This is a genomic window from Amycolatopsis sp. PS_44_ISF1, from assembly GCF_032335455.1.
GTDB lineage: Bacteria > Actinomycetota > Actinomycetes > Mycobacteriales > Pseudonocardiaceae > Amycolatopsis.
Window position 1 is genome coordinate 2,451,414 of sequence record NZ_JANUXO010000001.1, and the last position, 56,890, is coordinate 2,508,303.

General features: G+C 71.3%; 48 protein-coding genes, 1 pseudogene and 1 riboswitch (2 of these 50 only partly in view). Of the genes and pseudogenes, 25 read left to right on the forward strand and 24 right to left on the reverse strand.

Annotation, left to right across the window (positions count from 1 at the left end):
- From NYF13_RS11230 to NYF13_RS11255, 5 genes and pseudogenes are all read left to right on the forward strand, one after another.
- A protein-coding gene (locus NYF13_RS11230) for a helix-turn-helix transcriptional regulator (RefSeq protein ID WP_315656146.1) crosses the window boundary here: on the forward strand, positions 1 to 361 show its 3' portion. 557 nt of this gene lie to the left of the window's left edge; 361 of the gene's 918 nt are visible here — the last part of the coding sequence; its start codon lies beyond the left edge, outside the window; it ends in the stop codon at positions 359 to 361.
- 361 nt (positions 362 to 722) lie between these two features.
- A pseudogene (locus tag NYF13_RS11235) lies at positions 723 to 2,301 on the forward strand (FtsK/SpoIIIE domain-containing protein).
- Positions 2,298 to 2,684 carry a hypothetical protein gene (locus NYF13_RS11240; RefSeq protein ID WP_315656147.1) on the forward strand — a complete coding sequence of 129 codons (387 nt, stop codon included), beginning with the start codon at positions 2,298 to 2,300 and terminating at the stop codon, positions 2,682 to 2,684. The pseudogene NYF13_RS11235 and the gene NYF13_RS11240 overlap by 4 nt, the downstream one beginning before the upstream one ends.
- Before the next feature lie 32 nt (positions 2,685 to 2,716).
- On the forward strand, positions 2,717 to 4,333 hold the full coding sequence (locus NYF13_RS11245; RefSeq protein WP_396287276.1) for a replication initiator: 1,617 nt from the start codon (positions 2,717 to 2,719) through the stop codon (positions 4,331 to 4,333).
- A gap of 225 nt (positions 4,334 to 4,558) precedes the next feature.
- Positions 4,559 to 5,785 carry a site-specific integrase gene (locus NYF13_RS11255; protein WP_315656149.1) on the forward strand — a complete coding sequence of 409 codons (1,227 nt, stop codon included), beginning with the start codon at positions 4,559 to 4,561 and terminating at the stop codon, positions 5,783 to 5,785.
- A gap of 27 nt (positions 5,786 to 5,812) precedes the next feature.
- Here the strand turns inward: NYF13_RS11255 and NYF13_RS11260 are convergent, their stop codons facing one another.
- Positions 5,813 to 6,496, reverse strand: coding sequence for a hemolysin III family protein (locus NYF13_RS11260; protein WP_315656150.1), 684 nt, complete (start codon positions 6,494 to 6,496; stop codon positions 5,813 to 5,815).
- A 104-nt stretch (positions 6,497 to 6,600) separates the two neighbouring features.
- On the opposite strand from NYF13_RS11260, the gene NYF13_RS11265 reads away from it, so the two are divergent.
- Entirely contained in the window at positions 6,601 to 7,359 is a 759-nt protein-coding gene (locus NYF13_RS11265; RefSeq protein ID WP_315657307.1) for an isoprenyl transferase, read from the forward strand.
- A 550-nt stretch (positions 7,360 to 7,909) separates the two neighbouring features.
- Positions 7,910 to 9,196 (forward strand): PhoH family protein, encoded by a 1,287-nt coding sequence (locus tag NYF13_RS11270; protein ID WP_315657308.1) that lies wholly within the window; start codon positions 7,910 to 7,912, stop codon positions 9,194 to 9,196.
- Positions 9,197 to 9,251: 55 nt separating this feature from the next.
- On the opposite strand, the gene NYF13_RS11275 is transcribed toward NYF13_RS11270, so the two are convergent.
- Entirely contained in the window at positions 9,252 to 10,691 is a 1,440-nt protein-coding gene (locus NYF13_RS11275; protein ID WP_315656151.1) for a GuaB1 family IMP dehydrogenase-related protein, read from the reverse strand.
- 66 nt (positions 10,692 to 10,757) lie between these two features.
- Between NYF13_RS11275 and NYF13_RS11280 the strand changes: the two genes are divergently transcribed.
- On the forward strand, positions 10,758 to 11,225 hold the full coding sequence (locus NYF13_RS11280) for a DUF309 domain-containing protein (RefSeq protein ID WP_315656152.1): 468 nt from the start codon (positions 10,758 to 10,760) through the stop codon (positions 11,223 to 11,225).
- 322 nt (positions 11,226 to 11,547) lie between these two features.
- Here the strand turns inward: NYF13_RS11280 and NYF13_RS11285 are convergent, their stop codons facing one another.
- Positions 11,548 to 12,171, reverse strand: coding sequence for an MBL fold metallo-hydrolase (locus NYF13_RS11285; protein WP_315656153.1), 624 nt, complete (start codon positions 12,169 to 12,171; stop codon positions 11,548 to 11,550).
- A gap of 105 nt (positions 12,172 to 12,276) precedes the next feature.
- Here NYF13_RS11285 and NYF13_RS11290 point away from each other — a divergent pair, with 105 nt between their 5' ends.
- Positions 12,277 to 13,503, forward strand: a complete 1,227-nt coding sequence (locus NYF13_RS11290) for an NADH:flavin oxidoreductase/NADH oxidase family protein (protein ID WP_315656154.1) — start codon at positions 12,277 to 12,279, stop codon at positions 13,501 to 13,503.
- A 798-nt stretch (positions 13,504 to 14,301) separates the two neighbouring features.
- On the opposite strand, the gene NYF13_RS11295 is transcribed toward NYF13_RS11290, so the two are convergent.
- Both NYF13_RS11295 and NYF13_RS11300 read right to left on the reverse strand, forming a co-directional pair.
- Positions 14,302 to 15,834, reverse strand: coding sequence for an ATP-dependent DNA ligase (locus NYF13_RS11295; RefSeq protein ID WP_315656155.1), 1,533 nt, complete (start codon positions 15,832 to 15,834; stop codon positions 14,302 to 14,304).
- 128 nt (positions 15,835 to 15,962) lie between these two features.
- Positions 15,963 to 17,360, reverse strand: a complete 1,398-nt coding sequence (locus tag NYF13_RS11300) for a class II fumarate hydratase (RefSeq protein ID WP_315656156.1) — start codon at positions 17,358 to 17,360, stop codon at positions 15,963 to 15,965.
- 193 nt (positions 17,361 to 17,553) lie between these two features.
- On the opposite strand from NYF13_RS11300, the gene NYF13_RS11305 reads away from it, so the two are divergent.
- Positions 17,554 to 18,531: an NAD(P)/FAD-dependent oxidoreductase gene (locus NYF13_RS11305; protein WP_315656157.1), complete on the forward strand. Its 978-nt coding sequence runs from the start codon at positions 17,554 to 17,556 to the stop codon at positions 18,529 to 18,531.
- A 1-nt stretch (position 18,532) separates the two neighbouring features.
- Here NYF13_RS11305 and NYF13_RS11310 read toward each other — a convergent pair whose 3' ends face one another.
- The 6 genes from NYF13_RS11310 to NYF13_RS11335 form a co-directional block, all read right to left on the reverse strand.
- Positions 18,533 to 19,288 (reverse strand): serine protease, encoded by a 756-nt coding sequence (locus NYF13_RS11310; protein ID WP_315656158.1) that lies wholly within the window; start codon positions 19,286 to 19,288, stop codon positions 18,533 to 18,535.
- 14 nt (positions 19,289 to 19,302) lie between these two features.
- Positions 19,303 to 20,364: a class II fructose-bisphosphatase gene (gene glpX, locus NYF13_RS11315; protein ID WP_315656159.1), complete on the reverse strand. Its 1,062-nt coding sequence runs from the start codon at positions 20,362 to 20,364 to the stop codon at positions 19,303 to 19,305.
- Between the two features lie 88 nt (positions 20,365 to 20,452).
- A complete protein-coding gene (locus tag NYF13_RS11320) occupies positions 20,453 to 20,680 on the reverse strand; it encodes an exodeoxyribonuclease VII small subunit (protein WP_315656160.1) in 228 nt (75 codons plus the stop codon).
- Between the two features lie 66 nt (positions 20,681 to 20,746).
- The gene (locus NYF13_RS11325; protein ID WP_315656162.1) at positions 20,747 to 21,160 is read right to left on the reverse strand and encodes a hypothetical protein; all 414 of its coding nucleotides are present in this window, start codon (positions 21,158 to 21,160) and stop codon (positions 20,747 to 20,749) included.
- The gene (gene xseA / locus NYF13_RS11330; protein ID WP_315656163.1) at positions 21,157 to 22,401 is read right to left on the reverse strand and encodes an exodeoxyribonuclease VII large subunit; all 1,245 of its coding nucleotides are present in this window, start codon (positions 22,399 to 22,401) and stop codon (positions 21,157 to 21,159) included. Before xseA ends, NYF13_RS11325 begins: the two co-directional genes overlap by 4 nt.
- Positions 22,398 to 23,057, reverse strand: coding sequence for a lipid droplet-associated protein (locus tag NYF13_RS11335; protein WP_315656164.1), 660 nt, complete (start codon positions 23,055 to 23,057; stop codon positions 22,398 to 22,400). Before NYF13_RS11335 ends, xseA begins: the two co-directional genes overlap by 4 nt.
- Before the next feature lie 150 nt (positions 23,058 to 23,207).
- On the opposite strand from NYF13_RS11335, the gene NYF13_RS11340 reads away from it, so the two are divergent.
- Positions 23,208 to 24,245 (forward strand): 4-hydroxy-3-methylbut-2-enyl diphosphate reductase, encoded by a 1,038-nt coding sequence (locus NYF13_RS11340; RefSeq protein ID WP_315656166.1) that lies wholly within the window; start codon positions 23,208 to 23,210, stop codon positions 24,243 to 24,245.
- Positions 24,246 to 24,516: 271 nt separating this feature from the next.
- On the opposite strand, the gene NYF13_RS11345 is transcribed toward NYF13_RS11340, so the two are convergent.
- Together NYF13_RS11345 and rmuC are read right to left on the reverse strand one after the other, a co-directional pair.
- Positions 24,517 to 25,419 carry a DUF6542 domain-containing protein gene (locus tag NYF13_RS11345; RefSeq protein ID WP_315656167.1) on the reverse strand — a complete coding sequence of 301 codons (903 nt, stop codon included), beginning with the start codon at positions 25,417 to 25,419 and terminating at the stop codon, positions 24,517 to 24,519.
- A 931-nt stretch (positions 25,420 to 26,350) separates the two neighbouring features.
- Positions 26,351 to 27,265, reverse strand: coding sequence for a DNA recombination protein RmuC (gene rmuC / locus NYF13_RS11350; protein WP_315656169.1), 915 nt, complete (start codon positions 27,263 to 27,265; stop codon positions 26,351 to 26,353).
- 256 nt (positions 27,266 to 27,521) lie between these two features.
- Between rmuC and NYF13_RS11355 the strand changes: the two genes are divergently transcribed.
- The 3 genes from NYF13_RS11355 (at position 27,522) to ychF (ending at position 33,083) form a co-directional block, all read left to right on the forward strand.
- On the forward strand, positions 27,522 to 28,676 hold the full coding sequence (locus NYF13_RS11355; protein WP_315656170.1) for an exonuclease SbcCD subunit D: 1,155 nt from the start codon (positions 27,522 to 27,524) through the stop codon (positions 28,674 to 28,676).
- Positions 28,673 to 31,636 carry an SMC family ATPase gene (locus tag NYF13_RS11360; RefSeq protein WP_315656171.1) on the forward strand — a complete coding sequence of 988 codons (2,964 nt, stop codon included), beginning with the start codon at positions 28,673 to 28,675 and terminating at the stop codon, positions 31,634 to 31,636. Before NYF13_RS11355 ends, NYF13_RS11360 begins: the two co-directional genes overlap by 4 nt.
- A 364-nt stretch (positions 31,637 to 32,000) precedes the next feature.
- Positions 32,001 to 33,083, forward strand: a complete 1,083-nt coding sequence (ychF, locus tag NYF13_RS11365) for a redox-regulated ATPase YchF (RefSeq protein WP_315656172.1) — start codon at positions 32,001 to 32,003, stop codon at positions 33,081 to 33,083.
- 511 nt (positions 33,084 to 33,594) lie between these two features.
- Here ychF and NYF13_RS11370 read toward each other — a convergent pair.
- On the reverse strand, positions 33,595 to 33,885 hold the full coding sequence (locus tag NYF13_RS11370) for a 4a-hydroxytetrahydrobiopterin dehydratase (RefSeq protein ID WP_315656173.1): 291 nt from the start codon (positions 33,883 to 33,885) through the stop codon (positions 33,595 to 33,597).
- 33 nt (positions 33,886 to 33,918) lie between these two features.
- A riboswitch (TPP riboswitch) is annotated at positions 33,919 to 34,031 on the forward strand.
- A 21-nt stretch (positions 34,032 to 34,052) separates the two neighbouring features.
- On the opposite strand from NYF13_RS11370, the gene NYF13_RS11375 reads away from it, so the two are divergent.
- Genes NYF13_RS11375 through NYF13_RS11385 form a run of 3 tightly spaced genes read left to right on the forward strand, consistent with a single transcriptional unit; the run spans position 34,053 to position 37,764 of the window.
- Positions 34,053 to 35,108, forward strand: a complete 1,056-nt coding sequence (locus NYF13_RS11375; protein WP_315656175.1) for a thiamine ABC transporter substrate-binding protein — start codon at positions 34,053 to 34,055, stop codon at positions 35,106 to 35,108.
- Complete coding sequence (locus NYF13_RS11380; protein WP_315656176.1) at positions 35,084 to 36,730, forward strand: iron ABC transporter permease; 1,647 nt, start codon at positions 35,084 to 35,086, stop codon at positions 36,728 to 36,730. The genes NYF13_RS11375 and NYF13_RS11380 overlap by 25 nt, the downstream gene beginning before the upstream one ends.
- Positions 36,730 to 37,764: an ABC transporter ATP-binding protein gene (locus NYF13_RS11385; protein ID WP_315656178.1), complete on the forward strand. Its 1,035-nt coding sequence runs from the start codon at positions 36,730 to 36,732 to the stop codon at positions 37,762 to 37,764. Before NYF13_RS11380 ends, NYF13_RS11385 begins: the two co-directional genes overlap by 1 nt.
- 7 nt (positions 37,765 to 37,771) lie before the next feature.
- On the opposite strand, the gene NYF13_RS11390 is transcribed toward NYF13_RS11385, so the two are convergent.
- The 3 genes from NYF13_RS11390 to NYF13_RS11400 are packed head-to-tail and all read right to left on the reverse strand — an operon-like array spanning position 37,772 to position 40,787.
- On the reverse strand, positions 37,772 to 38,653 hold the full coding sequence (locus NYF13_RS11390; RefSeq protein WP_315656180.1) for an ABC transporter permease subunit: 882 nt from the start codon (positions 38,651 to 38,653) through the stop codon (positions 37,772 to 37,774).
- A complete protein-coding gene (locus tag NYF13_RS11395; RefSeq protein ID WP_315656181.1) occupies positions 38,650 to 39,696 on the reverse strand; it encodes an ABC transporter ATP-binding protein in 1,047 nt (348 codons plus the stop codon). Before NYF13_RS11395 ends, NYF13_RS11390 begins: the two co-directional genes overlap by 4 nt.
- The gene (locus NYF13_RS11400) at positions 39,693 to 40,787 is read right to left on the reverse strand and encodes an outer membrane lipoprotein carrier protein LolA (RefSeq protein WP_315656182.1); all 1,095 of its coding nucleotides are present in this window, start codon (positions 40,785 to 40,787) and stop codon (positions 39,693 to 39,695) included. Before NYF13_RS11400 ends, NYF13_RS11395 begins: the two co-directional genes overlap by 4 nt.
- Positions 40,788 to 40,932: 145 nt before the next feature.
- On the opposite strand from NYF13_RS11400, the gene NYF13_RS11405 reads away from it, so the two are divergent.
- The 3 genes from NYF13_RS11405 (at position 40,933) to NYF13_RS11415 (ending at position 43,444) form a co-directional block, all read left to right on the forward strand.
- A complete protein-coding gene (locus NYF13_RS11405) occupies positions 40,933 to 41,643 on the forward strand; it encodes a response regulator transcription factor (RefSeq protein ID WP_315656183.1) in 711 nt (236 codons plus the stop codon).
- A complete protein-coding gene (locus NYF13_RS11410; protein ID WP_315656184.1) occupies positions 41,640 to 42,956 on the forward strand; it encodes an ATP-binding protein in 1,317 nt (438 codons plus the stop codon). The genes NYF13_RS11405 and NYF13_RS11410 overlap by 4 nt, the downstream gene beginning before the upstream one ends.
- A gap of 98 nt (positions 42,957 to 43,054) precedes the next feature.
- Positions 43,055 to 43,444, forward strand: a complete 390-nt coding sequence (locus NYF13_RS11415) for an NUDIX domain-containing protein (RefSeq protein WP_315656185.1) — start codon at positions 43,055 to 43,057, stop codon at positions 43,442 to 43,444.
- A gap of 37 nt (positions 43,445 to 43,481) precedes the next feature.
- Here NYF13_RS11415 and trpS read toward each other — a convergent pair whose 3' ends face one another.
- On the reverse strand, positions 43,482 to 44,474 hold the full coding sequence (trpS, locus tag NYF13_RS11420) for a tryptophan--tRNA ligase (protein ID WP_315656186.1): 993 nt from the start codon (positions 44,472 to 44,474) through the stop codon (positions 43,482 to 43,484).
- Positions 44,475 to 44,683: 209 nt separating this feature from the next.
- Here trpS and NYF13_RS11425 point away from each other — a divergent pair, with 209 nt between their 5' ends.
- Positions 44,684 to 44,977, forward strand: coding sequence for a YciI family protein (locus tag NYF13_RS11425; protein ID WP_315656187.1), 294 nt, complete (start codon positions 44,684 to 44,686; stop codon positions 44,975 to 44,977).
- Positions 44,978 to 45,085: 108 nt separating this feature from the next.
- On the opposite strand, the gene NYF13_RS11430 is transcribed toward NYF13_RS11425, so the two are convergent.
- Complete coding sequence (locus tag NYF13_RS11430; RefSeq protein WP_315656188.1) at positions 45,086 to 45,244, reverse strand: hypothetical protein; 159 nt, start codon at positions 45,242 to 45,244, stop codon at positions 45,086 to 45,088.
- A 215-nt stretch (positions 45,245 to 45,459) separates the two neighbouring features.
- Here NYF13_RS11430 and typA point away from each other — a divergent pair, with 215 nt between their 5' ends.
- Together typA and NYF13_RS11440 are read left to right on the forward strand one after the other, a co-directional pair.
- Complete coding sequence (gene typA, locus NYF13_RS11435) at positions 45,460 to 47,388, forward strand: translational GTPase TypA (RefSeq protein WP_315656189.1); 1,929 nt, start codon at positions 45,460 to 45,462, stop codon at positions 47,386 to 47,388.
- A gap of 258 nt (positions 47,389 to 47,646) precedes the next feature.
- Positions 47,647 to 49,371, forward strand: a complete 1,725-nt coding sequence (locus NYF13_RS11440) for an ABC transporter family substrate-binding protein (protein WP_315657309.1) — start codon at positions 47,647 to 47,649, stop codon at positions 49,369 to 49,371.
- A 107-nt stretch (positions 49,372 to 49,478) separates the two neighbouring features.
- Here NYF13_RS11440 and NYF13_RS11445 read toward each other — a convergent pair whose 3' ends face one another.
- The 5 genes from NYF13_RS11445 to NYF13_RS11465 form a co-directional block, all read right to left on the reverse strand.
- Positions 49,479 to 50,510, reverse strand: a complete 1,032-nt coding sequence (locus NYF13_RS11445; protein ID WP_315656191.1) for an oligopeptide/dipeptide ABC transporter ATP-binding protein — start codon at positions 50,508 to 50,510, stop codon at positions 49,479 to 49,481.
- Positions 50,507 to 51,604 carry an ABC transporter ATP-binding protein gene (locus NYF13_RS11450; RefSeq protein WP_315656192.1) on the reverse strand — a complete coding sequence of 366 codons (1,098 nt, stop codon included), beginning with the start codon at positions 51,602 to 51,604 and terminating at the stop codon, positions 50,507 to 50,509. Before NYF13_RS11450 ends, NYF13_RS11445 begins: the two co-directional genes overlap by 4 nt.
- Complete coding sequence (locus NYF13_RS11455; protein ID WP_315656193.1) at positions 51,601 to 52,557, reverse strand: ABC transporter permease; 957 nt, start codon at positions 52,555 to 52,557, stop codon at positions 51,601 to 51,603. Before NYF13_RS11455 ends, NYF13_RS11450 begins: the two co-directional genes overlap by 4 nt.
- The gene (locus NYF13_RS11460) at positions 52,550 to 53,530 is read right to left on the reverse strand and encodes an ABC transporter permease (RefSeq protein WP_315656195.1); all 981 of its coding nucleotides are present in this window, start codon (positions 53,528 to 53,530) and stop codon (positions 52,550 to 52,552) included. Before NYF13_RS11460 ends, NYF13_RS11455 begins: the two co-directional genes overlap by 8 nt.
- A 176-nt stretch (positions 53,531 to 53,706) precedes the next feature.
- Positions 53,707 to 55,446, reverse strand: a complete 1,740-nt coding sequence (locus NYF13_RS11465) for an ABC transporter family substrate-binding protein (protein WP_315656196.1) — start codon at positions 55,444 to 55,446, stop codon at positions 53,707 to 53,709.
- Between the two features lie 378 nt (positions 55,447 to 55,824).
- Between NYF13_RS11465 and mshB the strand changes: the two genes are divergently transcribed.
- Together mshB and NYF13_RS11475 are read left to right on the forward strand one after the other, a co-directional pair.
- Positions 55,825 to 56,661 carry an N-acetyl-1-D-myo-inositol-2-amino-2-deoxy-alpha-D-glucopyranoside deacetylase gene (mshB, locus tag NYF13_RS11470; RefSeq protein ID WP_396287279.1) on the forward strand — a complete coding sequence of 279 codons (837 nt, stop codon included), beginning with the start codon at positions 55,825 to 55,827 and terminating at the stop codon, positions 56,659 to 56,661.
- Position 56,662: 1 nt separating this feature from the next.
- Positions 56,663 to 56,890, forward strand: the 5' portion of a protein-coding gene (locus tag NYF13_RS11475) for a hypothetical protein (RefSeq protein ID WP_315656198.1). It continues 171 nt past the right edge of the window; only the first 228 of its 399 coding nucleotides appear in the window; the start codon lies at positions 56,663 to 56,665; its stop codon lies beyond the right edge, outside the window.

The following is a 56,890-nucleotide window of genomic DNA, read 5'->3' on the forward strand; positions in this document are numbered from 1 at the left end:
TCGTCAGCTGCGTTTCATCGTCGACACAGCAACGATGTCCCGCAGTATCGGTGTCCGCATTTTGCGTCGCAGCGATCCGCGCAGCGCTGTACTGGCCGGGGCGTTCGCCACGTTCACGATGAACGACGCGCCGCCGGTGGCGTACTGCTCGCACTACAACATGGGGGCGTTCCTCGTCAACGGGCCTGCCGGCGCTTACACGAGGGCTGCTGCCCGGCTTGGCCGTACTGCGCTTTCGCGTGGGGAGTCGATCGACTGGCTGAACCAGGAAGTGCGCAGGCTTGCCCGTTCGCTGGAATCCCAGCGCGACCTCGACGACGTCACGCCGCTGGCCGTGCTCGCCGGGGAAGTGACCAGTTGACAACTCTCAGAATCGGCGCGTGACGCCGGACCACTGAACAGTCAAAAATGCACGCTGCGACGCGTGTTCTATTAAACGCGTCCTTGAAGTCATAAAATTTTTGGTAAAACGCAGAACCGGCTACCTGGCTACCAACCTTTTACCGGTTCTGCGCCCGTCCACTGGAGAAGTGAACAATGGCAACGATAAATGATGACAGCCAATGCCAGTCAACCGGGGTCACCCGGATGCGCTGCGAGAAATGCAAAAAGTTCTCCCGGCTGCTGCCCGGTGCGACGAAGTGCCCATTGTGCATGGAGATGCTGCCCCTGGACCTGGCGGTGTCTGCTCTGGGCTCCCGGTCGGCGGGCGGTGAACGCCAATGAACGGGTTCGAGCTGGTGGCCCTGTGCGGGGGCCTGGCCGTGGCGTTGTGGGTGCTGGCCAAGCTCGGTCGTGCGTTGGCCGCGGTCGCGGAGGCGTTGGCTGCGCTGGCGGTGATCGGCGTCGCCGTGTGGGCGCTGCTGCGGGCGGTCGGCTGGGTTGTTCGGCAACTGGTCATCCGCTGGCGGTCGTGCCTGGCGGTGCTGGCGGTAGCCGGATGGTGGCACTGGTGGGGCTGGCTGTCCCTCGCACTGGTCGGCGGGGCGCTCGCCGTGGCCGGGCTGGTGTGGTACCTGATCGACGCGGTGGGCTTCGATCGGTGGTGCGGACGGTGGCTGCGCGTGGTGGCTGAGGTGGGCTGTGTACGGGCGGAAGCTGCCGGGCTGTTTGCACGCCTGCGGCCTGACGGTGCGGGACGAGGCGATCCCGGTGGACGTGACGGTCAACCTGGTGTCCAGGCGTCGGCGCCGGGAGGCGGTCACCCGCGCTCGGCAACAGTCCGGTGTGGCCGTTCCGGCGGTGCTGCGGGTGCGCTCGGGTCCGTCGTGGGATGAGGTGCGGGTGCGGCTGGTGGCGGGGCAGAAGCCGGAGGATTTCGACGATGCGGCCCGGGCGCTGGCCACGGCGCGGCGGGTCACGCGGGTGCAGGTGCGGGAGGTCGCGTCGGATGTGGTGTCGCTGGATTTCATGCGCCGTGACCTGCTGGCTTCTCCTGTGTCGTGCCTGCCGCTGCCGGACCTGGTAGCTGTGGACGGGACGGGGGTGGACCTGCGCGGGGTTTTTGCCGGCCGGACCGAGTACGGGAGGCCGTGGCGGCTGCCGCTGGCCGGTCCTGGTGCGCACATCCTGGTCGCGGGGGCGAGTGGTGCGGGGAAGAACTCGGTGATGTGGTGCCCGCTGATCTCGGCTGCTTCGGCGATCCGGGCCGGGGTGGTGCGGGTGTCGGGTATCGATCCGAAGGGTATGGAACTGGCCTACGGCCGGGGGGTCTTCGCCCGGTACGCCGTGTCCGGAAAAGACACCCTCGCACTGTTGGACGCGCTGCTTGATGAGCTGGAGCGGCGTAAGCGTGAGTTCGCGGGCGTGACGCGCGATGTGCCGATCTCGGCGGAGTTTCCGTTGGAGTTGCTGGAGTTCGATGAGATCGGGGCGTTGACTCGCTACACCGACCGCAAGACCCGTGAGGCCATTGTGGAGAAGGTGGCGGTCCTGACGACGCAGGGCCGGGCGCTGGGCATGTCGGTGCGCGGTTACGTGCAGGAGCCCACCAAGGACACCGTCCCGGTGCGGGAGTTGTTCACCCGGCGGGTGTGCCTGCGCGTCACCTCCAAGACGCACGTCGGGATGGTCCTCGGCGACGGGGCGTATGAGCGCGGGGCGTGGGCGAACCGCATTCCGGAGAGCACCCCGGGCGTGGGCTACGTGTGGGGCGAAGGCATCCGCGAACCCCTGCGCGTGCGCGCCGGATGGGTCCCCGACCAGACCGTCAAGGCGCTGGAGAACTACGTCACCAACGGCGGCGCGCAGGTGATCGACCTCGCCCAGCACCACCGCGACGACGAGAGGGGGGCGGCGTGAACCGGCTGCTGATCTTCCTCGACACGATCCGCGATCACCTCGACTCGTATGCACTGCCCCCGGCCGCTTCGGTCGAGGTCACCACCTGGGCCGCGCCGGTGAGCGTGCAACTCGACGCCGACACCGTGACCGGTGTGGCATACGGGCTGAGCACCTGGGCGGCCACCCTCGACGGCTCGCGGGTCACCCTGTGGCGCACGTCGGACGGCACGCGGGTGCAGCTGGAGCTGACCGGCCGGAGCCCCTGCGGCATCCCGGTACGGGTCTACGGCGGCGTCCCGTTCGACCCGGTGACCTTCCCCGACCTGCCGGTGCAGACCGATCAGGACATGCCCGTGTGGCTGCTGCGGCAGTGGGCGCGCGCCGGAGAGGAGGCCGCGTGATGAACACCGCGAAGGAAACCCCTAGTCAGACGATGCCGGCCGAATCCTCCCCGAAGCGAATCCGCGGCGCACTGGCTACCGACGTGGTCAAGGCGACCGCCGAGCAACACGGGGTGTGCGTGCGGCCCTTCACGATGGAGATCGGCGACACCGAGACCGCAGAGGTTCGCTACGTCCCCGTGCCGTGCGGGTCCACCGTGGAATCGGTGTGCTTGCCGTGCGCGAAGAGGGCGAAAGCGTTGCGGCAGGCCCAATGCCGGGAGGGTTGGCACCTCGCCGAGGAACCCGTCATCAGCCGCCAGGACCCCAGTCAGGTTCAGACGGACCTGATGACCTACCGGGCCGACCTGGTGGCCGCCTACCGGGACGTGAACGCGGCCGGTGACGAAGCGGAGGTCGAGAACCTGCGCGGCGAGATCGCCACCGTGGATGCGGAGCTACGGGACTCCGGCATGACGGGGCGGCTGCCCGCCGTGGACGGTGCGGTGAGGCGGCCGGTGAAGCGCTCGACGAAACGTCGGCAGGACGCGCCCAACCTGCCCCGCCGGAAGGTCAGCAAGGCGACGGTGGGGCGGGAGTACGCGGGACGGTTCCGGCCCTCGATGTTCGTCACGCTCACCTGTGACACCTACGGCCGCGTCCGGCCCGATGGTTCCCCGGTGGACCCGGCGAGTTACGACTACCGGCCGGCGGCCCGGGACGCGGTCCACTTCGCCGCCCTGGTGGACCGGTGGTGGCAGGACCTTCGCCGCGTCGTCGGATTCGACGTGCAGTACTTCGCCACCGTGGAGCCGCAACGCCGTGCGGCACCGCACCTGCACACCGCACTCCGCGGTGCGATCCCGCACGACGTCATCCGCATGGTCACCGAAGCCACCTACCACCAAGTGTGGTGGCCCAACCACGACGAGGTCGTCTACGACGGAGACCGAAAACCGTTGTGGGATACTGATTCTCGCGCGTTCGTGGACCCGGGAACCCGGGCTCCACTGACCTCCTGGGATGACGCTGTCAAGGCAGCGGACGAACCTGCACACGTCGTCACATTCGGCGTGCAGGTGTATTCCAAGGGCATCCTCGGCGGCTCGGAGGAAGCCGGACGGCACATCGGCTACCTGACCAAATACCTCACCAAATCCACCGGTGAGGTCATCGACGCCGACACCACCACACAGCGGGACCACCACGACCGGCTCCACGCCGAACTCGCGGTCACCCCGTGCTCGCCGCGCTGTGCTGTCTGGCTCCTGTACGGAGTCCAGCCCAAGGGCGCCAGCAGCAAAACCACCCCCGGGCACTGCAAAGGCCGCGCCCACCGCCGGACAACGCTCGGTCTCCCGGGTCGGCGGGTCCTGGTGTCGCGCAAGTGGTCCTGCAAGACCGTCGCCGACCACAAGGCCGACCGCCTGGCGTTCGTGACACAGATGTTGGCCAGGGTGGGAATCGAGAAACCGCGCCCGGCACCGGATCGCCTCGTCTGGCGCAAGGTCGAACCCGGGGACACCCACGTCCCGTCCCGGGATCAGCTCGTCATGCGCGCCATCGCCGAACGCATCACCTGGAAAGCCGAATACGAACGCGCCTTGCTCGCCGCTCAAGGACCACCGGGGAACGGGCCAGAAACTTCGGCAACTCAGCTGGCGGCCTGAGCAAAGGGGGAGCACATGAACAACATCAGCAGTATCAACCGGCTTTGGACCGTCGAAGACGTCTCGGTCTACCTCGGCGTTCCGGTCAAGACGCTCTACCAATGGAATGGCGCGGCGAGGGCCCGCCGGCCCTCAAAATCGGCCGGTACCTGCGCTACGACCCGGCCAAGGTGCACGCCTGGGCCACCGAAGCCGCCTAACCAGTTTTGAGAAAGGAGAGTCCATATGGGATATATTCAGGACAGGTGGTACCGCCAGGCGCGGGACCCGGAAACCGGACGGCTGCTCTTCAACGACAAGGACAAGCCGGTTATCGAGCTGTACGGCGTCGAGCTACGGCACGAGGCTGGGTACCTCGACCCGGACAACAACGAACGTTCGAAGTCGTTCGCGGACAAGCAGAAGAAGCGCGCCGAAGACTTCCTCATCGAGGTCGAGTCGGACAAGCGCGAAGGCAAGTACGTCGACCCGCAGGCCGGTCGCGTGCTCTTCGCCGTTGTCGCGGATCGGTGGGTCGCTGCACAGACCTTCGACCACACGACCCGGGAACGCGTAACCAGCCGTCTCGCGAACCACCTCAAGCCGTTCTTCAAGGCGAAGACCATCGGGGCGATCAAGCCCAGTGACGTCCAAGCCTGGCTCCGCTGGCTCCAGGATCGCGGGGTGAGTGCGCGCTCGCGGGTCCTGTACTTCACCCACCTCGTGTCCATCCTCAGCTTCGCGAAGGAGGACAAGCTCATCGTGAGCAACCCGGCCCAGGCGTCGAGCGTGACTCGGCCCCGGGCGGATCTGCGGCAGGTACAGCCCTGGCGTCCTGAGCGGGCGCAAGCCGTCTTGAACGCGCTGCCCGTCCGGTTCAAGCCGGTCGTCCGGATTCCTGCCGGGATCGGGCTGCGGCAGGGTGAGGTGTTCGGCTTCTCCCTGGACGACGTCGATCGGGAGCGGAACATCGCCCAGATTGACCGTCAGGTGCGGATCGTCGACAACGTCCTGTGCTTCGCTCCGCCGAAGCGGGGCAAGACGCGAGAGGTGCCGATCGGCGGCGAGCTGCTGTCCGCGCTGGACGAGTACGCCGAGCAGTTCCCGGCGACGGAGATCACGCTCCCGTGGGTCCACCCCGAGGGCAAGCCGGTCACGGTGAAGCTGCTCATGGTCGACTACGACGGGTTGCCGTTCCGACGTGGCAGCTTCCGGCTGAGCGTCTGGCTACCCGCGCTCAAGAAGGCTGGCATCGAGAAGCCGACCAGGGCGGACGGGATGCACGCGCTCCGTCACCTCTACGCCTCGGTACTGCTCGACGCGGGCGAGTCCGTCAAGGCGCTGTCCAGCTACCTCGGCCACTCCGACCCGGGCTTCACGCTGCGGGTCTACACGCACCTGCTCCCGACCAGCCACGAGCGGACCCGCAACGCCGTCGACGCCCTGTTCAGAGACGGCCTGGCGGCGGCCTGAGGAAGATCCACAAGGGTAAAACCGCAGCTAGGCGTACATGGCCAGCCAGATCGCGATGTAGTGCGAAACCGCGGCCAGGACCGTGCAGGCGTGGAAGAACTCGTGGTAGCCGAAGGTGTTCGGCCAGTGGTTGGGCCACTTCACCGCGTAGAAGACCGCGCCCAGCGTGTAGAACAGGCCGCCCACGCAGAGCAGGACCAGGGCCGCCGCGCCGGCGTGGTGGCCCAGTTCGGGCATCACGAAGACGGCGACCCAGCCCAGGGCGATGTAGATCGGCACGCCCAGCCATCGGGGGGCGTGCGGCCACAGCATCTTCATGCCCACGCCCAGCACCGCTCCGCCCCAGACGATGGCCAGGACGATGTAACCCGTCGGCTGGGACATGGCCAGCAGGGTGAACGGCGTGTACGTGCCGGCGATGAACAGGAAGATCATCGAGTGGTCGGCGCGCTTCATCCACTTGTACGCGCGCGGGCTCCAGAGCCGGCGGTGGTACAGGGCGCTCACGCCAAACAGGCCCAGCACAGTCAGCCCGTAGACTGACGTCGCCAAGGCCGCCAGGGGGGAGACGGTCGCCGCCGCCAGGCTGATCAGGACCGCGGCTCCGGCGACCGCGCCGAAGAAGGACCAGAAGTGGATGTGCCCGCGCAGACGAGGGCGGGTGTCGACGGGCGCCGGGCCGGACGTTGGTGGTTCGGTCGTCACGCTCACCCGGCCAGGCTACGGGACCGTAGGTTTTTCGCCACCCACCGTGGCGCGTCACACGTCGGCTCCAGGGGTGCGTACGCTCGGCCGACGTGAGCATCCGGTCCTTCATGTCCGACGTCGTGTACAGCGTCTACGGCCGACGCCTGATCCAGCAGGCCGCGGACAGTCATCCGCGCCACGTCGCCATCATGCTGGACGGGAACCGCCGGTGGGCGCGCGAAGCCGGCTTCACCGACGTGGCCGACGGGCATCGCGCGGGGGCCAAGAAGATCGCCGACTTCCTCGGCTGGTGCCAGGAGGCCGAGGTCGAGGTGGTCACCATGTGGCTGCTGTCCACCGACAACCTCAACCGCGACCCGGACGAGCTCACCCCGCTGCTGAAGATCATCACCGACGTCACCGACGAGCTCGCGGCCCCCGAAGCGCCGTGGCGGCTGCGCATCGTCGGGGCGCTGGACCTGCTGCCGGTCGAGGTCGCGCGGAAGCTCACCGCCGCCGCGAGCCGGACCGCGCAGCGGCCGGGCATGGAGGTGAACGTCGCCGTCGGTTACGGCGGGCGGCAGGAGATCGCCGACGCCGTGCGCAAACTGCTGCTCCAGCACGCCGACGAGGGCACCACCATCCGCGAGATGGCGAAGATCCTCGACGTCGACCACATCTCCGAGCACCTTTACACCTCGGGGCAGCCGGACCCGGACCTCATCATCCGAACCTCCGGTGAACAACGGTTGTCCGGATTCCTGCTCTGGCAGTCCGCGCATTCGGAATTCTGGTTCACCGAGGCTTATTGGCCGGCATTCCGCCGGGTCGACTTCCTTCGCGCCCTTCGTGACTACGCCTGGCGCCATCGCCGCTTCGGCACCTGACCCGGACGCGGCGGAGACCCCATAGCCCCAGCTCACGGCGTCGAGGCGGTCGCGACGTCCGGCCCGGTCCGCGGCCGCACCGGCGACAGTTCCAGCGGCAATGCGTTTCTGCTCGGCGTCACGTGTCGTTCATGTCGGGCGACCCACGGTGAGATGACGAATCGGCGAATCACCTGTGTGGCTGCCTGCACGATCGCCCGGACGTCGGTACCTTCCGGAAGTGAGGGCCCGCGTTCCGTGCGAGTCCTCGCGGGAGGCCCTGGTCGTGGCGTTGATCGAGGGGGCGGCTCAGCCGTCCACGAGATGCACGAGGGGGCCGGCACCCGGCCCTCGTGGCCGTTTCGCCTGACGCAGCCGGCGTCAGCGGAAACGGACCCAGCCAGGGAGGTGCCCGGCCCAGCGAGTGCGGGCGTGGGGTGCACACGCCCTCGAGGGAGATGCCGTCGTGACTGCGCAGCGTTCACCCCGCCAGGCCTCTGGCCGTTCTTCGACCGGTGCCCCTGGCCCGGAGAAAGCCTCGATCTCGCCCGACTCCCAGCCCCACACCTACGTGCTGGACACCTCGGTGCTGCTTTCCGACCCGTGGGCGGTGACGCGGTTCGCCGAACACGCGGTCGTCCTCCCGCTGGTCGTCATCAGCGAGCTGGAGGCGAAGCGCCACCACCCCGAGCTCGGCTGGTTCGCCCGGGAGTCGCTCCGCCTGCTCGACGACCTGCGCCGGCAGCACGGCCGGCTCGACGCCCCGATCCCGATCGGGGACCACGGCGGCACCCTCCAGGTGGAGCTCAACCACACCGATCCCTCGGTGCTGCCGGTCGGCTTCCGGACCGACTCCAACGACCACCGCATCCTCGCCTGCGCGCTGAACCTGGCCGTGGAGCAGGTGCCGGTGACGCTGGTGACGAAGGACGTCCCGCTGCGGGTCAAGGCCGGGGCCGTGGGCCTCGCCGCCGACGAGTACCGCGCGCAGGAGGTCACGCCTTCGGGCTGGACCGGTATGACCGACGTGGACGTGCCCCAGGGACTGGTCGACGCCCTGTTCGGGGGCAGTTCGGTGGACCCGGTGGAGTACGGCCTGGCCGAGGTGGGCGAGCTGCCCTGCCACACCGGGCTGCGGCTGCTCGCCGGCAGTACTGGCGCGCTGGGCCGGGTGACCGCGGACAAGCGGATCCGGCTGGTGCGGGGCGACCGCGAGGCGTTCGGGCTGCACGGCCGCTCGGCCGAGCAGCGGGTGGCGCTGGACCTGCTGCTCGACTCCGACGTCGGCATCGTCTCCCTCGGCGGCCGCGCCGGCACCGGCAAGTCGGCGCTGGCCCTGTGCGCCGGGCTCGAGGCGGTGATGGAGCGCCGCCAGCACCGCAAGGTCGTGGTGTTCCGCCCGGTCTACGCGGTCGGCGGCCAGGAGCTGGGTTACCTGCCGGGCTCCGAGAGCGAGAAGATGCAGCCGTGGGCGCAGGCGGTGTTCGACACGCTCGGCGCCCTGGTCAGCCAGGACGTGCTGGACGAGGTGTTCGACCGCGGCATGCTCGAAGTGCTCCCGCTGACCCACATCCGCGGCCGGTCGCTGCACGACACCTTCGTGATCGTGGACGAGGCGCAGTCGCTGGAGCGCAACGTGCTGCTCACGGTGCTCTCCCGGCTCGGCACCGCGTCCCGGGTGGTGCTGACGCACGACGTGGCCCAGCGCGACAACCTGCGCGTCGGACGGCACGACGGCGTCTCGGCGGTGATCGAAAAGCTGAAGGGCCACCCGCTGTTCGCGCACGTGACGCTGACCCGCTCGGAGCGCTCGCCGATCGCCGCGCTGGTCACCGAGATGCTGGAGGACCACGGCTGAGCCCGGCTCGTGAGTGCTTGGTCCGGTCGGCACCGGCCCAAGCACTCACGAGTGCTCACCAGCCGGACGGGAGCGGTCGGCCCTCGGCGAAGCCGGCGGCGGACTGCACGCCCAGCAGGGCACGCTCGTGGAACTGCTTCAGCGTGCGCGCGCCCGCGTACGTGCAGGACGAGCGGACGCCCGCGCAGATCGAGTCGAGCAGGTCTTCGACGCCCGGCCGGTTCGGGTCCAGCGCCATGCGTGAGGAGGAGATGCCCTCCTCGAACAGGGCCTTGCGGGCACGGTCGAAGACGTTGTCCGTGCGCGTCCGGGCGCCGACGGCCCGCTTGGACGCCATGCCGAACGACTCCTTGTACGCCCGCCCCTGCTCGTCGAACCGCAGGTCACCGGGCGATTCGTGGGTACCGGCGAACCACGAGCCGACCATCGCGGCCGACGCGCCGGCGGCCAGGGCCAGCGCGACGTCACGCGGGTGCCGGACGCCGCCGTCGGCCCAGACGTGCTTGCCCAGTTCGCGCGCGGCGGCCGCGCACTCCGCGACGGCCGAGAACTGCGGCCGGCCGACGCCGGTCATCATCCGCGTGGTGCACATGGCGCCGGGGCCGACGCCGACCTTCACGATGTCCGCGCCCGCGTGGATCAGATCGCGGGTGCCCTCGGCGGTGACGACGTTGCCCGCCACCACCGGCACCCGCGGCGACACCGAGCGCACCGCCTTGAGCGCGGCGATCATCTTCTCCTGGTGCCCGTGGGCGGTGTCGACGACCAGCGTGTCGACGCCCGCGGCCAGCACGGCCTCGGCCTTGGCGGCCACGTCGCCGTTCACCCCGACGGCCGCGGCCACCCGCAGGCGGCCCCGGGCGCCCGCCGCCGGCGTGTAGATGCCCGCGCGCAGGGCGGCGACGCTGGTCAGCACCCCGGCGAGGCGGCCTTCCGCGCCGAGGCCGAGCGCGAGCCGGGCGCCATGGGCGTTCAGCTGCTCGAAGACCTCGCGCGGCTCCGTGTCCAGCGGAACGGCGACGACCGGCGGCTGCGCGACGTCGGCGAGGCGTGCGAAGCGGTCGACGCCCGCGCAGGCCGCTTCGTCGACGATGCCGACGGGCTTGCGCTCGCCGTCGACGATGACCACGGCACCGTGGGCCCGCTTGTGCACGAGGTTGAGCGCGTCGGCCACGGCGTCGCCGCCGGTCAGCACCAGCGGGGTGTCCCACACCGGGTGACGGCTCTTCACCCAGTCCACGATCTCGGAGACGGCGGCGGTGTCGACGTCCTGCGGCAGCACCACGAGCCCGCCGCGGCGGGCCACCGTCTCGGCCATCCGCCGTCCGGCCACGGCGGTCATGTTGGCCACCACCACCGGGATCGTCGCGCCGCTGCCGTCCACAGTGGAGAGGTCCACGTCGAAGCGGGACTCCACGTCGGAACGGTTCGGCAGCAGGAACACGTCGTCGTAGGTCAGGTCGTGAGCGGGCTCATGCCCATCCAGAAAGCGCACTAGTCCCAGGTTACGGGGCTTGCGCGCGAGACGCGAACCAGGCGTGACCCGTGGAACAATGCCGTTATGAACGGCCGTGACCGCGACGACACGGGGCGTGCCCGCAACGCCCGCCCCCGCGACGGCCTCGGGCGGCCGCTGCCCTACGGCGCCGACGGCGTCGAACGCCAGCCCGAGGGCATCGTGCGCACCCCGCAGGAATCGCTGGCCGAGGCCCAGCGGCTGCTGGACGAGGGCAAGCCGTTCCACGCCCACGAGGTCTTCGAGGACGCGTGGAAGTCGACCGACGGCCCGGAGCGCGAGCTGTGGCGAGGACTGGCGCAGCTCGCGGTCGGTCTCACCCACGCCGCCCGGGGCAACGGCGCGGGAGCGGCTTCGCTCCTGGAGCGCGGCGCGGAGAACATCGAGCCGTTCCGAGCGCAGCCCCCGCACGGCGTGGACGTCGAAGGGTTGCAGACCTGGGCGCAAACGCTTGCGGCCGAGGCCAAGGTGAAGGCCCGGGTGGAACCGGTACCGCCACGGTTGACGCCTTAGCCTGGAGCTGGCCCGCAGGTGGGCCGGGATGCGCTCGCGATCGGTGAATTGGCCACTCGGCCGACAACCGAACGCACGCCACCGGCAGTCGGCCTCGACCGGTGACTCGGCGGCCGCGGTTGAGGGTGTTGGTTCACTTGGCTCGCGCACCGGTGTGCGGGCTTGGTGGTTCACCCAGCCACGAGTGGCGTGATGGCTTGTTCGCGCAACGCTGAGACCACGGTCCCAGCGTTCCGGTGGACGAGGCCCCCCAGCTCGCCTGCTGAGGGTCTCGAGCTCGGCTTCGGGAGCGAGCCGGGCCAGGGTTTCGCTGACGCGGTGCTCAGCCCTCGGACCAGTCCGAGCTGCCCGATTTCTCGTCGCCGATCGTGGTGCCCTCGCCGTGGCCGGTGTGGACCTCGGTGGGGTCCGGGAGGGCGAAAAGCCGTTCACGGATGGACTTCACGATGGTCGGGTAGTCCGAATAGGACCGTCCGGTGGCGCCGGGGCCGCCGTGGAAGAGGGTGTCGCCGGTGAAGACCGCGCCGAGGCCGGCCGCGTGGAGGCAGACGGCGCCCGGTGCGTGGCCGGGGGTGTGGATCACGGTGAGGTCGGTGCCCGCGATGGTGATGACCTGGCCGTCGGCGAGTTCACCGTCCGGCGCGCGGTCGGGGTGGGTGAGGTCCCAGACGACGCGGTCGTCCGGGTGCAGCAGGATCGGCGCGCCGGTGCGTTCGGCCAGGGCGGGTGCGGCGTTGACGTGATCGTTGTGGGCGTGCGTGCAGACGATCGCGCGCAGCCGGCGGTCCCCGACGACGTCGGCGATCGCGGCGGCGTCGTGGGCCGCGTCGATCACGATGACTTCGGAGTCGTCGCCCACGATCCAGACGTTGTTGTCCACGTCCCAGCTGCCGCCGTCGAGCTCGAAGACCCCCGAGGTGACCAGGTTCTGCACGATTGCCGTCATGGACTGAAGACCCTAGCGCCCCCGGGCCCGTCGAGCCGAGATACCGATGGTATCTACTTTCCGGTAGCCTACTGCCGGTAAGTTCGCTGCGACGACGGGACCGCGATGACAGCCACCCGGGAACTGCTGGCCGAGCCGCTCGAACTGCGCTGCGGGGCGGTACTGCCGCACCGCATCGCGAAAGCGGCACTGAGCGAGCAGCTCGGCGATCGGCGCAATCGTCCGACCCGGGAGCTGGCCGAGCTGTACCGGACGTGGGCCGGTGGTGGCGCGGGCCTGCTGGTGAGCGGCAACGTGATGGTCGACCCGGCGGCCCTCGGCGAGCCGCGCAACGTCGCGCTGCCGACCGTTGCCGATCCGGCGGACTTCCGGCCGTGGGCCCGCAGCGTCGACGGGACGGGTGCTCGGTTGTGGGTTCAGCTCAACCACCCGGGCCGGCAGAGCCCGCGGTTCCTTTCGCGGCAGCCGGTCGCTCCGTCCGCGGTGCCGTTCGCCGAACGGGGTGTGCGGACCGCGTTCGCCGCGCCGCGGGCTTTGACGGGCGACGAGATCGAGGCGATCATCGACCGTTTCGCGCGGGCCGCGAGGACGTTCGTCGACGCCGGGTTCAGCGGGGTGCAGCTCCACGGCGCGCACGGTTACCTGATCTCCCAGTTCCTCTCCCCGCTGACCAACCTCCGCGACGACGCCTGGGGCCGTGACCGCAGCCGCTTCCTGCTCGAAGTGGTCCGCCGCGTGCGCACGGCGGTGGGTGATTCGGTTCCGGTGTCGGTGAAGCTGAACAGCGCGGACTTCCAACGCGGCGGTTTCACCGAGGACGAGTCCCTGCGGGTGGTCCGCGCTCTGGGCGAGGCCGGGATCGATCTGCTGGAGGTTTCCGGGGGCACGTACGAGAAGGCGGCGATGATGGGTGCCGGTGCCGTTCGTGAGAGCACCACGCGCCGCGAGGCGTATTTCCTGGACTACGCGGCCAAAGCGCGCCGGGTCTCGGACGTCGCCCTGATGGTCACCGGCGGATTCACCACGGCCGAGGGGATGGCTGAAGCTCTCCGCTCGGGCGCCCTGGACGTGATCGGCCTCGGCCGCCCGCTGACCGTCGACCCGGCGCTGCCCGCCCGCCTCCTGTCCGGCGAGGACGTCCGCGCGGAACGGCTCTGCCCCCGCACCGGCATCCGCCTGGCCGACAGCCTGCTGGAAATCCAGTGGCACACCCAGCAACTCCACCGGGTGGCCGCCGGCAAACCCGCCGACCGCGGCCGCGGCGCCTGGCGAACCCTGGCCCAGGGCGGAATCAGCGACCCGCTCAACGCCTTCCGCCGCGTCCGCGGCTGAGCTCGGACCGCCCGGGTTTCGTCGGTGCCCTGGCCCGAGCTGACTCGGCCCCCTGCCGCCCCGCCCACACCGACCTGTCCCACACCGGCCCTGCCCACGGCGGTTCTGGCCCACACCGGCCGTGCCCACGGCGGTCTTGGCCCGCGGCGGTCCTGCCCACGGCGGTCCTGGCTCGCGGTGGGATGGCGTGTCGCACCATGGCCTGCCTGCGGCGGAATGACGTGCCGCAGCCCGACGCGCGGTGGCCCGGCCTACAACGGGATAGCGTGCCGCAGCACGGCTCGACCGGGTATCGCTTGGTCCGCGGCGCTGGGCTCCATCCCCCGGGGCCTTGATGGTCTGAGCATGGGTCGGCGCGTCTCGACCCGCCGTGTCCGCGACGGATCGATTCGTATCCCGGCCCGGCAGGACGCTCTGGGCAGCCAGACATGGTTCGCAGTGGATCATTCCGGTGCAGTTGGGCCCAAATCGGCAAGGTCCATAGCAGCAGGTCCCAAGTCGGCAACGCCCGCAGCAGCAGAGCCGACCTCGGCAACGCCCCGCAGTGGCAGGGGCCACCTTGGCGATGCCCGTAGCGGCAGGGGCCACCTCGGCAAGGCCCGTAGCGGTGAGCCAACCTCGGCAAGGTCTACTCCGGCTAAGGCTCACACAAGGCTAGGGCCTATAAAGACCAGGGGCCGTACAGACCAGGACCTGTACAGGTGAGGCTCGTCCGAGCAGGCTCCGCATCGACGCGGCCCAGCGTCCGGCACCGTTACCCGACGCCCAGCTCTCCAAATCCGTTGATCACCGCCAGGGTCAGCCCTCCGGTCCCGGGCGGTCGCCGCGGAGGAGGCCTCGGACGGTGTCGATCGTGTCGGCGTCGGCGGGGTCCTTGTCGGGGCGGTAGCGGACGACGCGGGCGAATCGCAGGGCCAGGCCGCCCGGGTAGCGGGTGCTGATCTGGGCGCCGTCGAGTTCGATTTCGACCACCAGTTCCGGGCGGACGTGCACGGTCCAGTTGTCGTGGTGGGTTTCGATCTCCTGGAGGCGCTGGGTCTGCCAGGCCAGCAGTTCGTCGGTCAGGCCCTTGAAGGTCTTGCCGACCATGATCGGCGGGCCGCCGTCCGGATCGCGGGCGCCCAGGTGGAGGTTGGACAGGGTGCCGGTGCGGCGGCCGTGGCCCCACTCCGCCGCGAGGACCACCAGGTCGATGGTGTGCACCGGCTTCACCTTCAGCCAGGCCCGGCCGCGCCGGCCGGCCGCGTAGGGCGACTCCAGATCCTTCACCATCACGCCCTCGTGACCCGCGGCCATGGCCGCCTCCAGTACCGAAGCCGGGTCGGTGGGGGCCACCTCGCCGGGGATCACGTGCTCGCCCGCGACCCGGTGCAGCGCCGCGTTGCGCTCCGACAGCGGCGCGTCCAGCAGGTCGGTGCCGTCGAGGTGCAGGCAGTCGAAGAAGTACGGCCGCAGCAGTAGCGCGCGCACCTGCTCGTCGCGCGTGCTGCCGAAGCGGCTCATCGTCTCCTGGAACGGGCGGGGCCTCCCGTCGTCGGTCAGGGCCAGGGTTTCCCCGTCCAGCACCACGGATTCGCACGGCAGCGCGCGCACGAGGTCGACCAGCTCCTGCACGCTCCCGGTGATCTCCCGCAGGGTGCGGGTGTAGATGTGCACCTCCTCGCCCTGGCGGTGCACCTGGATCCTGGCCCCGTCCATTTTGTACTCGACCAAGGCGTGCCCGTGCTCGGCCGCCGCCTCGTCCAGCGATTCCGCCGGGGAGGCCAGCATCGGCCGGATCGGGCGGCCCAGCGACAGGCGGAACTCGGCCAGCCGGGCCGCGCCGCCGGTCAGGGCCGCGTGGCCGGTGACCGGCAGCCGGCCGGACAGCATGAACGCGCGCCGCACGTCCGCCGCCGGCAGCTCCGCCGCCGCCGCGATCGCGTCGACCATCACGCCCTCCAGCGCGCCCTGCCGCAGCTCGCCGGTGACCAGCCGGTACAGGAACTCCTGCTCGGCCTGGGTGAGCCGGGCCAGCAACGCGGTGAGCACCTCGGCCCGCCGCCTGACCGAGCCCACCCCGGACGCGGCGGCGACCTCGGTCAGCGCCTCGTCCACCTCCGCGACGCCCACCTCCGGCTCCGGCGCGGGGGAGACGACCAGGTCCGCCAGCGTGCGCCAGCCTGCGCCCAGCCTGTCCTGCGCCGTCTGCCCGGTGAGGTACGCGATCACGGCGGGCAGCTCGGCGGGCTCGGCGGCGCGCAGCACTGCGGCCAGGGTGGCGGTCTTCGCCTTCCTGGACCGGGTGGCCGCCAGCTCGGCGGACGCGGTGACGATCTCGGTCAGCAACACCCCGACATCATGACCCGGACCACCGACAATTTCCGATCGTAGAAGTCCGGGCCGGGGCGGAGCGGTCGAGCCGTCCCTCTTTCGTGGCACGGGGTGCGTCCCGCGCGCCGCAGGAGCTCCGGCCCGGGTTACTTGCCCCCGCGGGCCATGCGGAGCACGTCCAAGGCCTCGTCGAGCTGGGCCTCGGTGAGCTTTCCGTCCTCGACGAAGCCGCGTTCGATGACCACCTCGCGGATGGTCTTGAGCTCCTTGAGCGCCTGCTTCGCGACCGCGGCCGCCGCCTCGTAACCGATGTACTTGTTCAGCGGCGTGACGATCGAAGGCGAGCCCTCGGCGTACTGGCGGGTGCGCTCGACGTTCGCGGTGACGCCGTCGAACACCTTGTCCGCCAGCAGCCGTGAGACGGCGGCGAGCAGCCGCGCGGATTCGAGCACGTTGCGCGCGATCACCGGCAGGTTCACGTTGAGCTGGAAGTTGCCCGCCGCGCCCGCGAACGCCACCGCCGCGTCGTTGCCGATCACCTGCGCCACCACCTGCAGCGTGGCCTCCGGGATGACCGGGTTGACCTTGCCCGGCATGATCGACGAGCCCGGCTGCAGGTCCGGCAGCGCCAGCTCGCCCAGCCCGGTCCGCGGACCGGAGCCCAGCCAGCGCAGGTCGTTCGCGATCTTGTTCAGCGACACCGCGACCGTGCGCAGCTGGCCCGAGGTCTCGACGACGCTGTCCTGCGTGGCCTGCGCCTCGAAGTGGTCGCGGGCCTCGGTCAGCGGCAGACCGGTCAGCTCCGCGAGTTCGGCGGCGACGGCGGCGCCGAAGCCGTCCGGGGCGTTCAGGCCGGAGCCCACCGCGGTGCCGCCGATCGGCAGCTCGCCCAGCCTCGGCAGACTGGAACGCAGGCGTTCCACACCGAAACGCACCTGCGCGGCCCACGCGCCGGCCTCCTGGCCGAGGGTGATGGGCACGGCGTCCATCAGGTGCGTGCGGCCGGACTTGACCACGTCCGCCCACTCCGCCGCGCGTGCCTCGATCGCGCCCGCCAGGTGCTCCAGCGCCGGGACTACGTCGGTGAGCACGGCTTCCGTGGCCGCGACGTGGATGGTCGTCGGGAACGTGTCGTTCGACGACTGCGAGGCGTTGACGTGGTCGTTGGGGTGCACCTCACGGCCCAGTGCACGGGTCGCGAGCGTCGCGATGACCTCGTTCGCGTTCATGTTGGACGAAGTGCCCGAGCCGGTCTGGAAGACGTCGATCGGGAAGTGTTCGTCATGCCGGCCCTCCGCGACCTCGTCGGCCGCGGCGGCGATCGCGTCGGCGACCTCGGGCTCCAGTACGCCGAGCTTCGCGTTGACGCGCGCGGCGGCGGCCTTCAACAGGCCCAGCGCGCGGATCTGGGCGCGCTCGAGACCGCGGCCGGAGATGGGGAAGTTCTCCACGGCGCGCTGCGTCTGCGCGCGGTAGAGCGCGTCGACCGGGACGCGGACCTCGCCCATCGTGTCGTGTTCGATCCGGTATTCCTGTTCAGCCATGCCCCCGATTCTGGCCCTGTTCCCCGCCGGTCGCGGGGTGGCGTCGCCCACGCGCGGCGGGGAAACCGACCCGGCCCATCGGACTGGTTCCGCCTCCCTCCCGACTGCCGCGCCCCACCGAGCGGCCGGCCATTCCGGATATCCTTGGTGTGTTCTCGATCACCGCCACCCACCACTGGCTGGAGCGAGCCTCATGGATTCGACGTACGACCTCGTCATCATCGGAGCCGGGCCCACGGGGCTGTTCGCGGCCTACTACGCGGGGTTCCGCGGCCTCTCGATGGCCGTGGTCGATTCGCTGCCCGAGCCGGGCGGGCAGGTCACGGCCATGTACCCGGAGAAGATGATCTTCGACGTGGGCGGGTTCGCCGCCGTCCGCGGCCGTGACCTGGTGCAGGGCCTGGTCGACCAGGTCGCGCCGTGGCGGCCGGACTACCGGCTGGGCCGCAAGGCGGAGAAGCTGGAGAGCGTCGACGGCGGGGTCGAGCTGACTCTGGACGGCGGTGAGGTGCTGCGCGCGGGCGCCGTGCTGGTCACCGCGGGCATCGGTGAGTTCACGCCGCGTCCACTGCCCGCGGGCGACGGCTGGCTCGGCCGGGGCATGGTCCACTTCGTCCCTTCGCTGGGCGCGCACGCGGGGCAGCACGTGGTCGTGGTCGGCGGCGGCGATTCGGCCTTCGACTGGTGCCTGGCGCTGCACCCGATCGCCGCGAGCGTCACCCTCGTGCACCGCCGCGCGAAGTTCCGGGCCGCGGAGTCCATCGTGCGCGAGGTCCGCGGCCTGGGCGTGCGGATGATCACCGACGCCGAGGTGACGCGTTTCGTCGAGACCCCGAGCGGCGAACTGGCCGGGGTGCGGGTCTCGGTGAAGAACGGGGAGGACGAGCAGCTCCCGGCCAACGCCGTGGTCGCCGCGCTGGGCTTCACCGCCGACCTCGGGCCGATCGAGAGCTGGGGGCTGGAGATCGACCACCGGGCCATCTCGGTGGACTCGACCATGGCCACGGCGCGGCCCCGGGTCTACGCGGCCGGCGACGTCGCGGCGTACCCGGGGAAGGTCAAGCTCATCGCCACCGGCTTCGGCGAGGCGGCGACGGCGGTCAACAACATCGCCGTGGCGCTGGACCCGGACGCCCACCTGTTCCCCGGGCACTCCAGCAACGCCGAGTGAGTCAGCCGGTCTTCTCCGCGATCCACGGTGCGTAGGCGACCACCGAGGTGTAGATCGACGGCGCGGTCGCGCAGGTCGGGGAGCCGTTGCCTGGGCGGCTGGTCAGGCCGATCAACGTCCAGTGGTCACCGTCGCGGATCAGCTCGGGGCCGCCGGAGTCGCCGTAGCAGGAGCCGGCGTTTCCGCCCGGGTTGTCGGTGCACAGCTCGGCGGTGCCGTCGAAGGCGGCGGTGCACTTCGAGCCGGTGACCAGGTGCGTGTCGAGCTGGTACAGCGAAGGCGCCAGCGGCCCGCAGCCCGGCGTCGCGCAGGTCTGGCCCCAGCCCAGGATGCGGGTCTGCGCGCCCGGCGCGGCGTGGGTGCCGAGCACGACCGGCGCTGTCTTCGCCGCCGCCGCGAGCCGGATCAGCGCGAGGTCGCCGGTCTGGGTCTGGGCGTTGAAGTGCGGGTGCACGATGAACTCCGCCGCCTGCGCGGTCTCGCCGCCCTGGTCGCTTTCGTTGCTGCCCAAGCGAAGCGCAACCGTCGACGGGTCCTTTCCGTACACGCAGTGCGCGGCGGTGGCGACCCAGGACGGTGCGATCAGCGAGCCGGCGCAGAAGACCTGTCCCGAGGCGGAGTGCAGGGACACCACGAACGGGTAGGGCTGGTCCGCGGCGATCCCGCCGATGATCGACGGCCCGGCGCTCGCACTGCCGGTGGCGAGCGCCGCCCCGGCCAGGACCGTCGACAGCAGTGCGAGCAACCGTGTGGGCACCGGGCAGGTCTCCTTTACGGCAGGGGCGGGACGGCGTCGAAGCCGTCCTCGACCGGATCCAGGTTGCCGTCGAAGTTCACGGACGAGTAGGCCCGGAGCTTCTCCAGCCGGTGGTATCCGTCGATCATTCTGACGGTGCCGGACTTGGACCGCATCACGATGGACTGCGTGGTGGCGCCACCGGAGCGGTAGTGCACGCCGCGCAGCAGGTCGCCGTCGGTCACGCCGGTGGCGCAGAAGAAGATGTTGTCGCCGTGCACCAGGTCGTCGTGGCCCAGTACGCGGTCGAGGTCGTGACCGGCGGCCCGCGCCTTCTCGCGCTCGGCGTCGTCCTTTGGCCACAGCCGGCCCTGCAGCTCGCCGCCCAGGCACTTCATCGCGCAGGCCGCGATGATGCCCTCGGGCGTGCCGCCGATGCCGAGCAGCATGTCGACCCCGGTGGTCGGCCGGGCCGCGGCGATCGCGCCCGCCACGTCGCCGTCGGAGATGAACCGGATCCGGGCCCCGGCCTCGCGGACCTCTTTGACGATCTGTTCGTGCCGCGGCCGGTCGAGGACGCACACGGTGACGTCGCTGACGCTGGAGTTCTTGGCCTTCGCCACGCGGCGGATGTTCTCCGCGATCGGCGCGTCCAGGTCCACCTTGCCCGCGGCGTCCGGGCCGACGGCCAGCTTCTCCATGTAGAACACGGCCGACGGGTCGAACATCGCCCCCCGCTCGGCCACCGCGAGCACGGCCAGCGCGTTCGGCATGCCCGCGGCCATCAGCGTGGTGCCGTCGACCGGGTCGACCGCGACGTCGCAGTCGGGTCCGTCACCGTTGCCCACTTCTTCGCCGTTGAACAGCATGGGCGCTTCGTCCTTCTCGCCCTCGCCGATCACGACCACCCCGCGCATCGACACGGTGGAGACGAGCTGGCGCATGGCGTCGACCGCCGCGCCGTCACCGCCGATCTTGTCGCCCCGGCCGACCCAGCGCCCGGCGGCCATGGCGGCGGCCTCGGTCACCCGGACCAGCTCCATGGCCAGGTTGCGATCAGGCGCTTCTCGGCGGTGTGGGTCACTGGCGGTAGTCATGCGGGCCTCCCGGATCGCTGAACTCGACGGGTGCCCAGTCTCGCAGAAGGTCAGTCCACCTGACCGATTCAGTCGCGCATGGTGCACGTCACTCGGAGTCGTCGGACTCCACGGAGGCCAGTGCGGCTTCGATCCGCTCGCGCGCGCCTTCGAGGTGCCGCTCGCACACCTTCGCGAGCTGCTCGCCCTTCTCCCACAGCGCGAGCGACTGCTCCAGGGACAGTCCACCCGCTTCGAGCTCCTTGACCACCTCGACGAGCCGGTCACGGGCCTGCTCGTAGCCGAGTCCGGCGGTATCGCTGGCTGCTTCGCTCACGCTCGACGTTCTCCGACCTTCCGGTGCACGGGCGGTTCGCACACTACCGCGCGGCCGCCCATCGGGTTACCTGCGGTGACGTCCGCCGACGGCGCCGGACTCCCGGGCGTGCTCCCCGGTCGTGATCGCCCGGGCCATCGCGTGGTCGTACCCGACGAAGGCGAGCGCGAACTCCTGCCCGTCACCGTCGGCGACCGCGCCCTCCAGGTGCTGCTGCGCGCTCGCGACCCGGCGGCGGTGTTCGCCGCCCTCGGCGAACCACCAGCGGGTGCCGACGTGCACGGACGTCGCCTCGGACAGGCGTCGCAGCTCGGGGGCGAGGTCACGGCGGGCGGGAGAGCCGCAACCGGCGAGCAGCGCCGTCCAGCACTCGTCGGCGGCACGGTCGGTGGCCAGCGCCTGGCCCAGCAGCGGGCCGGTGTCGAGCCGGGCGGCGGCGTCCACCGTGAGCGGGAGGAACACCGACGCCCGGTAGGTCACGGCCCGTCCCCTTCCGCGGTCTCGGTGACGGCGTGGACCGCCCCGTCGGCGACCCGCACGCGCAGTCGTGCGCCGTCCTCGATCTGGGAGACGGAGCGCAGCACCTGGAGGTTGCCTTCGGCGTCGGTGAACTGCACGACGGCGTAACCGCGGGACATCGTCGCGGCCGGGCCCAGCGCGGTCAGGCGGCCGCGCGCGCCGGCGACTTCGGCCTGGTCCCGGGCGAGCAGGCCGAGCATGGCGCGGCGGCCGCGTTCGCGGTGCAGTTCGACGTCGTCGAGGCGGCGCTGGACCGGGCCCAGCGGGTCGGCCAGCGACGGGCGGCTGCGCAGCTGGGTCAGCAGCCGGGTCTGGGTGTCGACCCACCCGTGCAGCGCGCGACGGCCGCGGTCACGCATCTGGCGGACGCGGGCGGACTCCTCGCGCACGTCCGGCACGATCCGCTTGCTCGCGTCCGTGGGCGTGGAGCAGCGCAGGTCGGCGACGTGGTCGAGCAGCGGGGTGTCCGGCTCGTGGCCGATCGCGCTGACCACCGGCGTGCCCGCCGCCGCGACGGCCCGGCACAGCGCCTCGTCGGAGAACGGCAGCAGGTCCTCCACGCTGCCGCCGCCGCGGGCGATCACGATCACGTCGACCGCGGGATCCTTGTCCAGTGTGGACAGTGCCCGGAGCATCTGCGGCACGGCCTGCGAACCCTGCACGGCGGTGTTGAGCACCTTGAACAGCACGTGCGGCCAGCGGGCCTGCGCGTTCACCAGCACGTCGCGCTCCGCCGCCGAGGCCCGGCCGGTGATCAGGCCGATGCCTTGCGGCAGAAAGGGAATCGGCCGTTTCCGCTCCGGGGAGAACAGTCCTTCGGCGGCCAGCAGCTTGCGCAGCCGCTCGATCCGCGCCAGCAGCTCGCCGATGCCGACCGCGCGGATCTCGTCGGCGCGCAGGCTGAGGGTGCCGCGGCCGAAGAAGAACGACGGTTTCGCGTGCACGACCACCCGGTCGCCCTCACGCAGCGGAGTCGCCAGCTCGCGCACCAGCCACACCGGGCAGGTGACGGACATGGAGACGTCCGCCGACGGGTCCCGCAGCGTGAGGAACGCGGTCTGCGTGCCGGGCCGCGCGCTGATCTGCGTGACCTGGCCCTCGACCCACACCGCACCGAGCCGGTGCACCCAGTCGCCGACCTTGCGGGCGACGGTGCGGACCGGCCAGGGGTTCTCCGCGCTGGTGGCCGGTTCGGCGCTCACCGGCCTTCCGCGCTGTCGTCCTGCTCGTCTTCCGCCTTGCGCGCGTTGCCGATCCGGCGCGCGAGCATGCCGACGAAGGACGCGCGGTCCTCGTTCGCCTTCTCGTACTCCAGGATCTCTTCGAGCTCGGGGACGGTCAGACGGCGAAGCCGGGCGCGCAACTGCGGCAGGGTCAGCTCGTCGTAGTTCGGCAGGCCGGCGGGGCCGGTGCTGCCACCGCCCGCGTGCTCCCGGGCCGACCGGTCACCGGGCTCGTCTTCGTCCGGCACGGGCTCGAGCAGGATCTCGATCTCCGGTTCGCCCTCGGGTTCGGGCTCGGTGAACGAGGGGCGGTGGCCGTTGGTCTCCACGCGCGGCCCGGGGATGTCCTCGACGGGGACCAGCGCCGGCCGCGAAGGCGCCAGATCGGGCGCGGCGTCCTCGTCGAACGTCGCCCAGCTGGGGGTGTCCTCGACCGGGCGCAGGCCGGACAGGGCGTCGTCACCCTTGATGGCCAGCTCGGTGACGTGCTGCTGCACCCGCATGGAGAACTGCAGCACCTGGCTGACCACGGTGACGGGCAGCCCGGTGAGCTGCCGGGGGATTTCGCGAACCCGCTCGGCGGTGGTGACGGCGAGGCCCGCGGCGACCCGGAGGGGGAGCGGGAGTGGTTTCATGCTTCCAGCCTGCCGCATCGGGGCCGTCCTGCCCAACCGAACGGGTGGTTGGAGTACCGGACGTGACTCCCGGCACAACCCGGATGGCGGAGCCAGGTCATCCCGAAGAGGACTTCGAACTCGGGGTGGAGCAGCCCGTACGCTGGGGGCATGAGTTCAGCGAGCCCCGGAATCGACCCCGCCGGCCTTCCGACGATCGCCGGCTCCGGCGAGCCGGCCACCGGTAAGCGAGTCCTGCTCGCGAAGCCGCGTGGCTACTGCGCGGGCGTGGACCGCGCGGTCATCGCCGTGGAAAAGGCCCTGGAGCTGTACGGCGCTCCCGTGTACGTGCGCAAGGAGATCGTGCACAACCGGCACGTGGTGGAGACGCTGCGCGAGCGTGGCGCGATCTTCGTCGAGGAGACCTCCGAGGTGCCCGAGGGCGCGCTGGTGGTGTTCTCCGCACACGGCGTCTCCCCGATGGTGCACGCCGAGGCCGAGGAGCGGAACCTCCGCACCATCGACGCGACCTGCCCGCTGGTGACCAAGGTGCACAAAGAGGTCAACCGCTTCGCCAAGGACGACTACGACATCCTCCTGATCGGCCACGAGGGCCACGAGGAGGTGGAGGGCACCGCGGGCGAGGCGCCGGACAAGGTCCAGCTCGTGGACAAGGCGGAGGACGTCGAGAAGGTCGACGTGCGCGATCCGTCGAAGGTCATCTGGCTCTCGCAGACCACCCTCTCGGTCGACGAGACGATGGAGCGCGTCGACCAGCTGCGCGAGCGCTTCCCCGGCTTGGCCGACCCGCCCAGCGACGACATCTGCTACGCGACCACGAACCGCCAGGTCGCGGTCAAGGCGATGGCCCCCGAGTGCGATCTGGTGCTCGTCGTCGGCTCGACCAACTCGTCGAACTCCAAGCGCCTGGTCGAGGTCGCCCTGAAGGCCGGTGCCCGGGATTCGCACCTGATCGACTTCGCCAGCGAGGTCGACGAAGCCTGGCTGGAGGGCGTGACCACCGTCGGCGTCACTTCGGGCGCTTCGGTGCCGGAGAACCTGGTCATGGATCTGCTCTCCTGGCTCGAGGACCGCGGCTGGGGCCAGGTCGACGAGGTGACCACGGCGAACGAGAAGATCGCCTTCGCCCTGCCGAAGGAGCTGCGCAAGGCGGTCAAGACCGAGTCCGCTGCTCCGCCGGAGTCCTGAGGACGGGGCCGGGTTTCGGCCGCTCCTGCGGCTGGGTGACCGGCCGCGGGGGCATCCGAACTGCTGCTGACACCACCGCCACGGTGGCTCCATGGTCCCGGCGGTGGGCGTCCGGTGAGGTCACTGCGCGGTGCCGGTCTGGGCTACTTGCCGGTGTTGGACGAAAACGGCGTCCTACGAAAATGGCGTTCCACGCAAGAGGAAGGGCCGCCGATCCGGTGCGGATCGGCGGCCCTTCTCATGACCGGCGGGTGTCAACGTTGTCGGCCGATCAGGATTCGTCTTCCCAGGGCCGAGTACGGCGCGGCGGTTCGCGGCGCGGGGGACGGGGCCGTCCGGCCGGTGGCGGCTCGTCGGTGCGGGGGCGTCGGCGCGGGGGCGGGGTGTCGCCCCGGGGTTCGGCGCGGCGACGGGGGTCCGCTTCCGGTGGGCGCGGACGGCGTCCCTCGGGCGGGGGCTTGCGCGTGCCGCGAGTGGTGGGGGTCGCCGGATCGCGACGGGACCGAGCGCCCGGGTCGGCCGGGGGCCGGGGGCGTCGTGATGGCGGGGCGTCGACGTCCCGCTCCTTCGGCGCGCTTCGGCGCCTGTCCGCGGGCAGCGGCGTCTGGCCCGGACGGCTGGAGCCCGCGGGCCGGGTCCGCGGCCGGGCTGCGGCCGGATCGGCGTCCTCGCCGGCGGGCTTCTTGCCCTTCAGCTTCACCGGGGCATCGGGATCACGCTCGCGGTAGATGCGGAAGAAGCCGAAGAGGAGGGTCACCCCGGTGGTGATCGCCATCGTCGGGAAGCCGTCGATCAGCGGGGAGGCGACGCTCAGCAGCTTGTTCAGCGTGCCGGTATCCGCGCTCGAACCGGAACCGCCGGTCAGCAGCACCACACCGGGCACCGTGACGGCCAGCACCAGCGGCGGCTGCACCATGGGGCCGAACAGCGCCCGTCTCTGCACCGCGGCGACCGCGACCACGGCCCCGACGAAGTAGCAGGCCTTGAACAGGAAGCCGAGACTGCCACTGGCCTTCTCGTCGATGACGGCGCCGAGCACGGACAGGCCGAAGCCCACCAGTATGGCCGCCCACCAGGGCAGCCCGCGCCTCGCGCCGACGACAAGACGCTCGTCCCAGGACACGGGGGCGTCATCGGCATCAGGATCGCTCTGGCGATCGCGTATCGCGGTCACGAGGCAACACCGTAGCCCGTACTTGTCACGATCTTGCCAGCACGGCCGAAGACCGCCCCGCCCAGCCACCCGCCAGCGTGACGTGAGTTGCCGATGGACGACGGTCGTGCTGCCCGGCCGGCGCGACTTCGACGGCTCCGCCGACCGGCCGCTTCTCGCCGATGACCAGCCCAAACCCGGTCGGGCCGACCACATCGAGGCGGCCCTGGGTGCACTTCGGACTTCGTGTCCGCGCTTTTCACCGGCCCTGGCGCGGACGTCCTGTTCCGGAACGTCCGGGTTCGCGGAACGGGTGTCCCACTGAGCGGCACCCCCTTTACTGCGGTGACCTCACCCGCTCGGCCGAGCACTCTGGGTTACAGAATCGCAGTCTCCTGGGATGGCGACCGTTCACGGCCCCCGGCCGACGCCGATGATTACCGCGCACTGATCGCCGAGCGTGACGACGGCGCCCTTTCGGCCGGGGTAGTCCGAGCACGCATTCCGAACCTGCTTGCCGCATCGACGGCGACTTCATTGGAGACTGCGGACTGGTCATCGGCCGTCCAAAAGCCCGAGATTGCCTACGAACTGTTCCCGGCGCGTCCACGGGTGTGGATCTGCGACGAAGGCAGCGCGCGCAGTACTTTCGAACGCGACCACGCCGCATCGATCGAGAGCGAGGGCGAGGTGGTCTGGCTGACCCGCGCTCCGTGGTGGGTCACCGCCGTTGAAGCTCGCTGGCCAGCGTCTTCTGCGCGGGATCGCCAGCCACGGCTGCGGCACCGCCGAGCTGGGCTGGGCTGGGACAGCGATAACGACGGCTGCGGCAGCAGTAACGACCGCCGCGGCAGCAATAACCATGGCTGCGGCTGGTCAACTCGCGCGCCAGTCTCTTCCACCATCCCTCGGGCCTCTTCCGCTATCCCGCAGGCGCCCGCTCGGGGCTCGGTCAGCTTGCGGCCAATTCGTCCCCCTTCCGCACCGACGGGACCGGGGCCGGGCTACCCGAGGCGTCGGTCAAGGGGGACACCGTCGCTCGGAAGCTCTCCAGCGCTTCCAGCTCGCGGCGCCGGGCGGAGAGGAAGCGTTGCAGGTGGGTGCTGGAAAGGTTGAGCGCGTCGACGGCGTTGCCGGCTGCCCGGTGGGCCGACGCGGCGCCCGCGCGGACCTGCTCGACGTCCTCCACCAGCGCGCGGTCGCTGGCCGCGAACAGGGCCGCGGAGGCCAGGACCCCGAAGCCCGTCGGGCCGCACAGGAACACCCGGCGGTCGATGAGCCAGCGCAGCAGCTCCGGATCGGTGTCCAGCGCCGCGACCACGGCGGCGTCGGACGGAACGAACATGATCGTGCCGTAGATCGCGTCGGCCCAGCGCTGGTAGCCCTTGCCGGCCAGCTCCGCGGCGCGAGAGCGCAACTGGCGCACGTGCGCGCGCAACGCGTCGAGCCGTTCCTCCGGGTTGTCGGTCTCCACGGCTTCGGCCCAGATCGCCATGCTCGCCTTGGCGTCGACCGGGACCGCCCGCCCACCGCCGACGCGCAGCACCATGTCCGGTTTCGCGCTACCGCCGCCGGCCAGGTCGGTCTGCAGGGTGAAGTGCAGCTCCTCGCGCAGCCCGAGCGCCCGCGCCGTCTCCACCAGCACCTGCTCACCCAGCTCGCCGCGGCCGTGGATCGAGGCGAACGCGACCTCGTACCGGCGCAGCGCGAGCTGCTGCTCGTCGCCCTTCGCGCGCTCCGCCGCCACGAGCCGGGCCGCCGCATCGGCCCGCCGCATGCCGTCGTTGTACAGCCGCCACAGGACCGCGACCGCGACGCACAGGAGCAGCGCGAGCACGACGGCCGCCGTGGTGATCACTGTCCCCACCCGGGCCTCCCCTCTCCGATAACGCCTCTGGCGCCGCTGACGACGGCACCGATCCCGTGCGGATCGACGGGGACATCATGGCGGACGGCACCGACAAAAACGGGTTCGGCCGGTCGCACTCCGTAGCTGACCAGCGCGTTCACCGGTTCGGCCCTCGGCGTGTCCGGCGGTCCCTGATAGGCTTCGTACACACGTTCGAGTGGCTCGTCGGCGAGCCTCCCGGGTTTCGTCGGTGTCCCCTCTTAACGTGGTCGCCGTGAAAGTCCTGCACACCTCCGACTGGCACATCGGCCGCACGTTCCACGGCGCCGATCTGCTCGCCGAGCAGGAAGCCGTCCTCGCGCACTTGGCCGGCCTCGTCACCAGCGAGGCGGTCGACGTGGTCGTCGTGGCCGGCGACGTCTACGATCGCGCGGTCCCCTCGGCCGAGGCGGTCCGGGTCGCCACGGCCGCGCTCGCCCGCATCCGCCAGGCCGGGGCCCAGCTCGTCATCACGCCCGGGAACCACGACTCCGGGCCACGCCTCGGCGCCTTCGCCGAGTTCGCCGCGGCCGGTGGCCTGCACGTGCGCGCCACCGTCGCGGGTCTCGCCGAGCCCGTGCTGCTCTCCGACGAGCACGGCGAGGTCGCGTTCTACGGCCTGCCCTACCTGGAGCCGGAGCCCTCCCGGCACGCGCTGGGGGTTCCGGAGGCGCGCGGCCACACCGGGGTCCTCGGCGAGGCCATGCGCCGCGTCCGCCAAGACCTCGCCACCCGCCCGGGCACGCGGTCGGTGGTGCTCGCGCACGCGTTCGTCACCGGCGGCGACGCCAGCGAGTCCGAGCGCACGATCGCCGTCGGCGGGGTCGAGCAGGTGCCCGGCTCGGTGTTCGACGGAGTGGACTACGTCGCGCTCGGCCACCTGCACGGCCCGCAGACCCTCGCCGAGCACCTGCGCTACTCCGGCAGTCCGCTCGCCTACTCGTTTTCCGAAGCACGGCAACGGAAATCGGTCTGGCTCGTCGACCTCGACGCGGCCGGTCTGGCCGAGGTCCGGCGGCACGAGCTGCCGGTACCGCGGCCGCTGGCCACCCTGCGCGGAGAGCTGGCCGAGCTGCTGTCCGCCCCGGAGCACGACGAGTGGGCAGGCCACTTCCTGTCGGTCACGCTGACCGACCGGGTGCGGCCGGTCGACGCCATGCGCAAGCTGCGTGACCGGTTCCCGCACGCCGTGCACCTGGACTGGCAGCCGGAGGGCGGCTTCGCGGGCGCAGAGCTGAAGTACGCCGAGGCGGTGCGCGGGCGCAGCGACATCGAAATCGCCCGCAACTTCCTCGACGACTGCCGTGGTGCCGCGCCTTCCGAGAGTGAGGAGCGGCTGGTCTTCCTCGCTCTCGAAGCGGCCGACCGGGCGGCGGTGGCGAAGCTGTGAGGCTGCACCTGCTGGAGGTCCAGGCGTTCGGCCCGTACTCCGGCCGCGAGGTGGTCGACTTCGACCTGCTCGGCGCCGACGGTCTCTTCCTGCTGCACGGTGACACCGGCGCGGGGAAGACGACGTTGCTGGATGCCATCGCTTTCGCGTTGTTCGGCGAGGTCCCGGGCGCGCGCGGCGAGGTGAAGCGGCTGCGCTGCGACCTCGCGGAGCCCGACCAGGTCACCGAGGTCGTGCTGGAGCTGACCGTGCAGGGCCAGCGGCTGAGGATCGTGCGCAGTCCCGAGTACCAGCGCCCGAAGAAGCGCGGAGACGGTTTCACCACGCAGCAGGCCAAGGTGTCGCTGAGCTGGGTCGGGAAACCGCCGGCGGGGCTGCCGCCGGAGGGCGTCATCCGCATCGACGAGGTGGCGCGCACGGTCGTGCGGCTGCTCGGGATGACGGCGCAGCAGTTCTTCCAGGTGGTGTTGCTGCCGCAGGGGGAATTCGCGCGGTTCCTGCGTGCGGACACCCGCGAGCGCGAGGAACTGCTGGAGCGGCTCTTCGGTACGGAGCGGTTCTCCGACGTCGAACGCTGGTTCGCGGACCTGCGGACCGAGCGCGGGCGCGCGCTCCAGGACCGGCAGCAGGACGTGCGCGAGCTGGTCGCGCGGTATGCCCAGGAAGCCCAGCAGGATCCACCGGAGGACAGCCAGGCGGAGTGGGTCGAGGCCGTGCTCAAGGACGTCGCCGCGCGGGCTGCGGTGGCGGAAACCGAAGCGGCGCAGACGCGTTCGGTCGCGAGCAAGGCCGAGGCGGCTTTGCGCGAGGCGCAGGAGGACGCGGAGAAGGTCCGGCGCGTCCGCACCGCGCACACCCGGCTCGCGCAGATCGCCGAGCAGGCCGGGGAGCGCACGGGGTGGGCCGAGGAGATCGCGGCCGCGCGACGGGCCGAGGCGGTCGCCCCCGAGGTCGAGCTGTTCGAACGGCGGACCACCGAGCTGGAGGAGGCGCGGTCGGTCGAAGCGGAGCGCGCGCGGGAGCTGAACGAGCTGGGCGACGACCCGGCCGGGCTGGCCCCCGTCGACCTGCGGGAGCGCGCCGGCTCGTTGAGGGAGGACGCGGGGGCGCTCGCCGAGCTGGTCGCCGAGGCCGAGCAGCAGCAGGTGGAGACGAAGCAGCGCGACGAGCGTCGAAAGGCCGCGGAAGCAGCCAAGGAAAAGGTCGTTTCGTTGACGACCCGGCTCGGGGAGCTGCCCGGCCGGTTGACGGCGTTGCGCGGTGAAGCGGCTTCGGCGGCAGAAGCCGCCGCGAAGCTCGACGGTGCAAGGGCGCAGGTCGAGGAGCTGACAGTGCTAGCGCGCGCCGCGGCCGACTTACCGCCGGCGGTGGAGCGCGTCGGGCGTGGTGAAGCGAAGCTGCGTGAGGTGGTCGACAGCCATCAGGCGGCTCGACAGCACCGGCTGGACCTGCGGGAGCGACGGCTCGAGGGCATGGCCGCCGAACTGGCCGCGGGCCTGGCCGAGGGGATCGAGTGCCCTGTGTGTGGCTCGGCGGAGCACCCGGCGCCCGCGAGCCACGGCGCCCGGCTCGTCGACCCGGAGGAGGAACGGGCCGCGGAAGAAGCCGAACAGCAGGCGGAGACCTTGCGGCAGCGGGTCGTTTCGGCGCTGGAGGAGGCCAAAGCCCGGCTGGAGGCGTTGCGGGAGCGGCTGGGCGAGCGCTCGGCGGAGTCGGTGGCGGTGGAGCTGGCCGCGGCCCGGGCGACCGTCGGCGAGTTGTCCGAGCAGGCTGCGGGCAGAGACCGGCTGGCGAAGCAGGTGGTCACGCTGGAGCAGGAGTCGGAGAAGCTCGCGGAGCAGCAGCGGCTCGCCGAGACCGCCGCCACCGAATCGGCGGCCGAGGTCCGCTCGTTGCAGGACCGGCTGGACGAGCGGGAACGGCGACTGGTCGACGGCCGCGGCGAGTTCGCTGACGTAACCACTCGCCGTCGGCATCTGCTCACGCTGGCCGGGGCGCTGGACGCCGTGGCCGAGGCGCGCTCGGCCGTCGCCGGTTCGACCAGCCGGCTCGCCGAGCAACAGGACCTCGTCGAGATTTCCTTGCACGCCAAGGGATTCCTGTCGCTGGAAGAGATGCGGGTCGCCGCTCGGTCCGAAGAGCAGGTGACGAAGCTGGAGCACGGCCTCGCGGAAGCGGAGGCCACGGCTGCGGGGGCTCGCGAACTGCTGGCCCAGCCCGAGCTGTTCGGCATCTCGCCCGAAGACGTGGTGGAGGTCGGCCCGGTCAGCGAGGCCGCGAAGTCCGCGCGGACCACGGCGGAAGCGGCGTTCTCCGCGCTGCAGGCCGTCACCGCGCAACACCGGGAGCTGACGCGGCTGGCCGGGCGCATGAGGAAGACGCTGGCCGGGCTGGCGCCGGTGGAGCAGGAGTACGCGGAGCTGCGCGCGCTGTCCGAAGTGGTCAACGGGCGCGGGCAGAACGCGCGGAAGATGTCGTTGCGATCGTACGTGCTGGCGGCGCGGCTGGAGGAGGTCGCGCTCGCGGCGACGGTCCGGTTGCGCACCATGAGCCAGGGCCGCTACTCGTTCGTGCACTCCGACGCGGCGGGCGCGCGCGGCACCCGCGGCGGGCTCGGCCTGGACGTGCTGGACGACTACTCGGGAGCGGTCCGCCCGGCCAAGACCCTCTCCGGAGGCGAGTCCTTCCTGGCCTCCCTGTCCCTGGCGCTCGGCCTGGCCGACGTGGTCGCGGCCGAGACCGGCGGAGCGCTGCTCGACACCCTGTTCGTCGATGAGGGCTTCGGCACCCTTGACGCGGAGACGCTGGACGTGGTGATGAACATCCTGGACGAGCTGCGAGCCGGGGGCCGAGTGGTCGGCCTGGTCTCCCACGTCGAGGAACTGCGCCAGCGCATCCCGACCCGGTTGCGAGTCCGCAAGGCCCGCACCGGCTCGAAAGTGGAGGTGCGGGCGGGCTAGCTGTTACGCCTGGGGCAGGCGGGACGTGGGTGGCGTCGAGTTCGGTGCTGAGGATGCGTCCGGGCCGTCGTTGCGGCTAGACGGGTTGCCGGCCAGGGTGATGGCCGAGTGAGAGGCGGACGTTCAGGACCGTCGGCATCAGCGGCGGCCAGGACGGGCGGCAGGAGGCGCCGACGGCCACGACGAACTGGCCGCCGAACCTTGGGCGGTGACGGCGTGGTGGCAGCGTTCCGCCTCAGGCCCGGTGGCGGTGGTGGATACGCGGTCGACGGTGCCGGCCGGATGAGGGCCGGGCGGATGGGAAACCCGACCGCGCGTCACCGGGTCGGCCCGGCCGGGGGCGGGACCCGTAGACTTACCGGTCGTGAGTCTGACCCTCGGTATCGTCGGCCTGCCCAACGTCGGCAAGTCCACCCTGTTCAACGCGCTGACCCGCAACGACGTGCTCGCGGCGAACTACCCGTTCGCGACGATCGAGCCCAACGTCGGCGTGGTGCCGCTGCCGGACCCGCGGCTGGACGAGCTGGCGAAGCTGTACGACTCGGAGAAGACGGTGCCGGCCGTGGTGTCCTTTGTGGACATCGCGGGCATCGTGAAGGGTGCCTCCGAGGGGGCCGGGCTGGGCAACAAGTTCCTGGCCAACATCCGCGAGGCCAACGCGATCTGCCAGGTCATCCGGGTGTTCGACGATCCGGACGTGATCCACGTGGACGGCCGGATCGACCCGTCCAGTGACATCGAGACGATCAACACCGAGCTGATCCTCGCCGACCTGCAGACCCTGGACAAGGCGCTGCCGCGGCTGGAGAAGGAAGCCCGGACGAAGAAGGAGAACAAGGCGGCGCTGGACAACGCGCAGAAGGCGAAAGAGCTCCTCGACGCCGGGCGCACCCTGTTCCAGGCGCAGAAGGAGGTGGACTTCGAGGCGCTGCGGGAGCTGAGCCTGCTGACCACCAAGCCCTTCCTGTACGTCTTCAACGCGGACGAATCGATCCTGACCGACGAGGCCCGCCGCGAGGAGCTGACCAAGCTCGTCGCCCCGGCCGACGCGGTGTTCCTCGATGCGAAGGTCGAAGCGGAGCTGCTGGAGCTGGACGACGAGGAGTCCGTCCGCGAGCTGCTGGAGTCCGTGGGCCAGCTCGAGCCGGGCCTGCACGCCCTCGCCCGCGCGGGCTTCCACACCCTGGGCCTGCAGACCTACCTCACGGCCGGCCCGAAGGAATCCCGCGCCTGGACGATTCCCCAGGGCGCCACCGCCCCCCAGGCCGCCGGCGTCATCCACACGGACTTCGAGCGCGGCTTCATCAAGGCGGAGATCGTTTCGTACGCGGACCTGATGGAGGCGGGCTCGATGTCCGTCGCGCGGGCCGCGGGCAAGGTGCGCATGGAAGGCAAGGACTACCTGATGGCGGACGGCGACGTGGTCGAGTTCCGGTTCAACGTGTAGCCGACCTGGCCCCGAAATTCGGCGAAGAGCAGGCTCAAGAGCACGAGCGACCTGCTGACCGCGCCATCGCTCAGGTCGAGCGGAGCGCTATGGCCGGTCCGGCAGGGACCGGACCGGCCAGGGGTGCGTGAGGCTCAGCCGAGCAGGCCGAGCACCAGGACGGAGAGCAGGGTGACGGCCGTGGCGAACGTGGTCACCCACGCGCGCTGGGTGCTGGTGAGGGCGGCGGACGCGTTGTTCATGAGGTGTCCTAGCGGGGCGAGGGCCGGCGTGTTCCGCTGGATTAGCGCCTCGATCATGAACGGTGTTACTGCCTGTGGCCGAGATCACGCCGGTTACGCACGGTGTGCCAGAGCACACCGCCCGCGGCCGTGACCATCAGGCCGAAGGAGATGGCTCCCACCACGATTGCCTGAGTCATCCCGTTGTCCTCCCTGCGTCGGTGAAGCTTCGTGGGGGAGACGCGCCGGGGAGCCGTTCGTGGTGCCGTCGTATCGGAGATCACACCAGGTCAGAGGGCTGCGATCACCTCGTCGATCTGGCGCGCCAGTGCGAAGTCCTTCGTCGTCAGGGCCCCTTCGGAGTGGGTGCTGAGCCGGAAGGTGAGCGTGCGCCAGCGGATGTCGATGTCCGGGTGGTGGTCGGCGGCCTCGGCCAGCACGGCGACGCGGTCCACCACGGCGATCGCTTCGGGGAAGCTGGCCAGTGACACCGTGCGGGCGATGGTCACGTCCGTGCGGTGCCAGTCCGTCAGTTCGGTCAGGGCCGCGTCGGCCCGCGGGCCGTCCAAGATCTCTGCCATCCGACCCATGGTGGCCCTGTCTCGGCTACGCTGCACGGTTGCCACGGGAGTCCGGTACGCCGGGCTGAGAGGCGGGGCCCGAGACCCGCGACCGTTCGCACCTGGATCCGGATCATGCCGGCGCAGGGAGGCCCGTTCTCCTGCCGTCGGCCAGTGCAGGAGGGCAGATGAACCCGCGGACCGCACGCACCGCGCCGGTGGTGGCCACGGTCGCCGTGCTGGCGAGTGCCTGCTCGTTGTCCAGTGGCTCCGGCGGCGACGCCCAGGCGACCCCCGAGGTCACGCTCGTCACGCACAACTCGTTCGTCGCGCCGCAGGACGTGCTCGACGCGTTCCAGCGCCGGGCCGGCCTCAAGCTGAAGGTCGTCAAGTACGGCGACGCCGGGGAGCTCACCAACAAGCTGGTGCTCACGAAGGCCAACCCGATCGGCGACGTGGCCTACGGCGTCGATTCGACGTTCGCCTCGCGGGCGCTCGGTGAGGGCGTCTTCCAGACCTACACCAGCCCGGAGGCCGACCGCGGTTCGCAGCGCTACGCCGTGGATCCCGAGCACCGGCTTTCCGCCGTGGACCTCGGCGACGTCTGCGTGAACGTCGACTCCGGCTACTTCGCCGGGCGGGGTCTGCCTGAGCCGAAGACCTACGAAGACCTGGCTGATCCGAAGTACAAGGACCTGACCGTGGCCGAGGACCCGGCCACCGCGTCGCCCGGGCTGGCCTTCCTGCTGGGCACCGTCGCGAAGTTCGGCGAGCAGGGCTGGCCGGAGTACTGGACGAAGCTGAAGGCCAACGGCCTCAAGGTCGACAGTGGCTGGGAAGAGGCCTACACCAAGGACTTCTCCGGCTCCTCGGGCAAGGGCCCGCGGCCCATCGTGGTCTCGTACGCGTCCTCGCCCGCCGCCGAGGTGGGCGGCGACGGCAAAGCGCGCACCAAGGCGCTGCTCGACACCTGCTACCGCCAGGTCGAGTACGCGGGCGTGCTGAGCGGCAGCAAGCAGGCCCCGCAAGCGCAGAAGGTGGTCGATTTCCTGCTCTCCCAGCAGTTCCAGGCCACGGTGGCGGCCAACATGTACGTCTACCCGGCGCGTGAGGGGGTCGCTCTGCCTGCGGGCTGGGCGCAGGTGGCGCCGCTGCCGACGACGCCGGCCACGTTGCCCGCCGAGCAGGTGCAGGCCGGCCGCGAGAAGTGGATCGGTGCATGGCGCTCGCTCATGGGGGCCTGACCCCGGCGCGCACGTTCCGCACCGCCGGGCTCGTGCTGCTCGGGCTGGGGCCCGTCGCGTTCCTGGTGGTGTTCTTCGCCTGGCCGGTGGTGGCGATCGTCGGCCGCGGGTTCTCCGCGGGCGGCGTCGGCACCGTGCTCGGTGACGCGCGGACCTGGCAGCTCGCCGGGTTCACCCTGGCCAGCGCGGCGGCGTCGACGGTCGTCGCGGTGCTGGCCGGGTTGCCGGTGGCGTACCTGCTCGCCCGCGTGCGGCTGCCCGGCGTCGGGCTCGCGCGCACGCTGGTGCTGGTGCCCTTCGTGCTGCCGACGGTCGTGGTCGGCCTCGCCTTCCGCGCGATCTGGCCGGACGGTGGCGTGCTGCCGCTGGTACTGGCCAACGCCTTCTTCAACGTCGCCGTGGTCGCGCGGACCGTGTCCGGGCTGTGGTCGCACCTCGACCCGCGGGCGACGGAAGCGGCCCGGGCGTTGGGCGCGTCGCCGTGGCGGGCTTTCCGCACGGTGACGCTGCCCGCGCTCGGCCCGGCCGTCGCGTCGGCCGCCGCGGTGGTGTTCCTGTTCTGCGCCACCAGTTTCGGCGTGGTCCTGATCCTCGGCGGCGGCCGGTACCGCACCCTCGAGACCGAGATCTACCTGCGCACGGTCGACCTGCTCGACCTCTCGGGCGCGGCGGCGCTCTCGCTGGTCCAGTTCGCGGCCGTGCTGGCGGCGCTGGTCCTCGGCGCGGTGGCGCGGAAGCGGCGGGAGAACGCCGTCCGGCTGCGGTCCGCGCTGGCCACGGCCCGCCGGCCGCGCGGCGGCGAGTGGTGGACGGTCGGTGCCGCGGCGGTGGTGCTGGCGCTGCTGATGACCCCGATCGCCGCCCTGCTGGCCGAGTCGGTCTCCGGCGCGGAGGGCTGGAGCTTCGCCGGGTACCGCGCGCTGTCCGGTACCGGCGCGAACGACGCGTTGCAGGTCTCCGGGTGGACGGCGGCACGGAACTCACTGGCCGCGGCCACCGACGCCACTCTGCTCGCGCTGGCCGTCGGCGTGCTCGCCAGCGTGGTGCTGGTCGCGCTGCGCCGCGCGCCCGGCCGACTCGCCCGCGGTGTGGGCGAGACCCTGGACGCCGCGCTGATGCTGCCCCTGGGCGTTTCCGCCGTGACGGTCGGCTTCGGTTACCTCATCACGCTCGACGCCCTGCCCGGCGACCTGCGGACGTCGCCGATGCTCGTGCCGCTCGCCCAGGCGCTGGTGATCATCCCGCTGGTGGTGCGGATGGTGCTGCCGGTGCTGCGGGCGGTGGACGTGCGGCTGCGCCAGGCCGCGTCGACGCTCGGGGCGAGCCCGGCGCGGGTGTGGCGTGAGATCGACCTGCCGCTCACGGCCCGTTCGCTGGTGGCCGCGGCGGGCTTCGGATTCGTGGTGGCGCTGGGTGAATTCGGCGCGACCAGCTTCCTCGCCCGCCCGGACGCGCCGACGCTGCCGGTGGCCGTCGCGACGCTGATGGGGCGGCCGGGTGAGCTGAACAACCAGATGGCCTACGCCGCGTGCGCGCTGCTGATGGTGGTGACCGTGGCGGCCGTCGCGCTGATCGACCGCTTCGGCTCGGTCCGCGGGCACGGTTCGGTGGGGGAGTTCTAGTGGCCTTGTCGGTACGGGACCTGACCGTCCACTACGGATCTTTCGCGGCGGTGCGCGACGCCCGCCTCGACCTCGCCGACGGCGAGGTGCTGGCCCTGCTCGGCCCGTCCGGCTCGGGGAAGTCGACGCTGCTGCGCGCGATCACCGGTCTGGAACCCTCGACCTCGGGTTCGGTGCGCTGGGACGGCGACGACCTCGCGCCGGTGCCGGTGCACCGGCGCGGTTTCGGCCTGGTGTTCCAGGACGGGCAGCTCTTCCCGCACCGCGACGTCGCCGCCAACATCGCGTTCGGGCTGCGGATGCACGGCGTGCCCCGGCGCGAGCACGCCGCGCGCGTGGCGGCCCTGCTGGAGCTCGTCGGGCTCACCGGTTTCGCCCGGCGGCGCGTGACCGAGCTGTCCGGCGGCCAGGCCCAGCGGGTCGCGCTGGCCCGCGCGCTCGCGCCGAAACCGCGGCTGCTGCTGCTGGACGAGCCGCTGTCCGGACTGGACGCGGGACTGCGTGAGCAGCTCGCCATCGATCTGGCGGAGTTGCTGCGGCGCAACAAGATCACCGCCCTGCTGGTGACGCACGACCAGGAGGAGGCGTTCACGCTGGCCGACCGGGTCGCCGTGCTGGAGGCCGGCCGGATCCGCCAGGAGGGCGCCGTGCGGTCGGTCTGGCTGCGCCCGGCCGACGACGGCGTGGCGCGGTTCCTGGGCGTGACCTCGTTCACGGACGGGATCGCGGCCGACGGGGTGGTGCGCACGGCGTTCGGCGACGTCACGCTCGCGGCCGTCCCGGACGGGCCGGTGCGGCTGGGCTTGCGTCCGCACGCGTTGCGGGTGGCGGCTTCGGGCGTCGAAGGCGAGGTCACGGCCGCGGTGCACCGCCGTGAGCACCTGCGGCTGGTGGTTTCGGTGGGTGGGTCCACTGGATCCACTGAGTCCGCTGGATCCACTGTGGACGCCGTGGCGCCGGTGGCGGCGGATCACCGCGCGGGTGATCCCGTCCGGCTGGTGCTGGATCCGGACGGGATCGCCGTCGTCGGCTGAAGCGGGCTCAGCCGTCCCGGGTGATCAGCCGGGCGTAGGCGATGGACAGGCCCACCACGATGTAGCACACCGCGCGCAGCGCGCCCTCGCCCAGCATCGTGGTCGCCATCGGGTCCTGCAGGACCCCGGCCGGGGCCAGGGTCCAGTTCCGCGTGAGCAGGAACGGGTGCAGCCAGCTCAGCGAGCTCAGGAAGCCGAGGATGGTGAACACGATGCTCCCGGCCAGCACCGAGGCCACCACCAGCATCGGGTGCTCGGTGAAGCTGGACAGGGCCAGCGCGACCGCGCCCACCGCCCACAGCTGCAGCACGATCCAGGCCGCCACCAGCAGGATGCGGCCCAGCGCCTCCCACAGCGACAGGGTGGTGCCGGACAGCGTGAACAGCGAGCCGGTGCCGTTGATGACCAGTCCGGTGACCACGCCGGTCACGACCATGGCCAGTACGGCCACCGCCGAGACCGTGGCGACGCCGAAGGCCTTCACCGTCAGCAGCCGGCCCCGGCTGACCGGGGCGATCAGCCAGCCGCGCAGGGTTCCGTGGGCCGTTTCGCCCGCGATGGCGTCCGCGCCGGCCATGGCCGAGGCCAGCGGCAGGAGCAGGGTCAGCGTCATCACCATCGCGGCGATGGGCAGCACCAGCGCGTTGTTCACCGCCGCGCCGATCAGGGCGGCGCCACCGCCGTCGTCCGGGCCGCCCGAACCCGCGTCCTGGCCCGCCAGGGTGAGCCCGACCCCGATCACGATCGGCACCAGCGCCAGCAGCGCGAGCACGGCCAGCGTGCGCGGGCGCCGGAAGATCCAGCGCAGCTCGGCCGCGATCAGCCGGGGCAACGGCACCGTGTCGTGGCCCGTGCGCGGCGCGGGCGCCGCGAGTGCCTGCGTGGTCATGCGTCCCCCTCGGAAGAAACCCCGTGACCCTCAGAGTCCCCGGAGCGCTCGGTGGAAGCCGCCGCCGTGCCCTCGGTGAGCCGGGCGAACAGGTCCTCCAGACCGGTGCGCGCCCGCGTGGCCTCGTGGACCGCGACCCCCGCCCGTACGAGCACTTCCAGCACCCGGGGCGCGGCGGTCACGGTGAGGTCGGCGCGGACCCCGTCCGGGGTCAGCCGGGCCCCGATCCGGTTCTCCCGCAACGCTTCCACCGCGAGCCCGGCGTCAGGCGTGCGCACCAGCAGCGCCGCGTTGCCCGACTCCAGCAGCTCGGCCAGCTCCCCCTGCGCGACGACGTTGCCGGATTGCAGCACCGCGACGTGCGTGCACGTCGCCTCGACTTCGGCGAGCAGGTGCGAGGAGACGACCACGGTCACGCCGTCGGCGTGCAGCTCGGCCACGATCCGGCGGATCTCCCTGGTGCCGGCGGGGTCGAGACCGTTCGTCGGCTCGTCGAGCACGATCATCTTCCGCGGTACGAGCAACGCCCCCGCGAGGCCCAGCCGCTGCTTCATGCCGAGGGAGTAACCCTTGTACCGGCGGCGCGAAGCGGCGGTCAGGCCGACGCGGTCGAGCGCCGCGTCGACTGCGGGCTGGATGCCGGCCGAGTTCAGCCGCGGCTCGGCCGCCGCGAAGCGGATCAGGTTGTCCCGGCCGGAGAGGAACGGGTGGAAGCCCGGCCCCTCGACCAGTGCGCCGACGTCGGGCAGCGAGTGGGCCGCGCCTTCGGGCATCGGCCGTCCGAGCAGTTCCACCTCGCCCTCGGTGGGGCGCACCAGCCCGAGCAGCATCCGGATCGTGGTGGTCTTGCCCGAGCCGTTCGGCCCGAGCATGCCGAGCACCGCGCCTTCGGGCACGTCGAGGTCGACGTGGTCCACCGCGACCGTGCCGCGGTAGACCTTGCGCAGGCCCCGGGTGCGCGCCGCGAGCGCAACCGCCGGGGCGGGCACCTCCTCGGAGGTGCCCGCCCCGGGTTCGGACGACTTCGTCGCCGTGTTCGTCACTTGGTGCCCAGCGCTTCGTAGAGCACCTGCGCCGGCACCGCGCCGGCGGCGAACCGGCCGTCGTCGGTCAGCACGGCGGTGCCCACCTTGGTCGTGACCAGGTAGCCGCTGCCCCAGGTGCCGTTCACGGGCTTGGCCACCCGGCTGAGCAGCTTCTGCGGGTCGACGCCGCGGCCCTCGGCCGAGCCGGAAGTCTGCTTCGGCGTGAGCGAACCGGCCGGCAGCTTGCCCGTGACCACGGTGTCCCAGCCGTCGCCGACGACCTTGAGGTCGTGGCGGACCTGCTGGGCCTCGGCCTTGGCCTGCTCGCCCACCTCGGCGGTCTTCTCGGTCACCTTCGCGCCCTGCGGCGGGGTGAAGGCGAACTCGCTCGCGGCCTGCGGGGTGAACTCGATGTCCGAGAACGCCAGCTCGAGCGCCGGAGTGGTGGTTCCGTTGCTCAGCACCGAAACCCGCAGCGGCATCCGGGTCTGCGAGTCGACCGCCACGCGGATTTCGCGCAGCAGCGTGCGCTCGGCCGGCTTGGGGGTCAGCACCAGCTCGTAGGCCGGCCGGTCGGCCACCGTGGCCGTGCCGTCGACGGAGACGGTGCTGCTCTCGCGGACCTTCGCCAGCAGCTCGGTGGCCGCGCCGGCCGGGTCCGACATCTTGCCCGCGTCGACGCCCGCGCCGGGCTTCGCGGCGACACCGGCCGGGATCGTGGTCTTGGTGGCGGTGTTGTTCTTCGAGTTGTAGTCCCAGACGGTGGTGCCGTCGTGGATGATCGTCTCCTGCGAGCTGCCCTGCGCGAGCGCCAGCTTCGACTTGCCCGCTCCGTCGCTGAAGACGTGCGCGGAGTCGACGTTCAGCGCCCCCGCCCCCGGGATCGCGCTGCCGAGGCTCGGCAGGCCGAGGTTGTTGCTCACGCTCACCGTGCCGTCGAACGCCCCCGGCTTCGCCGTCAGCACGGACTGGACCAGGCTCTCGGCGCTGACCGCCGGCAGCGCCGGGGCGGCCCCGGCCGTGGCCGGCATGGCCACGACGGCCAGCCCGCCGACGCCGAGCGCGGTGCCGACGACCGCGGCGGTGATCGCTTTCTTCTTCGGATCCATGGTGTCTCTCCCTGCGTCTCCGGGCTCCAGTGTGCCCGGCTCCCGGTTCAGAGGTTTCCCGGCCGAGCCTGAGATACCCCTGAATGTTCGGCCGCCGGGGCTGAGATCGCGCTGAGAGCTCGCGCGGGACCAGCGGAAACCGGCCATGATGAAGCCCGTGAACCCTCGAGTGCTGGTGGTGGACGACGAGCCCGGCGTGCGCAAGGCGCTCCAGCGCGGGCTGCGCGCGGAGGGCATGGACGTGGTCACGGCCGCCGACGGGCCGGCCGGTCTGCACCTCGCGCGCACCGGCGCGTTCGACGTGGTGCTGCTCGACATCATGCTGCCCGGGCTGTCCGGCTACCGCGTGCTGGAACGGCTGCGCGCGGAGAACGTGGTCACGCCGGTGCTGCTGCTTTCGGCCAAGGACGGCGAGGTCGACCAGGCCGACGGCCTCGACCTCGGCGCCGACGGTTACCTGGTGAAGCCGTTCTCGTTCGTCGTGCTGGTCGCGCAGGTGCGCGCGACGCTGCGGCGCGCCGGCCCGGACGCCTCGCGCGGCACGGTGAAGCTCGGCGCGCTGGAGGTCGACCGGGCGCTGCGGCAGGTGCGCTGGAACGGCGCCGAGGTGCCGCTCAGCCCGCGGGAGTTCGCGCTGCTGGAGGTGCTGGTCGGCCGGGCCGGCACGGTGGTGACGAAGGACGAGCTGCTGCGCGCGGTGTGGGGCGAGGAGCAGGCCGTGACGCGCAACCTGGTCGAGGTCTACGTCGGTTACGTGCGGCGCAAGCTCGACGCCGTGGGGGCGGGCGCGCTGCTGCGGACCGTCCGCGGGCACGGCTACCTGGCCGCGGACCCGCAGCCGGACGAGGTTCGGTGATCGGCTCGCCGTCCTGGTGGCGCGGCCGTTCGCTGCCGGTCCGCATCACCGTGCTCGCCACCACGATCACCCTGGCCGGCCTGCTCGGGCTGGCCCTGCTGGCGGCGGACCGGCTGGAGCCGCTGCTGGTGGATTCCGTCGACCGCGAGCTGACGGCCACCCTCGGCCCGGCTTCGGCCGAGGTCTCGGCCGGTCGGCCGCCGCCCCTGCGCGATCCGGTCACCGTGCGGGTGCTGGACATCGCCGGCGGGCCCGCCGACGGCCGTCCGGTGCCGCCGCTGGACCCCGCGCAGATCAGGCAGCTCAAGGCCGGTCAGCCGGTGCAGACCGGCAGCTCGCGCTGGCGCGGGCAGGTGGTCACCGAGCCGGACGGCACGCCCCGGCTGGTGCTCGCGGGCGCCGGGCTGGCCGGGTTCGGCGCGGCGGTGGAGTACGGCGGGTTCTGGCTGCTCGCGGTCGCGCTGGCCGGCGCCGCGGTCGCGGGGATCGCGACCTGGCTGGTGGTGCGGTTCGCGCTGCGGCCGGTGGCGCGGATGCGCGGGCTGGTGCGGTCGCTGCCGCCCGGCTCACGGCTGCCGCTGCCGTCTTCGCACGACGAACTGCGCGCGCTGGCCCAGGAGTTCAACGCCCTGCTCGTGCGCCAGGAGGAGGTGAGCGACCGGTTGCGCCGCTTCACCGGCGACGCCGCGCACGAGCTGCGTTCGCCGGTCGCGTCGATCCGGGTGCAGGCCGAGGTCGCCGTCACGAACCCGGATCCGGAGCTGGCCCAGGAGACGCTGTCGGACATCCTCACCGAGGCCGAACGGCTGTCGTCCCTTTTGGACGGGCTGCTGGCCCTGGCCCGCTCGGACGCGGGGGAGGTGCCGCCCGCGGAGCCGGTCGAGGTGGTGACCGAGGTTCGCGCGGCCGTCGGACGGCTGCCCGCCGGTTCGCCGGAGACCCGCGTGAGCACCGCCGTCGGGCAGGCCTGGGCTTCGGCCGCGCACGCGGAGGTGCAACTGGTGCTGGACAACCTCCTGCGCAACGCCGGCCGGTACGCCACCGGGCAGATCGTGGTCTCGGTGCTCGCTTCCCGCAGCGCCGTGCGCGTGGTCGTGGACGACGACGGGCCGGGCATCGCGCCCGAGCACCGCGCCAAGGTCTTCGACCGCTTCTACCGGGTGGCCGACGATCGGGCGCGTTCCTCCGGCGGCACCGGCCTGGGTCTGGCGATGGTCGCCGAAGCCGTGCGACGCCGGGGTGGCCGGGTGCGGGTCGGGGAGTCGCCGGACGGCGGGGCGCGGTTCGAGGTGTCGTGGCGGCCGGCGCGTTAGCCGCGCGCCGCTCCCGGCGGGCCGTGCGGAAAAGCGCCGGGGGAAGGCGAACCCGGGCTGCTCATTCGTGGGCGCGGCGGGTGCGGGAGACTGGGCCGATGGACGGGGTCATCGTCGGGGCCGCGCTGGTGCGCGACGGAAAACTGCTCGCCCAGCAGCGGGCGTGGCCGCCGCACCACGCGGGGCAGTGGGAGCTTCCGGGCGGGCGCGTCGAAGCGGGTGAGACCGAGGCGTTCGCGCTGGCGCGTGAGTGCCAGGAGGAGCTGGACGTCACCGTCACGATCGGGACGCGCGTCGGTGCCGAGGTGCCGCTGCCCGGCGGAAAGGTGCTGCGGGTGTACTCCGCCGCGCTGATCTCGCCGGGGGACGAGCCGCGCGCGGTCGAGCACACCGCGCTGCGCTGGGTCGGTCCGGACGACCTCGACGACCTCGACTGGCTGCCCGCCGACCGCGGGCTGATCCCGGACCTGCGCGCCCTGCTCGGATGACGCTTCCGCTCGGGCGGAAGCGCCACCCGAGGGCCCTTCAGCCGGCGCCGATCAGCCGCAGGGCCGCCGAAACGCGGTGCGCGCCCCGTTCGGCCGCTCTCGCGGCACCTGCCTTGCGCACCCGCTCCAGCTCCGCGACGTCGCCGAGCAAGGCCTTGGTGCGCTCCCGGATCGGCCGCAGCTCCTCGATCACGGCGTCGGCGACGGCGTCCTTGAGCACGCCGTAGGACGGGTACTCGTCGGCCAGCGCTTTCGGATCGCCGTCGGTGCACGCGGCCAGGACCTCCAGCAGGTTCGCGATCCCCGGCCGGGTTTCGGGCGCGTACGCGGGCACCGAGCCGCCGTCGGTGCGCGCGCGGCGGATCTTGCGGCGCACCTGGTCCGGCTCGTCGAGGACGAACACCACCCCGGCCGAATCGTGCGCGGACTTCGACATCTTCCGCGTCGGGTCGGCGAAGTCCTTCACCCGCGCGCCGGTCATCGGCAGCACGGCCGCCGGGACGGTGAACACCTCGCCGTAGGTGGTGTTGAACCGCTTCGCCAACGTCCGCGCCAGCTCCACGTGCTGGCGCTGGTCCTCGCCGACCGGCACCTCGTCGGCCCCCTGCAACAGGATGTCGGCGGCCATCAGCACCGGGTAGGTGAGCAGGCTCAGCCGGACCCCGGCCTGGCCGCCGGGTCTGCCGTCCGCACCGCCGCGGGCCGCCTTCTCCTTGAACTGGATCATCCGCGCGGCCTCGCCGTAGGCGCAGGTGCATTCCAGCACCCAGGTCAGCGCGCCGAGGTCCCGGGCGATGTCGGACTGCACGAACACGTGGTCCGGCGAGATGCCCGAGGCCACCAGCACCGCGAGCTGCTCGGTGGCGAGCGAGCGGAGCCGGGCCGGGTTGTGCTGGGTGGTCATGGCGTGCAGGTCCGAGACGAAGTAGAGGTCTTCGGGACCGCCGTGGGACGCCCAGCGGCGCACCGCGCCGAGGTGGTTGCCGAGCTGGGTGTGGCCGGACGGGGTGATGCCGGACAGCTGGACCATGGGTCTTTCCTCTCCCTGGGTGTGCCCCGGGAGGAGACCGCGCCACTGCGGGGAGGCCGCCCACCGGGGCGGCCTTCGCCGAGTTCTGCTCAGCTCGGAACTTCGGGGCCGCCGAGGGGCGGCCACCACTGGTTGTCCGGCGTGAGCACGGTCTCAGCCTAAGGCATTTCCGCGGGACACGGGGGCCGAACCGGTACTACCGTCGAAGCATGTTCGTCGTGCTGCTCGACTACGTCGCCCCCACCGAAGAGATCGACCGCGCCCTGCCCGACCACCGGGAGTGGCTCACGAAGCACTACGAGCAGGGGCGCTTCCTCGCTTCGGGCCCACGCGACCCGCGCGTCGGCGGCGTGCTCATCACCCGCTCGATGGACCGGGCGGAGCTGGACGCGATCCTGGCCGCCGATCCGTTCTCGGTGCGGGGCCTGGCCCGGTACGAGGTGATCGGGTTCTCCCCGACGATGACCGCGCCGGAGTTGGCCGACGAGGCCGTCCGGCCCTGATCGTCCGGGGTGGTGTGAGCAGACTCGCACTGTCATCCCCGACACGGGCGGCCGGACCGGCGGGCCCACCGATCGCGACCTCGGACACGACCTCGGACGGGGGCCGGCTCAGGCGACCCGGGCCAGGTCGTTCTTGGCCTTCTTCAGGGCCAGCACCGGGCACTTCTTGCAGCGTGGCTTGGACTGGCAGCACTTCTTCTTGATCTTGCCGGCCTTCATCAGCTTGCGCACGACCGCCCGAGGGTCGTCCGGCTGCTTCTTGCCCACGAAGGCTCCCTCGTCGCTGGTGACGTCCGGCTTTCCACCTTAGGTGAGCCTAACCGATCCAGGGGCATGGCGGTACTCACAGTTCGGCGGGAGGTACCATTGTGCAGTCCGCGTGTGGCCAAAGCCGGCCACGGAACCCGGAGTCGTGCGAAAGCGCACGGAACTCCGCCCGCGACGCGGCCGCCCACCCGCCTTTGAAGTTCAGGAGTCTTCGCGTGCCCGCAGCCAGCGCCACCGCCGTCGAAACCGGCCGCGCGTCCGGCAAGACCCGGCCCGACCTGCGCAACGTCGCCATCGTCGCACACGTCGACCACGGCAAGACCACCCTGGTCGACGCCATGCTCCGCCAGTCCGGCGCGTTCGCCGAACGGGCCGAGCTGGTCGACCGGGTGATGGACTCCGGTGAGCTCGAACGCGAAAAGGGCATCACCATCCTGGCCAAGAACACCTCGATCCACCGCCAGACGCCCGAGGGCCAGGTGACCATCAACGTCATCGACACCCCCGGCCACGCCGACTTCGGCGGCGAGGTCGAGCGCGGCCTGGCCATGGTCGACGGCGTCGTGCTGCTGGTCGACGCCAGCGAGGGCCCGCTCCCGCAGACCCGCTTCGTGCTGCGCAAGACCCTCGAAGCCGGACTGCCGGTGATCCTGGTGGTCAACAAGACCGACCGGCCCGACGCCCGGATCTCCGAGGTCGTCGAGGAGACCCACGACCTGCTGCTGGAGCTGGCCAGCGACATCGAGGACGCCGACCACGACGCGATCCTCGACCTGCCGGTGGTCTACGCCTCCGCGCGGGCCGGCAAGGCCGCCCTGGAGCAGCCCGCCGACGGCGAGGTGCCCGAGAGCGAGAACCTGGACCCGCTGTTCGACACCCTGCTGCGCCACGTCCCGCCGCCCGCCGCGGACCTCGACGCGCCGCTGCAGGCGCTGGTCACCAACCTCGACGCGTCCAACTTCCTCGGCCGCATCGGGCTGATCCGCATCCACGCCGGCAAGCTGCGCAAGGGCCAGACCGTGGCCTGGATGCGCGAGGACGGCACGACGCAGAACGTGCGCATCTCCGAGCTGCTGGTCACCGAGGCGCTCACCCGCGTGCCGGCGACCGAGGCCAGCGCGGGCGAGCTGGTCGCCATCGCCGGCATCCCGGACATCACCATCGGCGACACCCTGGCCGACCCGGAGAACCCGGTGGCGCTGCCCCGGATCACCGTCGACCAGCCCGCGATCTCGATGACCATCGGCGTGAACACCTCGCCGCTGGCCGGGCGCAACGGCGGGGACAAGGTCACCGCGCGGCTGGTCAAGGCCCGCCTGGACCAGGAGCTGATCGGTAACGTCTCGATCCGGGTGATCCCGACCGAGCGCCCCGACACCTGGGAGGTCCAGGGCCGCGGCGAGCTGGCGCTGGCCATCCTGGTCGAGCAGATGCGCCGGGAGGGCTTCGAGCTGACCGTCGGCAAGCCGCAGGTGGTCACCCGGGTCATCGACGGCAAGGTGCACGAGCCGTTCGAGCGCCTGTCCATCGACTCGCCGGAGGAGCACCTCGGCGCGATCACCCAGCTCCTGGCCGCGCGCAAGGGCCGGATGGAGCACATGGGCGGGCACGGCTCCGGCCGGCTCAAGCTCGACTACGTGCTGCCGGCCCGCGGGCTGATCGGCTTCCGCACCGACTTCCTCACCGAGACCCGCGGCACCGGCATCGCGAACCACGTGTTCGAGGGCTACTTCCCGTGGGCGGGCGAGATCCGCACCCGTCACAGCGGTTCCCTGGTCGCCGACCGCACCGGCCCGGTCACCGCGTACGCGATGATCCAGCTGGCCGACCGCGGCACCTTCTTCGTGGAGCCGGGCGCCGACGTGTACGAGGGCATGGTCGTGGGCGAGAACCCGCGGTTCGAGGACCTCGACATCAACATCACCAAGGAGAAGAAGCTGACCAACATGCGTCAGTCCTCCGCCGACGTGATGGAGACGCTGGCCCGCCCGCGCAAGATGGGCCTGGAGGAGGCGCTGGAGTTCTGCTCGGTCGACGAGTGCGTCGAGGTCGCCCCGGAGGTCGTGCGCGTCCGCAAGGTCACCCTGGACATCAACACCCGCGCCAAGGAGCGTTCGCGGGCCAAGAGCCGCGACCAGGGCTGAGCCGCCGGATCGAGCCGAAGGGCGCCGCCTCCCGCACGGGTGGCGGCGCCCTTCTTCGTGGGACGGCGACCGCGGATTTCGCGGGCCGGGGAACGGAACCCCGGGCCCCTCCCGGCCGTCCACCGGTTGGCGGTACCCACTCCGGTGTCACGGGGCTCGGCCGGATGTGGGAATCTCGGTGCCGGGCGGGGCCCGGACGTGGCAGCATGTCGTCGGACTTCGGGGCAGCGGAACGGGCGGAGGGACGAGAGCGTGCGGATGGGACGCAGGGCGGCGCCGGTGCTGGTGCTCGCGGTCGTGCTCCTCGCCGCTTGCTCGAACACCCCGCCGCCGCCGGTGGTGACCTCTCCCGCCGCGTCGAGCACCCCGCTGCTGCCCACCCCCTCGCAGATCGTGGTCGGGGTCGACGACGTGGTCGGCGGCTACAACCCGCACAACCTGGCGGACTCCTCCACGGTCACCTCCGCGCTCTCGCAACTGCTGCTGCCTTCGGTGTTCCGCACCGCCGACGACGGCACCCGCAAGCTGGACAAGACGCTGATGACCTCGGCCGAGGTCGTCTCCCAGGTGCCGTTCACGGTCAAGTACGAGATCCGGCCCGACGCCTCCTGGTCCGACGGGGCGCCGATCGCCACCGAGGACTTCATCTACCTGTACAACGCGATGAAGTCCGAGCCCGGCGTGATCGAGCCCGCGGGCTACCGGCTGATCTCCACCATCGACCAGCGCGACGGCGGCAAGGGCGTCGAGGTGACCTTCAGCAAGCCGTACCCGGCCTGGCCGACGCTGTTCGACAACCTGCTGCCCCAGCACCTGCTCAAGGACGCCCCGGGCGGCTGGCCGACCGCGCTGGCGTCCAGCTTCCCGGCCGTGGCGGGGCCGTTCGCGATCAAGACCATCGACACCGCGCGGGGCGAGGTGATCCTGCAGCGCAACGACCGCTACTGGGAGAAGCCCGCGGCCGTGGACACGCTGGTGCTGCGCCGTTCCGACCCGTCCGGCATCGCGACGGCGCTGCGCAGCGGCAACGACCAGTTCTCCGTCACCCGCACCGATTCCACCGGTCTGCAGTTGCTCAACGACCTCGGTCCGGCGGTCCGGCTGCACACGCTGGCCCGGCCGGTGGAGGCGAGTGTGCTGCTGCGGCCGGTGAGCGCGTCGCTGTCCAATACGGACGTGCGGGCCGGGGTGGCGGCCCTGCTCGACCGGTCGAAGCTGATCACGGCGGGCGCCAAGGGCGGCCCTTCGGCGACGCTGAAGGCCGACGCCCAGGTGCGGCCGCCGGCCGGCCAGGGCTACACGGCCACCATCCCGCCCGGCCCGCCCGCCACACCGGACCCGGCGAAGGCCGAGCAGCACTTCAAGGCCGCGGGCTACACCAAGGACGCCGGGGTGTGGCGCAAGGGGACCAAGACCCTGTCGCTGGTCGTGGCCTCACCCGGTGCGGCCGAGCCGTACGCCTCGATCGCCAAGGAGCTGACGGCCGAGCTGATCGCGGGCGGCGTGCAGGTCACGCCCGTCACCCCACAGCCGCGTGACCTGTTCTCCTCCCTGCTGGCGATGCCGGTGCTCGACGGCCAGCAGCAGGCGGGCCCGGACACGAACGGCAACGTCGGCGTCGACATCGCCGTGGTCCCCCAGTCCGTGGGGGGCGACCCGGCTTCGGTGCTCGCCTCGAACTTCGGCTGCGCCCCGGACCAGGCCACGGCGGACAAGACCAAGCCCGTGGTCCCGGCCAACACCGCCGGCCTGTGCGACGAAGGACTCCAGGCCACGATCGATTCCGCCCTCACCGGCTCCACCACCGTGGAAGAGGCGCTGAGGACGCTGGAACCGGCCCTGTGGGCGACGAACGTGATGATCCCGCTGTTCCAGGTGGCCGACACCCTCGCCATCGGCAAGGGCATCTCGGGCCTGACCGCGGGCCCGCCGATGGAGGGCCCGTTCGGCTCGGCGGTCAACTGGACCCGCGGCAGCAGCTAGGAGTTCCGGCCGCCCGGTGTTCGGGCCCAGTGGTGGGATTCCCCGGGGCGAAACCGAAAAGCGGCCCCGTCCACAGTGGACAGGGCCGCTTTCCCGGACGGAGCCGCTCAGATCAGCTGCAGGCTCTCCGCGAAGTGACAGGCCGTGGGGTGGCCCTGGCCGCGGTCGACCAGGGCGGGCTCCTCGGTCGAGCACTTCTGGCGGCCGGCGTCGTCGATCTCGTTGGCGAACTTCGGGCAGCGCGTGCGGAAGCGGCAGCCGGACGGCGGGTTGGCCGGGCTCGGCACGTCGCCGGTGATCACGATGCGCTGGCGGGTGCGCTCCTTGCGCGGGTCCGGCACCGGGATCGCCGAGATCAGCGCCTGCGTGTACGGGTGCGTCGGGCGGTTGAACAGGTCCTCGGCCGCCGCGGTCTCCACGATCTTGCCCAGGTACATCACCGCGATGCGGTCCGCCACGTGCCGGACCACCGAGAGGTCGTGCGACACGAACAGGTAGGACAGCCCGAACTCCGCCTGCAGGTCCTTCAGCAGGTTGAGCACACCGGCCTGGATCGACACGTCCAGCGCCGAGACCGGCTCGTCCAGCACCAGCACCTTGGGCTTCAGCGCGAGCGCGCGGGCGATGCCGATGCGCTGGCGCTGGCCGCCGGAGAACTCGTGCGGGAAGCGGTTGCCGTGCTCCGGGCGCAGGCCCACGGTCTTCATCAGGTCACGGACCTGCTGGCGGCCGCCGTCGTTGTACATCCCGTGGATGCGCAGCGGCTCGGCGATGATCTCGTTCACCGGCAGCCGCGGGTCCACCGACGCGTACGGGTCCTGGAACACGATCTGCATGCTGCGCCGCAGCCGCTGCAGCTCGCGGTTCTGCATCTTGCCCAGGCTGCGGCCCTCGTAGGTCACCTCGCCCGAGGTGAGCGGCTGCAGGGCCAGCGCCACGCGCGCGGTGGTCGACTTGCCGCAGCCGGACTCGCCGACCAGCGCCAGGGTCTCGTGGTCGTAGATGTCGAACGAAACGTCCGACACCGCCTGCACCGCGCCCGAGGTGCGGCGGAAGAGGCCGCCACCGCGGATGGGGAAGTGCTTGACCAGGTTCTTCGCGGACAGGACGGGCGTCCGGGCCGCCGTTGCCTCGCTCATGAGTTCGTCTCCGTGTCGCTCGCGGTGGCCTCGACGACGACCGGGACGGCCGCCGTGTCGGCCGAGGTGGCGCTGAACAGCTCGGCCGGGTCCCGGCCGACCACCTGGTCGGTGAAGTGGCAGGCCGCGTGCTGACCCCCGGGGCCGGCGGTCAGCGGCGGCTCCTCCTCGTCGCAGATCGGCTGCGACAGCGGGCAGCGCGGGCTGAACGGGCAGCCCGGCGGCATGTTCGTGGTGGCGGGCGGCGAGCCGGTGATCGGGGTGAGCCGCTCGGTCTTCACGTCGAGCCGGGGCAGGCTGCCCAGCAGGCCCAGGGTGTAGGGCATCCGCGGCTCGTAGAAGATCTCGTCGACCGTGCCGGACTCGACCACCTTGCCCGAGTACATCACGTGGACCCGGTCGGCCGCGCCCGCGATCACCCCGAGGTCGTGGGTGATCAGCACCATCGCCGCGCCCGTCTCCTGCTGCGCCGCCTTCAGCGCTTCGAGGATCTGGGCCTGCACGGTGACGTCCAGGGCGGTGGTCGGCTCGTCCGCGATGATCACGTCCGGGTTGTTGGCCATCGCGATCGCGATCACCACGCGCTGGCGCATACCGCCGGAAAGCTGGTGCGGGTACTCGTTCGCGCGCTGCGCCGGGTTCGGGATGCGCACCAGTTCCAGCAGCTCGACCGCCTGCTTGCGCGCGGCGTCCTTGCGGATGTCGTTGTGCGCGGTGATCGCCTCGGCGATCTGGTCGCCCACCGTGTACACCGGGTTGAGCGAGGTCATCGGGTCCTGGAAGACCATCGAGATGCCCTTGCCGCGGACCTTGTTGAGCTCTTTCTCGCTGGCCTTGAGCAGCTCGACCCCGCCGAAGCGGATGGAGCCGGACACCTGGGCGGTGCGGGGCAGCAGCCCCATCACGGCCAGCGAGGTGACCGACTTGCCCGAGCCGGATTCGCCGACGATGCCCAGCACCTCGCCGCGGCGCAGCTGGTAGTTCACCCCGCGGACGGCCTTGACCAGGCCCTCCCCGGTCGGGAACTGGACCGTCAGGTCCTCCACCACGAGGACGGGGTCGCCGCTCCCCGCCTGGGCCTCGTACTCGCTCATGCGCGCACCTTCGTCTGCTGGGGGTCGAACGCGTCCCGCAGGCCGTCCCCGATGAAGTTGATCGTCAGCGCGATCAGGATGATGAAGACGCCCGGGAAGTAGAACAGCCACGGGCGGGTGTCGACCGCCGTCTGCGCGGTGCTGACGAGCAGGCCGAGCGAGGTGTCGGGCAGCTGGACGCCGAAGCCCAGGAACGACAGCGCGGTCTCCAGGAGGATCGCGATCGAGACCAGGATGGTCAGGTTCACGATGATCGAGCCGAGCGCGTTGGGCACCAGGTGCCGGAAGATGATCCGCGCGTCGCTGGCGCCGAGGGCCTTCGACGCCTCGACGAACTCCTTCTCCCGCAAGGAAAGCACCACGCCGCGGGCGACCCGCGAGACGTAGGCCCAGTACAGCCCGCCGATGACCAGGGCGATCAGCCACCAGGTGCCGCCGGACTGGTGGGCCAGCACCGCGGCCACCGCGAGCAGCGGCAGGGTGAGCACCAGGTCGGCGATGCGCATCAGGATGGTGTCGAGCCAGCCGCGGTAGTAGCCGGCCACGGCGCCCCAGACGGTGCCGACGACCGTCGCGAAGATCGCGACCAGCACCGAGATCTGCAGCGAGATCTGGGTCCCGCGCATCACCTGCGCGAGCTGGTCGTGGCCGATCGCGTCGGTGCCGAACGGGTGCTCGCCCGAGGGCGGGGCCGAGTTGTCCGGCGTGATGGTGTCGGGGCCGTACTTCCAGAACAGCGCGCCGAGGTAGGCGAACAGCACGATCAGCACGAACACGATCAGGCTGATCATCGCCAGCCGGTGCTGCAGGAACCGCCGGAAGACCAGCTGGGCCTGGCTGCGCTCCTTGACGGTGAACTCGCGTTCGGGGGCGCCGGCCGGGGTGACCGACTCTTCCGGCGAGGTGTGGGAGCCGCCGATGGTGGCAGGGGGTCCCGCGAAATTGTCAGGCATACCGGATCCTCGGGTCGAGCAGGCCGTAGAGCAGGTCGGCGATGAGGTTGAGCAGGATGATGAAGGTCGCGGCGATGAGCAGCCAGGCTTCGACCACGTACACGTCGCTCTGCCGGATCCCGTCGAGCAGGAAGGTACCGGCGCCCTGCCACTGGAACACCGTCTCGGTCACCACGGCGCCGCCGAGGATCGAGCCGATGTCGAGCGCGGTCACCGTGGTCAGCGGGATCAGCGCGTTGCGCAGCGCGTGCCGGCGGGTCACCGTCCAGCGGGGCAGGCCCTTGGCCCGGGCCAGCCGGACGTAGTCGCTGTTGAGCACTTCGAGCATGGCCGCGCGCTGGAACCGGCTCCAGGCGGCGTAGCTGGTCAGGGCCAGCGAGATCGTCGGCAGCACCAGGTGCCCGGCGACGTCGGTGAAGTGGTCCCAGGCGCCGCCGGAGGTGATGATCGACGAGGAGCCGATCGTGTAGAAGATCTGGTCGCCGACGCCGGTGTTGATCGCGATGCCGATCTGCTTGAGCACGATCGCGAACCAGAACGAGGGCATCGAGAGGAACAGGAAGCCGAAGAAGGTGGCCGTGTAGTCGAACTTCGAGTACTGGCGGGCGGCGCTGATCACGCCGATGATCACCGCCAGGATCAGCGCGACCACCATGGCCAGCACGATCAGCCGCAGGGTCACCCCGAAGCGGACGATCACCTCGTGGCCGATGTTGAGGTTGGACTGGACCGACGGGCCGAAGTCGCCACTGAGCACACCGGTGATCCAGTGCCAGTACCGCTCCAGGATCGGCTGGTCGAGGTGGAGCCGGATGCGCTCGAGTTCGATGGTGCGCGGCGGCGGGGGCGGGTTTCTCTGGATGAGCGAGCTCAGAGGGTTCGCCGACAGAGAAACCATTACGAATACGACAAAAGTCGAAACGATCAGAATCGGCACCGAGACGAAGAGCCGGCGCAATGCGAAGGCAAGCATGGAGGTCTTCCTGCTCTGGACGGTGTTCTGCCGGCGACCGCCGCTGGGTGGTGGCAGGGCCGAGGCGGTGGCGGGGCATCGGGCGTACGGTTCGGGAACGGTAGAAAACGGGCAAAAGGTGAGGGGCCGGCTGGTGCCGGCCCCTCACCGGTTAGCGGGAATCTACCGGGTGGTGATCACTTGCGAAGCGCCCACTCCGACATGTTGTAGACCGGAGCGTCGAGCGTCGAGTTGTTCCGCAGGTTCGCGATCTTGTCCGACGCCGCCAGGAAGGTCGGCTTCTGGTACAGCGGCAGCACGTACGCGTCGTCCGACATGAGCTGGTCGGACTGGTTGAGCAGGGTCGCGGCCTTGGTCTGGTCGGGCTCGGTGTTGGCCTCGGCCATCAGGTTGTCGACCTGCGGGTTGGTGTACTTGCCGTAGTTGCTGCCCTGGCCGGTGCCCCACAGCTGCTTCGCGCCGCCGAACGGGAACGGCGAGGAGACCCAGGCGAACACGATGACGTCGTAGTCGCCGGTGGTCGTGGTGGTGCCGAGGTCGTCGGTCGAGGAGACGTTGACCTTGACGCCGAGCTGGGCCGCCGCCGAAGCGAACAGCTCGCACTCGTTCTGGCGGATCTGGTTGCCGACGGTGTAGCGGATCCGCAGCGGCGGGACGACCGCGCCCTTCGGGTCGGTCAGCGTGGTGCCGTTGAGCTTGTAGCCGGCGTCGGTCAGGATCTTCTTGGCCTTCTCGACGTCACCGGTGCCCTGGCCGGTCGAGGAGATGGTGTCCTTGTACCCGGCCTGCTGCGGCATGAAGTTGTGGTTGTTCAGCGGCTGGACCTTGTCGGTGAACTGGCCGACGGTCTTGGCGATCAGGTCCTTGCGGTTGACCACGGTGAACAGGGCCTGCCGGAGCGCCTTGTCCGACAGCGCCGGGGTCTTCAGGTTGAAGTCGAAGTGCTCCCACTGCAGGCCGAGGCCGACGTAGGAGGAGATGTTCGGCATGTTCTTGACCTGGTTGATCAGGTCGACCTGCGGCTGCGGGTAGATCGCCTGGACCTCGTTGTTCTGCAGCGCGGTCGGCTCCTGCGTGGCGTCGGTGATGATGCGGAAGATCACGCTGGCCAGCTTCGGCTTCGCGCCCCAGTACTTGTCGTTCGGGACCTCGGTGACCGACTGGTTGTTCACGAACTTCGAGATCTTCCAGGGACCGCCGGACCAGGTCGGCACGGTCGCGCCGAACCACTTGAAGGAGGCGGCGAGGCCCTCGGGGCTGGAGGTGTCACCGTGCTGGGCGGCCAGGTGCGCCGGGTACATCCCGCCCGAGGAGCCCCACAGCTTGCGCCAGTCGGTGAACGGCTTGGACAGGGTCGCGGTCACCGTCTTGCCGCCGTCCGAGCCGACGACCGAGGTGAGCTGGTCGTACCCGGAGGTGTCGGCCACCACGCAGTCCTTGCAGGCTGCGCCGTTCTGGATCTTCCAGTTGTAGATGAAGTCGTCGGCCGACAGCGGGGTGCCGTCGGACCAGACCGCCTTCGGGTTGATCTTGTAGACGATCGTCGTCGGGTTGGTCAGGTCCGCGGACTCGACGAAGTCCTTGTTCAGGACCGGCTTGAGGTCCGGGGTGGCGTAGAAGGTGTAGGGCAGGATGCCCTTGGTGACCTCACCGGTCTCGAAGACGTTGCCCTCGGCCGAGACGACGTTCCAGTTCGGGACGTTCTTCTCGATGGCGTAGGTGACATCGCCGCCGTCTTGCACCTGGTCGGCCGGGGCCGCGTTGCAGGTGTTCGGGTTCGCGTCGCAGTCGGCGAACGCCTGCCCGGTCTGCACCGCACTGTTGCCACCCCCGCCACTACAGGCGGAGAGCAGAAGGGCCGCGCCCGCGACGAACGCACCGAGCCTCACGGCGCGCGACCTTGTCGTCACTAACATTGATTCTCCTTGCTCGACGCCGTCGCGGGTTTGCGAGGCGACCTCTTCCTGACCGCAAGCTTCGATGTAATCGAGTTTGCTCACCGTAGTCGTGCAACTTAGGCAGTGGACAGCCGTCAAAACTATCGATCCGGACACTCTCAGTGAGATTGTGATGGAACAGCAATCTCGTCTTGCCTAGCTCCAGCCCCGTTTCTGCGGCTGATCGACTACTTTCGGTAGTCGATCGTGTGGCTAAACGGATGAACGGCCCGAGTTGTGCACGGCCCGGGTGGGGCATTCGCCCGAGCGACGTTAACGGACGCCTTCGCTTTTGTGGACCCGTCGAAAGGATCAGTCACACGGCCGTGACAGAACCCGGAGTGAGGAAGAATTAACCTGATCGGTGTGATCCGAAAGCTGCTGCTGGTCCACGCCCACCCCGACGACGAGAGCATCACCACCGGCGGCGCCGTGGCGCGCTACGCCGTGGAGGGCGCGGAGGTCTGCCTGGTCACCTGCACCCTGGGCGAAGAGGGGGAGATCGTGCCGCCGCGGCTGGCCCGGCTGGCCGCCGGCGCGGCCGACCAGCTCGGCGGCTACCGCTCGGGTGAACTGGCCGCCGCGTGCGCCGCGCTCGGCGTGACCCGCCACGAGTACCTCGGCGGCATCGGCCGCTGGCGCGACTCCGGCATGGCCGGCACCCCGGCGGCCGAGCACCCGCGGGCCTTCGCCGGCGGGCTGATCGACGAGCAGGCCGCGCAGCTGCGGGCGCTGATCGACGAGTTCCGCCCCCAGGTCGTCGTCACCTACGACGCCTTCGGCGGGTACGGCCACCCGGACCACATCCGCGCCCACGACGTCACCATGGCGGCGGCGCCCGGGGCGGAGCCGGTCGAGCGCGTGTTCCACGTGGTCCCCTCGCGCCGGGCGGTCGACGCCGGGCTGGCGGAGCTGCGCGAGGCCCGCTCCTCACCCTTCCGGGTACCGGCGCCCGATGAGCTCCCGGGCACCCCGGATGAGAAAATCGACACCGTGCTCGACATTTCGGCCCACCTCCCGGCGAAGCTGGCGGCCCTGCGCGCCCACGAGACGCAGCTGACGGTCGTCGACAGTGAGGTGGTCCACTTCGCGCTGACCAACGACATCGCCCAGCCGATCCCGCGCGCGGAGTGCTTCACGCTCGCGCACGGGAACCCGGCCGGCGCCGCGACCGACCTGTTCGGCGGACTCTGACATGGTGAAACCGCTCTCCGGCGACCGGTGGCTGATGCTGGTCCTGCTCGGCCTCGACGCCGTGGTGCTGGGCGTGCTCGAACTGTTCTTCCTCCCGCTGCGGGTCGGCCCGCTCGACGTGGTGCCGCTGCCGCTGACCGTGCTCGTGGGCGCGCTCAGCACCCCGTGGCTGGTGCTGACCGCGGGCCGGCTCGTGCGGCCGGGGCTGTCCTGGGTGCCGCTGGCGGTC

Excerpts from the sequence above, each read along its gene's own strand:
- NYF13_RS11255 (WP_315656149.1), top strand. The coding sequence starts at position 4,559 with ATGGGATATATTCAGGACAGGTGGTACCGCCAGGCGCGGGACCCGGAA.
- glpX (WP_315656159.1), bottom strand. The coding sequence starts at position 20,364 with ATGACTACCGCCAGTGACCCACACCGCCGAGAAGCGCCTGATCGCAAC.
- NYF13_RS11335 (WP_315656164.1), bottom strand. The coding sequence starts at position 23,057 with ATGAAACCACTCCCGCTCCCCCTCCGGGTCGCCGCGGGCCTCGCCGTC.
- NYF13_RS11465 (WP_315656196.1), bottom strand. The coding sequence starts at position 55,446 with ATGTTAGTGACGACAAGGTCGCGCGCCGTGAGGCTCGGTGCGTTCGTC.
- NYF13_RS11440 (WP_315657309.1), top strand. The coding sequence starts at position 47,647 with ATGGGACGCAGGGCGGCGCCGGTGCTGGTGCTCGCGGTCGTGCTCCTC.
- trpS (WP_315656186.1), bottom strand. The coding sequence starts at position 44,474 with ATGGTCCAGCTGTCCGGCATCACCCCGTCCGGCCACACCCAGCTCGGC.
- NYF13_RS11445 (WP_315656191.1), bottom strand. The coding sequence starts at position 50,510 with ATGAGCGAGGCAACGGCGGCCCGGACGCCCGTCCTGTCCGCGAAGAAC.
- NYF13_RS11450 (WP_315656192.1), bottom strand. The coding sequence starts at position 51,604 with ATGAGCGAGTACGAGGCCCAGGCGGGGAGCGGCGACCCCGTCCTCGTG.
- NYF13_RS11290 (WP_315656154.1), top strand. The coding sequence starts at position 12,277 with ATGACAGCCACCCGGGAACTGCTGGCCGAGCCGCTCGAACTGCGCTGC.
- NYF13_RS11460 (WP_315656195.1), bottom strand. The coding sequence starts at position 53,530 with ATGCTTGCCTTCGCATTGCGCCGGCTCTTCGTCTCGGTGCCGATTCTG.
- NYF13_RS11245 (WP_396287276.1), top strand. The coding sequence starts at position 2,717 with ATGCCGGCCGAATCCTCCCCGAAGCGAATCCGCGGCGCACTGGCTACC.
- NYF13_RS11375 (WP_315656175.1), top strand. The coding sequence starts at position 34,053 with ATGAACCCGCGGACCGCACGCACCGCGCCGGTGGTGGCCACGGTCGCC.
- NYF13_RS11280 (WP_315656152.1), top strand. The coding sequence starts at position 10,758 with ATGAACGGCCGTGACCGCGACGACACGGGGCGTGCCCGCAACGCCCGC.
- NYF13_RS11265 (WP_315657307.1), top strand. The coding sequence starts at position 6,601 with ATGTCCGACGTCGTGTACAGCGTCTACGGCCGACGCCTGATCCAGCAG.
- NYF13_RS11380 (WP_315656176.1), top strand. The coding sequence starts at position 35,084 with ATGGCGCTCGCTCATGGGGGCCTGACCCCGGCGCGCACGTTCCGCACC.
- NYF13_RS11405 (WP_315656183.1), top strand. The coding sequence starts at position 40,933 with ATGATGAAGCCCGTGAACCCTCGAGTGCTGGTGGTGGACGACGAGCCC.
- NYF13_RS11390 (WP_315656180.1), bottom strand. The coding sequence starts at position 38,653 with ATGACCACGCAGGCACTCGCGGCGCCCGCGCCGCGCACGGGCCACGAC.
- NYF13_RS11415 (WP_315656185.1), top strand. The coding sequence starts at position 43,055 with ATGGACGGGGTCATCGTCGGGGCCGCGCTGGTGCGCGACGGAAAACTG.
- NYF13_RS11400 (WP_315656182.1), bottom strand. The coding sequence starts at position 40,787 with ATGGATCCGAAGAAGAAAGCGATCACCGCCGCGGTCGTCGGCACCGCG.
- NYF13_RS11425 (WP_315656187.1), top strand. The coding sequence starts at position 44,684 with ATGTTCGTCGTGCTGCTCGACTACGTCGCCCCCACCGAAGAGATCGAC.
- NYF13_RS11340 (WP_315656166.1), top strand. The coding sequence starts at position 23,208 with ATGAGTTCAGCGAGCCCCGGAATCGACCCCGCCGGCCTTCCGACGATC.
- NYF13_RS11455 (WP_315656193.1), bottom strand. The coding sequence starts at position 52,557 with ATGCCTGACAATTTCGCGGGACCCCCTGCCACCATCGGCGGCTCCCAC.
- NYF13_RS11300 (WP_315656156.1), bottom strand. The coding sequence starts at position 17,360 with ATGGCTGAACAGGAATACCGGATCGAACACGACACGATGGGCGAGGTC.
- NYF13_RS11285 (WP_315656153.1), bottom strand. The coding sequence starts at position 12,171 with ATGACGGCAATCGTGCAGAACCTGGTCACCTCGGGGGTCTTCGAGCTC.
- NYF13_RS11305 (WP_315656157.1), top strand. The coding sequence starts at position 17,554 with ATGGATTCGACGTACGACCTCGTCATCATCGGAGCCGGGCCCACGGGG.
- NYF13_RS11370 (WP_315656173.1), bottom strand. The coding sequence starts at position 33,885 with ATGGCAGAGATCTTGGACGGCCCGCGGGCCGACGCGGCCCTGACCGAA.